We start from the raw sequence: 45,669 nt of genomic DNA on the forward strand, positions 1-45,669 counted from the left end.
GTCATACCCAGCTAGCGGCAACTCGCCGGTGACGAACGAACAAATGTTCGTCACCGGCGAGTCGTCTGCTGAACCGAGCTAGCCTCGACCCCGTTGGGTGGTTTCGGACTTCAGCTGCGAATCGGGGGGTGTTTGCCTTGGCGCTGCCGGCACATGAGCTGGACAATTCGACTATGCACGTGCCCGCTTCCGATCGCTGGACCGCCGCCGATCTCGATCATCTCCCCGAGAACGGACTGAGGTACGAGGTCCTCAATGGCCAGCTCATCGTGAACGCCGCACCCAAACCGATTCACCAGCGGTTCGTTTCCGTACTGGGGAGAATCCTGGAGGAGGCGCTACCCGAAGGGCTCTACATGATCCCTGGCGTCGGCGTCCTGATCGGCGACGACGAGCCGATCCCGGATCTGCTGGTCTGCGGTGGGCCGATCGAGTGGGATGACCGGGGGATACCTGCCGCGCAGGTACAGCTTGTGGTGGAGATCGTCTCGAGATCTACCGCCGCGATGGATCGAAGGATCAAACCGGACCTCTACGCGAACGCGGGAATCCCCAACTATTGGCGGCTGGAGACTGCGGGTTTCAAGGGTCAACTGCCCGGCGAAAAACTGCCGATACTGTTCGCCTACGCACTCGCCGACACCGGTGAGTACGAACTGGTGCGGCGCGCAGCCGCGGGATCCAAGGTCGTCATGCAGCGGCCCTTCGAAATCGCTTTGGACACAGCGAGACTGTTGCCCTAGCCGCCGTCCAGGGGCGGGCTCGTTGCGCCGTGAGAGCCGCTCGCGATAACTCGTTGAACAGCGAGTTCGGACGTATCGTGGGCAAAGCGCCGTGGGGGCGCGCGCGAAGGAGGGGCTTGTGACGAGCAATGGGCAGTTGGCGCTCGAGCTGAGCGGGCTGTACAGGAGATTCGGTGGGCCCTGGGTGGTCGAGGGGGTGAGCCTGGCGGTGCCGCCCGGGTCGTTCTTCGGGCTGGTGGGACCCAATGGCGCGGGGAAGACGACCACGCTGTCGATGGCGGTGGGGCTGTTGCGGCCGGATCAGGGGCTGGCGCGGATCTTCGGGCACGACGTGTGGGCCGATCCGGTCGCCGCGAAGGCCGTGGTCGGGGTGCTGCCGGACGGGATGGCCTTGCCGGAGCGGCTGACCGGGCGCGAGCTGTTGAACTTCACCGGGCTGCTGCGCGGGATGGACAAGGCTACCGTGGTCGGGCGGGCGGACGAGCTGCTGCACGTGCTCGAGCTCGACGGTGCGGAAAACACTGTGGTCGTTGATTATTCGGCCGGTATGCGCAAGAAGATCGGGCTGGCCACGGCGCTGCTGCACGCGCCGAAACTGCTGGTGCTGGACGAGCCGTTCGAAGCCGTGGACCCCGTCTCGGCGGGAACCATCCGGACGATCCTGCAACGCTTCGTGGCCGCCGGCGGATCGGTGGTCCTGTCCAGTCACGTGATGGCCCTGGTGGAATCGATCTGCGATCGGGTGGCCGTGATCAACCGGGGGCGCGTGGTCGCGGGCGGCACCCTCGCCGAGGTCCGTGGCGACGGGACCCTGGAGGAGGCGTTCGTGCGGCTCGTCGGCGGGCGGGTCGGCGGTGAGGAGGGACTGTCGTGGTTGGCGTCCTGATCCGGATGCGGCTGCGCATCATCGGACGCAGCCTGCACGAGAGCCGGTCGGCGCTGAACTTCGTGCTGGGCAGCGTCTTCGGACTGGCGGTCGCCCTGTTCACCGCGGTGCTCATCGCCAAGGGGCATGAGAGCGTGCACGGGGGCGTGACCATCGCCGCCGCGCTGTTCGGGGCCTGGACCCTGGGCTGGATCTGCGGGCCGGTCGTCACCGGAACCAGCGACGAAACCCTGCAACCCGAGCAGTTCCGGTTGCTGCCGTTGACGACTCGGGAACTCGCCTACGGACTCGGGGCCGCCGCGTTCGTGGGACCCGCGCCCATCGTCAACCTCATCGCCTTCGCCGGGCTGGTCCTGCTGGGCGCCCAGATCGGCTGGGCCGCAGCCGGAATCGCGGCGCTCGGCGCGGCCCTGCAACTCGTGTTCGTGGTGCTGCTCGCCCGCGTGGTGGTGGCCTGGCTGGGCGCGGCCATGCGCTCCCGGCGTGGCAAGGACCTGGGCGTGCTGTTCGCGGCGCTCATCGGATTGGCGTACTACCCGCTGAACCTGCTCATCACCACGGCCGGTCCGAAACTCGACGGCGACCGCGGCGGCCTGTCCATCCTGTTGCGCTCGGTCCCGTCGGGCTGGGCCCCGTACGCCGTCGAGGCCGCTTCCCGCGGCGACTACCTGCTCGCACTGTTGGCGCTGCTCGGTCTGGCCCTGCTGTCGCTGGTGTTGTGGCAGTCGTGGGCGGTGCTGCTGGAGCGCCGGCTCACCACCCCGCCCGCGCCGGAGGCCCAGATGGTCGACACCGGCGGCGGCCTGCTCGACCGCTTCCTGCCCACCACTCCGGTCGGCGCGGTGGTCGCCAAGGAACTGCGCACCTGGTGGCGGGACGGCCGCCGGCGCGCGGCCCTGATCCCGCTACTGATCATCGGTTTCGTGCTGCCGATCTTCCTGTCGGTCCGCAACGGCGGTAGCGGGACCATCGCGTTCTCGGGCGCTTTCGTGGTGTGGCTGGCCACCATGTCCAGTACCAACCTGTACGGATTCGACGGCACGGCGGTCTGGCAAACGCTGGTGACGCCGGGCGGGGCCCGGGCGGACGTCCGCGGCCGGGCCTACGCCTGGGCGCTGCTGGTCGGGCCGGTCTCCGTGATCTCCACGCTCGTCCTGCCCGGCGCGCTCGGGCTGGCCCACCTGTATCCGTGGGCGCTGTCCACGCTGCCGGTGCTGTTCGGCGTGGGCGTGGGCGCCGTCGTGTACCTGTCCACCCACGCCGCCTTCGCACTGCCGCCGCAGCGCGGAAATCCGTTCGCGGGCACCGGAAACCCCGGCTGCATGAAGATGCTCATGCAGTTGGCGGTGGGCGTGGTGCAGGTGCTGGCCGCCGCTCCCGCCCTGGCCATCCTGGGAATCGGTGCCTACCTGCACAATTCGCTCGTGCAGTGGGCCGCCCTGCCGGTCGGTGTGCTGCTCGGCGTACTCGCCGCGCTGCTCGGAATCCGCTGGGCGACCACCCGATTGGAGGAGCGCGGCCCCGAACTGCTGGCCGAGGTGAAACCGCGCTGACCGCGGCTACTCACCCTGCCCCCGCCAGGGGGAGGCCGTCGCCCGCGGACGGCAAACCTCGTTCGACGGCCGCTGAAGGAAGCCCCGCCCCCCAGGAAGGGGCGGGGATGTCACAGTATCCTGGCAGCTCCTTCCCAACCGTACCTAGACGTTGGACCGTGATCTCAGATGCACCAGACCACACTGCCCAGGGGGAAGCAGAGAGCAAGTGATCCATCGACAGGAGTAACCGAGGTCGATGTCGAAATCGCAGGTGTCGTCGCAATGGGGCTGGCCGAAGCCACCGGAGCTGCGATAGCGCCTAGCGACAAGGCAATCGCGGTTGCGGCCGCGAACTTGATCATTTTGCTGGACATGTTTGTTCCTTGTGGTGATTGAGTGGCGAAATCGATGACAGCAGACAGTGGTCTGACTGCTGTCGTTCGCTTCGCCGCCCTCGGATGCAGCCCATGACCCGCTTCGTTCTTTTCCGACCCCGACCAGTTGTCATGGTGCTGAATGGCGAGCGATAGCCACGCGATGAAATTGCCGAACCAGACCCGGCACGGATCGGCCCGGCGCCAGGCACTGTCACGACCACGTCGACCTGGCGGCTCCGGTACGCATGCTCAGACCGAAGCCACATCCCTTTCCATGCGTTCGGAAACGGACGATAATCCAGGTTAGCCGTGATCGGCCAGAGCCGGGTAGGGGCACGGCCTTCATTCGTAGGTTCAGCGATGCCTCCACCGCCGCGAGTCGGCCGGTGCTCTTGCCGCGATGTTGATTGGGTGGCTGAGGAGACGGAAGCATGCCCGCTCTGGTTGACCTTGCCGTGGGGATCGCACCCATCGCTGGTGGATTGGCTCTCGGTGCAGCGGCGGGATATCTGAAGGGCCCGGACGTCCGCAAGACGATCAGACAGGATATGGAACTGCTGGACCGCCTACCGCCGGAGGAGGCGGAGCGGCGAGCCGAACTCCAACGAGCCATCGATAGTCGCATCGACGACCTGGTCGCGACCGTCAACCGATACCGGCCGCTGCGCAGAGCGGCCGCCTCCTATCGGGGCAGCTTGCGCGACATCCTGCTGTTCATCTCCGCGATTCTGTTTACGACGGTCTGGTGGAGCGTCGATCACGATAAGAGCAGCTGGCTACCGATGTTCGTTGTCCTCATCGTGATCTCGGTGTGGGCGTCCGTCTACGTGTTCAGCGGTCTGCGCATCTCCGTACTCAATTTCCGCCCAAGAAAGGACTGATCGAGAGCGCCACCGACGCGCCGCCGGGCTACGGCAGGATCAGGCCGCCGGGCCGAGGTTGCCCTGAAACGCCTCCGGCAGCACGGTGAGATCCACCGCCCCCGCCATCGCCCGCGCACCCTGGTCGTTGAGATGCATACCGTCACTGTCGAATTCAGGCCGGATGAAGTCCGGCCGCGCCGGATCCTGCACCGCGGCGGCCACATCGAACACCGCGTCGAACACGTCGGTGCCGCGCAGCCACTCGTTCACGGCGTTGCGCACCGGAATGCCCTCGGCCAGCGACAGGCCCGGGTAGATCGCCCCGGCGAACGGCCCGATGGTGTTGGCGTACACCGGAAGCCCGGCCGCGTGGGCCCGCTCGGCCAGGGCGGTGAACCCGGCGATCAGATCGTCGGCGGTGGCGGTGCCGGCCAGGATCAGGTCGTTGATGCCGAAGTTGACCCACACCGCCGCCACGCCCGGCACCGACAGCACGTCCCGCTCGAAACGGGCCAGACCGTGCTCGCCGATCTCGTCGGTGAGCAGCCGGTTGCCGCCGATGCCCTGGTTGACCGCCCACCCGGCGGTCAGCCGCTCGTCGAGGACGTCCACCGAGCGCCGGTTTCCGGCGTGGGTGGAGCCGAAGCCCTCGAACCACGAGTCGCCGAAGGCCACCAGCACCGGAGCGTCGGCGGCGTCGGAGTCGACAGCGACGTCGATTCCGGTGAGGAAGAACCGTGACGTGGTTTCCTCGACATCGGACGGTGCGGCGTCGCCCGTCCGATCGCCGGTGCTGATCCAGCTGCTGTCCATGGGGAACTGCGAGAACGCGGGCGTCGCCGGCTCCGGCAGGTACACGCTCAGCGCCAGCTCGGCGCCCGCCGCGACGGGCAGCTCCACCGGATCGCTGACGAGATCGGCGCCGGCCGGGATCCGAACGGATGCGGACCCCGCGAACCGCACCTCCGTATTCGTCTCCGCCACGATCTCGCCGCCCGCCTTGCGCACCGCGATCCGCGCCGCCCCGATCACCAGCTCCTCCGCGCCGTACCGGTTGGTGAGAACCACCCGCAGCGTCGAGCCGCCGCCGGCCACTCGCACCACCTGCCGGACCGTCTGGTCGGCGAAGGTGCGCGGCTCGGCCAGCTTGATCTCCTCGGCCGGATTCACCAGCGGCGCACGGAATCCCGCTGCCCAGCGCTGTGTCGTCATGAGAACCTCCATTTAGTTGCTGTGCGGAATATTGCGCTGACAACAAGATAGCGCATTTGTTCCGCGTGTCAACTATCCCCAGCGAAATCACCTGGTTTACGCTGGTCGGCGTGGATCCCAAGCATCTCTTCGACGACCCCCGGCTGACCGCCGTCGGCCTGCTCTATGAGGCCCACGAGGGGCTCATCGCCCGGCTCGAGGAGACCTGGAAGAGCAATGGACTCTCCGGTCTCGATCTCAATGCCCTGATGCGCCTGAGCCGCTCACCCGGCCGCCGGCTGCGCATGACCGACCTGGCCACCCAGACCGGTCTCTCGACCAGCGGCGTCACCCGCCTGGTGGACCGCCTGGAACGCAACGGCTTCGTGCGCCGCGAACCCGATCCCGCCGACCGTCGCAGCTCCTACGCCGTCCTCACCGCCGCCGGGGCCACCCGCGTCGCCCGCGTGCTGCCCGCCTACCTGGACGGCATCGACCGCTGGTTCACCAGCCTGCTCACCCCCGCTCAGCTCGACGACCTCACCGCGAGCCTGCGCGTGATCCGCGACGCCACCAATGCCGCGGCCACCCAGATCTCGGATTGAGCCGACATTCCGCACAACCGTCGCGACGGGCGCGCAGCCGGTAACTTGCGAACCGCAGGGTGTGTTTTCTTCGTGGTGAGAAAGTGGGACGGAATGACGACCGAACGTGCGCTGGTCATCGGCGGCGGGGGTGTGGCGGGGATTTCCTGGGCGACCGGCATCGTCGCCGGGCTCGCCGACGCGGGGGTGGATGTGACGGGGGCGGACCTGCTCCTCGGGACGTCGGCGGGGTCGAATGTGACGGCGCAGCTCGGCAGCGGGACCGAGCTCGCGGAACTGGTGCGGCGGCAGGTGGATCCGGCGGTGCAGAGCCGCGAGATCGTGCCGTCCATGGAGAAGTTCGCCGGGCTCTGGGAGACCATGACGGCGATCATCGAAGAGACGCAGGGGGATTCGCCCGAGCGGCGGCAGCGGATCGGGGCGCTCGCGCTGACCGCCGAGACCGTCCCCGAGGCGGACCGCCGGGCCGTGATCGAGACCCGGCTGCCGGTGCACGAGTGGCCCGCCCGCGACCTGCGCATCGTCGCGGTCGACGCCGAGACCGGGGAACCGCGGGTCTTCGGCAAGGACTCCGGGGTCGCGCTGGTCGACGCCGTGCAGGCCAGTTCGGCGGTGCCCATGGTGTGGCCGTGCGTCACCATCGACGGGGTGCGCTACACCGACGGCGGCGTCCGGACCTCGGTGAACGCCGACCTCGCCACCGGCTACGCGCGGGTGCTGGTGATCGCGCCCATGCCGGACGAGGAGCTCGAGGCCCAGGTCGCGGGACTGGTCGCGGCCGGGGCGCGGGTCGAGGTGATCGCGCCCGACGAGGCGGCCACCACCGCCTTCGGACTCAATCCCCTCGATACCGCGACCCGGGTCCCGTCACTGGAAGCCGGTCGCGCCCAGGGCAAGTCGGACGCGGCGCGGATCGCCGCCCTCTGGCGGGACTGATCCGGGAAGACCGGCCTCAGCCGACAGCGCCGGCGGCCAGCGCCGCCTTCCAGCCGCCGTATTCGCTGATGTCCTTGGCGGATTCGGCGGCGGCCCCGGCGCAGCCGAAACCGGTGTGCCAGGTGCCGTCAGCCAGTTCGACGGCGCCGAGCTGCATCGGGGCGGGCAGATCCGCGAGGAAACGGCCGAGGGCGGCGGGGGAGAGCAGCCAGCGCTCCCCGGCCACCGCGACGCCGGATTCGGTTGCGGCGACCCGGGTTACGGCAGGTTTGGGCGGGACGGTGTCGAGCGCGCCGAGGCGGTAGTGCGGGGCGGTCTCGACCGGGCCGCCCCAGCGGGCGCCCAGTTCGATCAGCTGGTGTTCGAGGGGCTGACCGCGCAGGTGCGCACCGAAGACGATCAGGTCCCGCACGGGCGCGACGGCCGTCGGCCAGCACCGGTCGAGCGGCGTGCCGGTGATCAGTGCGGCGATATCGATCGCGACGCCGTCCTCGAACGCGCGGGCCAGCACCGTCACCCCGAAGTGCGGCTCGTCGGTGGGGACCGCCACCGCGCACAGGTCGAAGAGGTTGCAGAAGTTCGTGTACGTGCCGAGCCGGGAATTGACGCCGATCGGGTCGGCGGCGACCTCGGCGACGGTCGGGTGGACCGGCGCGGTCGGCGTCAGCAGCGCGTCCGCGCTGGCGAGACTCGCCATGGCGGTGGCGCGCAGGCGTTCCAGCGCGGCCAGGTCGGTGACCAGCCGGTGCGCGGGCAGGTCTCGGGCGGCCCGGATGATGGAACCGACTGTGGGATCGACGGATTCGGGATGCGCGTCGACGAACTCGCCGACCGCGGCATAACGTTCCGCGACCAGCGCGCCCTCGTAGAGAAGTTTCGCGGCCGCCAGGAACGGGGCCGGATCGATCTCGACAATGGTCGCGCCCGTATCGCGCAGCGACGCGACCGTGCGCTCGAACGCGGTGTGCCACTGCGGATCCAGGTCCGGCAGCGTTTCGAAGACCGCCACCACCGGCTTGGATGGAGCGGCCAGACGGGTGTCGGCGGGCCACGGGCGGCCCGCGGCGCCGGCGGCCATCACGCCCATGGCGCGGTCGGCCAGGCCCAGGTCGGCGGCGAAGATCGTCACGCAGTCGTAGGAGCGGCACGCGGGCACCACGCCCGCGGTCGAGATCACGCCCACCGTCGGCTTGATGCCGACCAGACCGTGCAACGCGGCCGGAACGCGTCCCGAGCCCGCGGTGTCGGTGCCGATGGCGATGTCCGCCTCGCCCGTGGCCACCACCACCGCCGAGCCGGAACTCGAACCGCCCGAGACGTATCCGGGCCGTAGCGCGTTCTCGACGACGCCGTACGGCGAGCGGGTGCCGACCAGGCCGGTGGCGAACTGATCGAGATTGGTCTTGCCGACCACGACCGCGCCCGCCGCCCGCAGCGCCGCCACCGCGGGCGCGTCGCGATCCGGGGTGTAGGCGAAGTCGGGGCAGGCCGCGGTGGTCGGCAGGCCCGCCACGTCCACATTGTCCTTGACGGCCAGTCGCAGCCCCGCCAGAACGCCTGCGGCGGAGGCGATGTCGGTGGCCACCTCGGCATCGTCGCGGCGGTGAATCCACGTGGTCATTCGTGCTCCTAGATCGGGTCAGGCGGTGGGATCGGGTCAGGGGGTTTCGGCGAGTTCGCCCGCCTCGCGCCAGGAGTTGCGTTCGGCGGTGAAGGCGTCGGCCTGCCGGGCTCGGAAGTCCGCGATGGAGTCGGCGTTGTCGGCCAGGAACTTCCGGTAGTCGGTGAGTCGGAACTCGCCGTCCTCGGCCAGCAGCTGTCCCCGCCCGGCGGCGGTGTCGGCGCGCAGATCGAGCAGTTCTTCGGCGCTCACCGGATACCAGCTGATCCGGTCGAAATAGCGCAGCAGCCACGGGTCTTCGCCGATCCCGCTGGAGCGGTGGTTCCACACCTGGGTGGTGCGGCCGACGAACTGGTAGCCGCCGGGACCCTCCATGCCGTAGATGCACAGGTACGCGCCGCCGATGCCGACCGCGTTCTCCGGGGTCCAGGTGCGGGCGGGGTTGTACTTGGTGGTGACCAGCCGGTGCCGGGGATCGGTGGGGGTGGCGACCGGCGCGCCCAGATAGACGTCACCGAGGCCCAGCACCAGGTATTCGGCGGCGAAGACGGTGTCGAAAACCTCCTCCACGGAAGCCAATCCGTTCATCCGGCGGATGAATTCGATGTTCCACGGGCACCACGGGGCGTCGGCGCGGACGCCGTGCATGTACCGGGTGATGGCCTCCCGGGTGGACGGGTCGTCCCAGGACAGCGGCAGGCGCACCGTGCGGCTCGGGACCACCAGCTGGTCGGCGGAGGGCAGGTCGGCCTCCACCTCGGCCAGCAGGTCCAGCAGCTTGCGGGTGGGCAGGCGATCGGGATCATTGCGCACCTGGAGCGACCGGACGCCCGGGGTCAGCTCGGTGATGCCCGGTTCGGCGCGTTCCAGCAGCGCCTGGTGCAGGGCGTGCACGCGGGCGCGCAGCTCCAGATCCAGTGTCATATCGCCGTATTCGACGAGCAGGCCGTCATTGCCCGCGCGGCGGTAGGTGACGGCGGTGTCCGCGCCGTCGCGGCGGGCCAGGACGCCGTCGTCACCGTCGCCGCCGGTGGACAGCACCACCGGCCAGGCGGCGCGCCGCTCGGCGCCCAGTTCCCGCAGCGAGGCCGCGCGTTCGGCGCGCACCGGCACGAAGCGCACGCTGTCACCCGGGGTGAGCTGGCCCAGCTTCCAGCGGTCGGCGGCGACCACGGTCACCGGGCAGACGAACCCGCCCAGGCTGGGGCCGTCCGGGCCGAGCAGGATCGGGGTGTCGCCGGTGAAGTCCAGCGCGCCGATGGAGTACGCGGTGTCGTGGATATTGGAGGGGTGCAGGCCCGCCTCGCCGCCGTCCAGGCGCGCCCACTGCGGCTTCGGCCCGATCAGCCGGACCCCGGTCCGATCGGAGTTGAAGTGCACCTCGTAGTCGGTGCCGATGATGGTGTCGAAGTCGGCGCGGGTGAAGAACTCCGGCGCACCGTGCGGGCCCTCGGTGACCGCCAGCTCCCACCGCCGGGTCAGCACCGGCTGATCGTCGCCGGGCACCCCGGCCGTCACCCGGCCCGCCGGGCCGAGCTCGAACGCGTCGTCCGCGGCCAGCGCGCGCCCGGTGCCGCCGCCGAACTTGCCGAGCGTGAAAGTCGAACGGCTGCCCAGGTATTCGGGCACCTCGATGCCGCCCGCCACCAGGACGTAGCACCGCATGCCGGGCCCGCGCACCATGCCGACATCCAGCAGCCCGCCCGCGGGAACCAGCACGCTGCGCCACTGCCGGACCGCGCGCCCGTTCACCGTGACCGGCGCCGGCGCGCCCGTCACGCACACCCAGGTGTCGCTGTCGAAGCGCAGCGCCGGGCCGCCGAGCGTGCACTCCAGGCCCGCCGCGCCCTCGGGATTCCCGAGGGCCCGATTGCCCAGCCGGAACGACAGGTCGTCCATCGGGCCGGACGGCGGCACGCCCACGTGCCAGTAGCCGACCCGGGCGGGCCAATCCTGCACCGTCGTCTGCATGCCCGGGCGGATGACCCGGAAAGCCGGTGCGGGGGAGGGGTCCTCGGTTACGGCGAGATCGGGGAGCACGGCCGTCATCGGGTCACCACCATGCGGACGGGCGTCGGGTCGAAACCGTTGCAGGGATTGTTGATCTGCGGGCAGTTGGAGACCAGCACCAGGGTGTCGATCTCGGCGCGCAAGGTGATGGTCTTGCCGGGCGCGGACAGGCCGTCCACGATGCCCAGCGTCCCGTCCGCCTCGACCGGAACGTTCATGAACCAGTTGATGTTCGAGACCAGGTCCCGCTTGCCCAGGCCCCACTTCAGGCCCTCGGCCAGGAAGTTCTCCACGCAGGCGTGCTGATGGCGGGTGTGGTGGCCGTAGCGCAGGGTGTTGGATTCCTGCGAGCACGCGCCGGCCACCGTGTCGTGATTGCCGACCTCGTCGGCGACGACCGTCATGAGCGGCGCGCCCGACTCGGTGCGCAGGACGCTGCCGGTCCCCAGGAAGATATTGCGCTGCGCGGTGACGGTGGCCTGGGCGCTGTAGCGGTCGGCGTGGTCCGCGGCGTTGTAGAGCAGGCAATCCACGGCCTGATTGCCGTGCAGGTCGATGATCTCCAGCTGCTCCCCGGCGCGCACCACGGCCGACCAGGGCGCGCGAGCGGGGACCGTCTCGTCGAGGACGACCGTGCGGGTGGTGGTGATCATGCGCGTGCCTCCAGAGTGCGTGCGTGCCAGTCCTGTTCGGTGTTCTCCACCGCGCGCAGGTATTCCGGGTCGGAGTTCGGGGACAGGGCGAGGTCCGCGGGCGCGGACCAGGCCACCAGATCCAGCGGGGTCACCGGGGTGGGGTCCAGCGGGTGCTCGGCATTGGCGACCAGCAGCGTCACCGGCAGGTGGACGAGCAGCTCGACCGCCGCGCCCGCACCGCCCGTCCCGCCGGTGATCGTCAGCGCGCCATCGGTTTCCACGCGCACACCCCGGAAGAACGACACCGTCGGCCCGATGTCGCGGGGCTCGAGACCCTGCTTCACCCCGGCCATCCGCAGGCCCTGGCGGGCGGCGGGCGACGGTCCGCACAGGGTGTCGTGGCTGCCCGAGGTATCGGTCAGCACCGTGGCCAGCACCCGGCCCTGATCCGACAGCAGCGGATGGCCCACGCCCAGGTAGGCCTGCCACGGCACCTTCACCGTGTCCGCGACATTCAGCCGCTCCCAGGGAGATTCGGCCCGCAACAGCAGGACGTGCGCGCACGCCCCGCCGTCCGGATCGGACAGCCGCACCCGGGTGCCACGGGCCAGCACGACATTCGCGTAGCCACCGGCCGGAATCCGCTGGGCGACGGTGATGTTCGTGCTGTCGACATCGGCGGGCAGCTCCGGCCCGAAGTCGGCGGCGGCCGCGGCCTGGGCGCGGGCGTGGTCCCGCGCTCCCGTGGTGTTCGCTGTGGTCATTGCTACTCCGTTCAGGCGATTTGGGCGACGGTCTCGGCGACGGGGCCGCGGGCGGGCGTCACCAGCCGGTGCACCACCGCCCCCACCGCCAGCGTGACCAGGACGAACAGCGGTGCGGCCCAGAGCATCCACCAGCCGCCGCCGTTCGGGGTGTAGACGGCGCTGCGCGGCCAGGCCAGGTTCACCGCCATGGCGACGCCCCAGACGACGGCCAGCGCGTTGATCGCGATGCCGTAGCGGCCCAGCGCGAAGAGCTTGGTGCCCGCGGCGTCACCGGCCACGTCGGCGGGCCAGCCCTTGACCCGGCGCACCAGCAGCGGCACCGTGACCAGCAGGTAGGCGATGTAGAGCATGACGATGCAGACGCTGGCCAGGGTCGCGAAGACGGCCGCGTTGCCCAGGTTCAGCAGCAGCAGGCCGATGCCGAGCACGCCGATCGCCACCGCGGGCCACACCGGGGTGCCGAAGCGGGGGTGCACGGTCGCCAGCTGCTTGGAGAACGGGAGCCGCTCGTCGCGGGCCATGGAGAACAGCAGTCGCGACCCGGCCGTCTGGATCGCCAAGGTGCACACCGTGATCGCGCAGGCCACGCACGCCAGCACCACCTTGCCGGGCGTGGTGTCGAGCTTGGCCTCGATCACGTACGCCAGACCGCCGCTCGCCAGCGAGCCGTCGGACAGGCTCGGGGCGGCCATCAGCGCGCCCAGCAGGATGAGCCCGCCGCCCAGCGCCGACACCGCCAGCGCGGACAGGATGGTGTGCGGCGCGACCTGGCGCGGGTTCTTGGTCTCCTCCGAAAGTTCACCGGCGGAGTCGAATCCGACCATCACGTAGGCGGCCATCAGCCCCGAGGCCAGGAACGCGGCCCAATAGGGTCCGGCCGCGGCCTGATCGGTGTGGGTGACCACGCCCGGCCCGCGATCGGTGTGGGTGAAGAAGACCGCGATCACCGCGAGCACGCCGATGATCTCGATGGTGACGCCGAGCGAGTTGATCCGCGCCATCCAGTCGATGCCGATCACATTGATCAGCGTGGTGAGCGCCAGCAGCGCGCTGCCCAGCAGCACCGCGTTCGAGGCCCCGTCGCGGGAGGTGAGAGCGGTGTCGGTGCCGATCAGCTGGAAGCCGGACCAGATGGTCGGCAGCACCACCTGCAACGCGATGGCGGCGGCCGCGGCGGTCACGATCTGCGCGATGATCATCATCCAGCCCGCGAACCAGCCCACCACCTCCCCGGCCAGGCGGCGCGACCACTGATAGATGCAGCCCGAGATCGGGTAGCGGGCGGCCAGTTCCGCGAAGTTCAACGCCACCAGGAACTGGCCGGCGAAGACGATCGGCCAGGTCCAGAAGAACGCCGCGCCTCCGAAGGAGTACCCGAAGCCGAAGAACTGGAAGATCGTGGTCAGGATGGAGACGAAGGAGAAGCCGGCCGCGAAGGAGGCGTAGCGGCCGAGCTTGCGGTGCAGCACCGGCTGATAGCCGAAACGCGCCAGATCGGTGCTGTCGGCGCTGGTATCGGAACCGGTCGGGGAGCCCGGGGTGAGGGCTTCGGCGGAGGCAACCATGGGCGGTGAGTCTTTCCCGAGGCGAATATCTATCGCTTGAAAGGTTTCCATTCGCGATCGCCGCTCCGGTGACGCCGATGTATCGGGTGCGTGGCCCGCCGTAACTTCTGCATTGCCGATATTTCTGTCAAGTGACAGGAACCTCACCTGCCAGGTGACGGAGGCGGTAGGACAGAATGGCAAGGTGACCCAACTCGGACCCGGCCGGCCCCGCCTCGAACCGCGCCGACGCGCGGGCCAGACGCCGCGTGCCGAAATCCTCGACGCCGCCGCCGAATTGTTCACCAGCCACGGGTACGGCAACACCTCCACCCGGGCGGTCGCTGACGCCGTCGGCATCCGGCAGGCCTCGCTGTACCACCACTTCGCCGCCAAGGACGACATCCTCGACGCGCTGCTCGCCGAAACGGTCACCGCGCCACTGGAATTGGCGGGCACCCTCGCCGAACGCCCCGAACCCGCCGCCGTGCGGCTCTACGCGCTGGCCTGGTTCGACGTCAGCCAGCTGTGCGCCAGCCGCTGGAACCTCGGCGCGCTGTACCTCCTACCCGAGCTGCGCAGCGAACGCTTCGCCCGCTTCCGGGAACGCCGCGACGAACTGCGCGGCCACTACGAGACCCTGGCCGCCGCCGTCATCGCCGAAGCCGGGACCGGCGCGGTCGCGGGAGCCGAACGACTGCCCTTCCGGCTGGTCGAATCGGTCATCAATATGCGCTCCGACGAGGGCGCGGCGCCCGAGTACGCCGAACAGCTCATTCCCGATGCCATCCTGCGCTTGCTCTGCTGGACCGGACCGCTCGCCGAGAACCGGCTCGCCGCACTCGAATTGGCGCGCGAACTGCGCCCGGCGGTACACCGGGCGCCGTCGTCCTGAGCCGGTCGGCTCAGGACTTGCCCTTCGAGGTGCCCCATTTCAGGCCCCAGCCGTAGGCCTGATCGACCGCCATCTTGCCCCAGAACTTGCGGCCCTCCGGCGGGCGGATGAATCGGCCCTCGCGGCGCACCACCAGCTCGCCGCCGATGTTCTCGATCAGCGCCAGCACCATCTCGCGCGAATCGTCCTGGCAGCCGCCCACTTCCATCTCGATCGGCGGGGCGTCGCGCGGGAACAGGGTCGCGGTGGCGTGCACGCCGCGGAAATCCTGGGCGCCCTCGTAGATCGAGGCGAACACCAGGATGCGGCGGAAGGCCGTGGTCTGATCCAGATTGATGGCCAGGTTCTCGCCCGTCGCGCTGTTCCCGGTGCGGTCGTCCTGATCCAGCGCGATGAACGGCGGCTTGGTGAGATTGCCGAACGTGTCCAGCGCGCTGACACAGCCGCGGGAACCGTCCGTCAGCTCCCAGAAGGCGCACAGATCCAGATCCAGGCCGCCCTGCGCGCGCTTGCGCCCGAACAGGCCGCCCGAACTCGGGACCGACCAGTTCAGGTTGACCCGCATGATGCCGCCGGTCGCGCCCGCCTTGGTCAGCGAGACCGCGGGGGCCTCCTTGGTCAGCGAGATCTTGGCCAGATTCACCCGCGGCGCGGGCGCGGGCGGCGGAGCGGGAGCGAACTGCTGGGACGGTGGCGCGGGAGCGAATTGCTGGGGCGGTGGGGGTGCGAACTGCTGCGGCGCGGGCGGGGGTGCGAATTGCTGCGGCGCGGGCGGGGGTGCGAATTGCTGCGGCGCGGGTGGGGGTGCGAACTGCTGCGGCGCGGGTGGGGGTGCGAACTGCTGCGGCGCGGGCGGGGGAGCGAATTGCTGTGGCGGCGGTGGCGGCGTGAACTGCTGCTGCGGGGGAGTGACCGGCTGCGGCGGAATCGGCTGCGGGGCGGGCGCGTCGTCGACGGTGATGCCGTAATCGGTTGCGAGTCCGGCGAGTCCGGAGGCGTAGCCCTGGCCGACCGCGCGGAACTTCCAGCCGCCGTCGCGGCGGTACAGCTCACCCAGCACGAACGCGGTCTCGGAGGTGGCGTCGGCGCTGTCGAACCGGGCCAGCTCCACCCCGCGGGCATCCACCAAACGCACGTGCAGGCCCCGGAATTGGGCGAAGGTGCCGCCGTCCGCGGAGGCGGCCAGCACGATGCTGTCGATCTGCGGCTCCACCCGAGGCAGATTTACCGACAGCGCGTCGACCACTACGGGTCCGGGCTGCTTGCCCCGGTGGTGCACCGCGCCGGAGGCGTGCGCGGGCTGGTTGTAGAACACGAAATCGGCGTCCGAGCGGACCCGCCCACCGGCCAGCAGCAGCGCGGAGGCGTCGGCGTCGGGGACCCCGGGTCCCGATTCCCAGCCCAGTTCGATCCGAACCTCGGAGGCCGCCACCGGAACGTTGGAACCCTTCATCATCGACACGATTTCCAAGTTATCGGATTCCGGCATGCATCGTTTCCCTTTTCCGACCGGCTAATGTTCAGCTGTCCAACATCCTCGGCCTACACTGAGCAACGGACATTTCGCGCATAGACAGCTAACCGGAACATCGGCGTCCTCGGACGACTGTTCAGCGGCGGGAGCGACGGATGACGGAAATTCGGCCCGATCTGGGGCGCAGGAAGTGGATCACCCTCGGCGTGCTGGCGCTGGGCCTGGGCATGGTGGTGCTGGACGGCACCATCGTCTCGGTATCGCTGCCGGTCCTCATCGACGAGCTCGGGCTGAATTTCACTCAGGCGCAATGGATCAACAGCATCTACGCGGTCGTGCTGGCCGCGCTGCTGATCACCAGCGGCCGACTCGGCGACCGGCTCGGACGGCGCACCATGTTCGCCGCGGGCGTCATCGTCTTCCTGCTCGGCAGCCTGCTCGCCGCGCGGGCGCACAGCGCGGGACCCCTCATCCTCGGCCGCGTCATCCAGGGCATCGGCGCGGCGGGCGTCATGCCCGGCACGCTGGCCACCGTGAACGCGCTGTTCCGCGGCCGCGACCGGGCCATCGCCTTCGCGGTGTGGGGCTCGGTCATCTCCGGCGTCGCCGCCATCGGGCCGCTGCTCGGCGGTTGGCTCACCACCTATTTCACCTGGCCCTGGATCTTCCTGGTGAACATCCCGCTGGGCATCGTGGTGCTGATCGGGCTGGTGCTGTTCGTCCCCGAGACCCGTACCGGCAAGAACGCGCCCGGCCTGGACGTGGACGGATTCCTGCTCAGCGCAATGGGTTTCGCGCTGCTGGTGTTCGCACTCATCGAGGGCCAGACCTACGGCTGGTGGAAACCGCTGCGGGAGTTCCCGATCGCCGGATGGAAATGGCCGGTCAGCGCGCCCATCTCGCCGATCCCGGTGCTGCTGGTGCTGGGCGTGCTGGCGCTGTACCTGTTCGTGAAGTGGGAACAGCACCGCCGTCTGATCGGTCGTTCCGCGCTGCTGGATCCGGCGCTGTTCAAGATCCCCAGCTTCCGGTGGGGCAATATCACCGCGTTCCTGGTGGCGCTGGGCGAATTCGGCCTGCTGTTCGTGCTGCCGCTGTTCATGGTGAACGTGCTCGGGCTGTCCACCCTCGGCGCGGGCTACGTGCTGGCCGCCATGGCCGTGGGCGCGTTCCTGGCCGCGGGGATCGCCGAAGGGCTGGTGCGGCGTTACGGGCCTGTGCGGGTGGTGCAGCTGGGCCTCGCCTTCGAGGTCGCCGCGGTGGCCCTGGCCGCGCTGTTCGTCACCCCGCACATCTCCGGCTGGTGGCTGGCGGTGCTGCTGATCGGGTACGGCATCGGGCTCGGCATGGCGTCCGCGCAACTGACCGGGACCGTGCTCGCCGATGTGCCGCCGCGCAATTCCGGTCAGGGCTCGGCCACCCAGAGCACGGTGCGGCAGGTCGGTTCGGCCTTCGGTACCGCGGTCGTCGGTGCGCTGCTGTCCGCGGCCCTGGCCCACGATCTGCCGCGCCGCCTCTCGACGGTCAAGGATCTGCCGCCGGACGCCGCCGACACCCTCGCCACCGCCACCCGGGAATCCGCGGGTGGCGCCATCCCCGGGGTGCGCGAGCACGGGGGCGGCGCGGCCATCGCGGACGCGCTGAGCCGGGCCTTCACCGACTCCACCCGCACCACCCTGCTGGCCGCCGCGCTGTTCCTGCTGGTGGGCCTGGCCGCGGCCACCCGCATCCCGAACCGGCCCTACACGGGAACCGCCGACAATGTGCCGCCCGACGACTCGCGGTCGATGTCCGACGGAACCGGGGACGATCAGAGCAGCTGACCGTCCCGGCACAGGCCGGACGAACGGGTCGACGTCTTCGGTTGCGTCACACCGGGTTCCTGATCAGTCGATCAGGCCGAGCGCGTGGAGGTGCTGGAAGACCAGCAGCGAACCGGGAGCGACCTCGTCCATGGCGGCGTACTCGGCGAGGGTGAACCAGCGCAGTTCGGCGATCTCGCCCGAGGCTCGCGGCTCCTCGGTGAGCTCGCCCAGGAAGCAGGTCATGTGCAGGCGGGTGCCGGGCGTGTGCCCGTACGCCTCGGCCTCGAACACGCCCAGCTCGCTCACCCCGGCCGTGCCGACCCCGAGCTCCTCGCGAATCTCCCTGTGCAGGGCCATCTCCGGGGTCTCGCCCGGATCGATCTTGCCGCCCGCCATGTAGAAGACGGTCTTTCCGTCGGACCGGGTCTGCAGCATGCGGCGGTCCCGGATGTGCGCCAGTGCCGCGGTACGAATCACGGCACCCACCCTAACCGGGTACCCGAGCGGGCCCGCCGGGGATCAACGCGTGGGCGGGGCGATCTTCCAATGCTCCTGCAACGCCTCGGCGATCTCCGGCAGGATGGTCACCGGAATCCGGCGCTGCCGCAACATGGTTCGGATCTCGGTGACCTGCTCGCGCTTGCGCTGGTCGTAGGCGCTCGCCACCGGGCGGTGCACCGGGGGGATGGACAGCAGCACCAGTTCCCGGTGCGGCTCGTCGCCGTCGGTCAGATCCAGCGCCAGCGTCCAGCGGCCGTGCTCGTCGAGCGCGAACCGCGCCGCCACCACCCGATCCCACGCCACCGTCGACGTGCCCCACGGCGTCCGGCGCACGATCGCCGCCTCGGTCAACTCCACCCCGTCCCGTCCGAACAGCAGAATCAACAATCCCACCGCGGCGGCCGCCCCGAAGAACAACCCCGTGAACACCCGATTCAGCCCGAAGACCCCGATCGTCCCGGCGCAGACCACCGCGACCAGGAACACGCCCGCCACCGCGTAACCGGCAATCCGGCGTCCCGGCACCACGCCCGCCCGCACCATCGCTCATCGCCTCCCGCAACCGACTGCGCGTCACCGTACCCGTCCCCGGTCCCGGGTGCCCGGAGATCTCGACACCGGCGCCGTCGCCGACCTAACCTACGATGCCCACTCCTACCGCCTCCGGCGGTGTGGGTCAGCATTACCCGAAGGAGCGACCCATGGTGCCAGCCGTCGATCTCGAACGCCGGTTGGGCGACCTGATCGAGGAGTACGGGGTGCCCGGCGCACAGGTCGCGGTCCTGACCGGCGGCCGGATCACCGACGCGGCCGCCGGGGTCCTCAACACCGCGACCGGCGTTGCGGCGACCACGGATTCGGTGTTCCAGATCGGATCGATCACCAAGCCGTGGACCGCGACCCTGATCATGCAGGCCGTCGCCGAGGGCCTGCTCGACCTCGACGCCCCGGTGCGGCGCTACCTGCCCGAATTCCGGGTGCGCGACGAGGACGCGGCCGCCGCCATCACCGTCCGGCAGCTGCTCGGCCACACCTCCGGCATCGACGGCGACCTGTTCCTCGACACCGGGCGCGGCGCGGACGCGGTCGCCAACTTCGTGCCCGCCATCGCCGACGCCGGGCAGGTGCACCGGCCCGGCGCCATGTTCTCCTACTGCAACAGCGGGTACGTGCTGCTCGGCCGCATCCTGGAAGTGTTGCGCGGCAAGCCCTTCGACACGCTGCTGCGGGAACGGCTGGTGACCCCGCTCGGGCTGACCCGGGTGGCCGCCGACGCCGACGAGGCCATCCTGTTCCGGGCCGCGGTCGGGCACACCGGATTCGAGCCCGAGACCGGCCCGCTGCCCGCGCCGGTGTGGGCGCTCCCGGCCTCCAATGCCCCGGCCGGCGCGCGGCTGGCCATGTCCGCGCGCGACCTGCTGGGGTTCGCCCGGCTGCACCTGTCCGGCGGCCGCGCCCCGGACGGGACCGCCGTGCTCCCCGAATCCGCGGTGCGGGACATGACCCGGCCGCACATCGAGGTGCCCGACATCGGCTACGGTACCCACTGGGGACTGGGCTGGCAGCTGTTCGACGCCGCCACCGGGCTGTTCGGGCACGACGGCAGCACCCTGGGCCAGAACGCCTTCCTGCGCATCGCGCCCGGCTCCGGCGTCGCGATCGCCTTGCTGGCCAATGGCGGAAGCGCGTTCGCGCTCTACCGGGACCTGGTCGAGGACCTGCTGTGGGAGCACGCGGGCATCCGGCTGCCCGCCCGCCCGGTGCCCCCGGCCCGCCCCGAGCCGGTCGACGCCGCCCGCGTCGGCGGCCGCTACCGCTCCGCCATGTACGAGCACGCCATCGACGTCGACCCCGACGGCCGCGCCTGGCTCTCCACCAAACCCCTCACCACCGAGGCCGCCCTGGTCGCGGTCCCCGACCGCATCGAAGTGCTGCACCTGCGGCCCGACGCCCTCATCGCCGCCCACCCGATCCGCGGCCGCCACACCGTCTACGGCCTGATCAACGGCGACGGGCACGCCGAGACGCGCTACCTTCACACCAGTCGCGCTATGCCCCGCCAGCCTTGACCCGAGGAGCGCTCATGAAGTTCGTCCTCTTCTACGACTCGGCCCCCGACTTCGCCACCACCGCGCCGATCTGGTTCGAGGCGCACAGCGCCCGCTGGCGCGAATTCGCCGACCGCGGCGAACTCCTGATGATTGGGCCCTTCGCCGATGCCGGGATCGACGGCGCCATGGCCATTTTCACCACCGAGGAGTCCGCCCGCCGGTTCGCCGAGGCCGACCCGTTCGTACTGCACGGCGTGGTCAGCGCCTGGCGCGTCAAACCCTGGCGGGAAGCGCTCGTCTGATCACCTGATCACGCTTCGAGCGCGACCGCCGCCTCGGCCGTGTACACCAGGAACGTCAGGCTCTCCTGGAAGTACAGCTGCACCGTCTCCGCGTCGTGGGAGAGATAGCCGATCGACAGGTCCTGGCCCAGCTGCAGATCGAAATCGCCGCCGCGCGTGGACAAGACGAACGCGCCGTCGATGGCCGGCGCCCAGATGATCTCGCCGTCGATGAGCCGCTCGATGTGCGTGCGGATCGGGTGACCGTGATCGGAGGTCTCGCTGACCGCGGTGTACAGGTCCGCGGACAACAGCACCGAATACGGGCCGTCCACACCGGCCAGCCGCAGCTTGCTCAATGCCTGTGCCACCGCTTCGGGGGCCAGACGCGCGTCACCGGGCAGCTTCACCGGCTCGCACGAGGTGGCGGCCCGGATGCCCTGGATCTCCGCCGCCGGATAGCCCTCGAAGATCGCACGGTCCTCCGCGAACGCGATCTTCTTGGCGGCCGCCTTCACCGGATCCAGGTCGGCGTCCTGCGCTCCGCGTTCCACATTGTCGAGCTCGGTGCGCGAAAGCGTGAACGGCACCCGCAATTCGATCAGCGGCACCACCGCGCGCTGCCGCGCCTGCACCCCCTCGCCCGGGGATTCGATCGCCGTGGTGCGGCCCGTGCCGACCGCGGAGTAGTCGACCCCGTGCGGTCCCGACAGATCGACCACGCGGCGACCGGCGATGTGCCGCTTGAAGGTTCGCGTCGCCTCCTCCTCGATGGCCTTCCATGCCTCCGAGGTGATCGGCGCCAGTTCGCGATGCAGGTTGTTCATGCGTCAGCTCCTTGTCGGTTCGACGATTTCGTAGCTACTCAACGATTTCGCAGCGTCCCGATTCCCAGCGACCCGTCCGGGGATCCCGCGCCATTGGATTCCGGCGCGGCGACCGCGACCGCCGGAGCGGGCGCGTCGGGAAGGTTGTCGAAGAACGCCGCGTGCGGGGCGAAGAACGAGGTACCGGTGATGGCGGTGGAGAAATCCAGGATGCGGTCGTACGCCGCCTCGTCGCTGCCCAGGAACATGCGGGTCAGCATGGCTTCGGGCACCGCCGGATCATCGGCATAGGCGATGTAGTAGGTGCCGTACTCGCCGTCCCGCACCGAGCCGAACGGCATATTGGCGCGCACGATATTGCCGGAGACATCCTGATCGTTCACGGCCACATGGGAATCCGCGGGCTGGTCGTCTTCGGAGAGCTCGAAGTCGTCGAGTTTGGTTCGCCCGATGACCCTTTCCTGCTCGGTGGTCGAGAGCGCCTTCCAGCTCGCCATATCGTGCAGGTACTTCTGCACCATCACGTAACTGCCACCGGCGAATTCGGGATCCTCGTCACCCACCAGCGCAGCGGTCACCGCGAGCTGGCCCTCCGGATTCTCGGTGCCGTCCACGAAACCGAGCAGATCGCGCTGCTCGAAATAACGGAAACCCACCGTCTGATCCACGATCGTGCCCGCTCCGGCCAGCCGCTCGGCGAGCTTCATCGCCAATTCGAAACAGGCGTCCTGGACCTCGGCCCGAATATGGAACAGCAGGTCACCCGGCGTGACCGGGGCCTGATGCTGCTCCCCGACATAACCCGGAAACTCGTGCAGCTGTGCGGGTTTCGGCCCGGCGAACAGACGATCCCAGGCCGCGGACCCGATGCTGGTGATGCAGGCCAGGCCCGAACCCGGCAGTCGGAAGCCGACCGAGCGGCGCAACCCGGGCAGATCTGCGAGCAAATCCCGCGCCACCGCCTCGCCCCCCTCATCGATGGTTACGACGAGGAAGAGTGCGGCCGGGGTGAGCGGGTCGATGATCGGCTGTGGCTCACGCATGAGCCCCAGCCTAGGCCCTGCCCTCGACCACCCGCCGGTCCGGTCCGTCCGTGTCGGGTCGCCCTACTTGGCCACGGTCAGCAGAAACGCCACGTCATCGATGGCTTTCACGCTGTGTCGTGCGTTCGGGATCACGATCAGATCGCCGGCCGAGCCCTTCCACTCGTTGGCGCCACTGATCAACACCAGCACCCCGCTGATCACCATGAGCGTCGCCTCGCCCTGATTCTCGTGCTCGGCGAGTGTCTGTCCGGCCGTCAACGCGATTACCGTCTGCCGCAGCGAATGCGTGTGGCCGCCGTAGATGGTCGACGAACTACGCCCGCTCGACGCCGTGGCGGCCAGCTTCAGCTGCTGGCGAGCAACCGCGGTCAGCGACTTCTTGTCCATGGACTGCCTTTCGCCGGAGTATCGCTGAGTATGCCGGACACACCCGGGGCGCTCGGCGGTTTCGGCGCGGTGTGTGCAGGAATTGCCGGACAAGGAATCCGCGCGTTATCGCCCCGTCACTCCGGGCTTGGAAGGACGCGTATAACGACGGAATCGATAGCGCAGACCCGTCGACGACTCCCGCCAATCGGCCGCCTCGGCCCGCCACTGCCGGTCGATCGCCGGGGCGACGGTGTCGCCGTCGACATCGGCGTCGATCTCGGTGACCATCAGCTCCGTCGCGAAAGGCATTGCCGCGCGGTAGATCTCACCGCCACCCATGATCCACACCGATTTGTCGCCGGTCATCTCCAGCGCCTCGGCCAGCGAACCCGCCCGCTCCGCGCCGTCCACCGCCCACTCCGGCTGCCGGGTCACGACGATATTGCGGCGGCCGTCCAGCGGACGGAAACGCACGGGCAGCGAATCCCAGGTCTTGCGGCCCATCACCACCGGATGACCGAAGGTGACGTCCTTGAAATGCGCCATGTCCTCGGGCACCCGCCACGGAATCGTATTGTCCCGCCCGATGATTCCCCGTGTCGTCTGCGCCCAGATCAGGCCGACGGTTCTGCTCACACCGCCACCGGCGCCTTGATGGCCGGATGATGCTGGTAGCCCTCGATTTCCACGTCCTCGTATTCGTAGTCGAACAACGAGGGAGCGGGACGCAGGTGCAGCTTCGGGAACGGGTACGGCTCACGGGTCAGCTGCTCGCGCACCTGCTCCACGTGATTGTCGTAGATGTGGACGTCGCCGCCGGTCCAGATGAACTCGCCGGGCTGCAGTTCGGTCTGCTGCGCCACCATCAGGGTCAGCAGCGCGTAGCTGGCGATATTGAACGGGACGCCCAGGAACAGGTCCGCGCTGCGCTGATACAGCTGGCACGACAGCTTGCCGTCGGCCACATAGAACTGGAAGAAGGCGTGGCAGGGGGCCAGGGCCATCTTGTCCAGCTCGGCCACGTTCCAGGCCGACACGATAATGCGGCGCGAGTCCGGGTCGGTGCGCAGGGTCTGCAGCACCTGCGAGATCTGATCGATGTGGGTGCCGTCCGGGCTGGGCCACGACCGCCACTGCACGCCGTAGACCGGGCCCAATTCGCCCTGCTTGTCGGCCCATTCGTCCCAGATGGTGACGCCGTGCTCGCGCAGCCAGCTCACGTTCGAGTCACCGCGCAGGAACCACAGCAACTCGTAGACGATCGACTTGAGATGCACCTTCTTGGTGGTGATCAGCGGAAAGCCCTGCGACAGGTCGTAGCGCAGCTGATGTCCGAAGATGCTGCGGGTGCCGGTGCCGGTGCGATCCGCCTTCGGGGTGCCGGACTCCAGCACCAGTCGGAGCAGGTCCTCGTACTGGGTATCTCGGGCGCTCTCCACGCCTGGCAAGCTTACGCACCGTGCGAAAGTTGTTTGTGATCGGAATCGGGGCCGGGGACCCGGACCAGGTGACGGTGCAGGCCGTCAAGGCGATGCGCCAGGTCGACGTGTTCTTCCTGATCGGCAAGGGGGCCGAGAAACAGGAGCTCACGGACGTGCGCGCGGCGATCCTGGCCGAACACGTCCGGCAACCGCACACGGTCGTGGAGATCACCGACCCGCCGCGTGATCGCAGCGTGCCCGCGCGTGGCGCCGACGCCGCCTACCAGGGCGTGGTCGCCGACTGGCACGAGGCGCGCGCCGAACTCCTGGAACGGGCCTTCGCCGGAACCGAGGGCGTCGGCGGCATTCTCGTCTGGGGCGACCCGTCCCTCTACGACAGCACCCTGCGCATCGTCGAACGCGTCCTCGACCGCGGCCGCATCCAATTCGACTACGAGGTCATCCCCGGCATCACCAGTGTGCAGGCCCTCGCCGCGGCCCACCGGACCGTCCTGCACGAGATCGGCGAACCCCTCCACATCACCACCGGCCGCCGGCTGCGCGACGAGGGGCTGGCCGACGGTCAATCCACCCTGGTCATGCTCGACGGCGAATGCTCGTTCACCCAGCTGCCCGGCGACGACATCTACATCTGGTGGGGCGCCTACCTCGGCATGCCCGACGAAGTCGTCATCGAAGGCCCACTGCGCGTCGTCGAATCCCGCATCACCCGCCGCCGCGCCGCCCTCCGCGAAGCCAAGGGCTGGATCATGGACATCTACCTGCTGCGCCGCTCCCTCTGATGCTCAGATCGCGGCGGCGGCTCGTGCCCGCTCGATCTCGTTGATGTGGGTCTCGGTCCACATACGCAGGGCGGCAATGGGTTCGGCGAGACTGCGGCCCAAGTCGGTGAGTTCGTACTCCACGCGCGGGGGGATGGTGGGATGCACTGTGCGGGTGAGGAATCCGTCGGTTTCCAGGCTGCGTAGGGTCTGGGTGAGCATCTTCTGGGATACCCCGCCGATGCGGCGGGACAGTTCGGTGTAGCGCAGGGTGCCCTGGTCCAGCAGTGAATCGATCACCAGCACCGTCCATTTGCCGGCGATGTGATCGAGCACCTGGCGAGTGGGGCATTTCGCCGAGTAGGCGTCGGCGGGGAGGCCCGAGGATTCCACGACTGTCACCTTTTCGAGAGTAGCGCACTATTTAGTGCCTTCTTCCCGATCGAGAGTCACTCTCCGATAGTTAGTGGTATGACATCGATGAGCGTCGCCGACGCGATCCGCACCCGCCGCACAGTCCGCCACTATCGGCCCGACCCGGTCCCGGCGGAGGCCCTCGACACCCTGATCGAACTCGCCATGGAGGCGCCCTCCAGCTGGAATTTGCAGGACCGGTCGCTGGTGGTGGTGACCGACACGGCCGGGCGCGAAGGTCTGACCCGGGCCACCGGTGGCCAGCCCCAGCCCGCCGAGGCCCCCGTCATGCTGGTCTTCGTCGCCGAACCACATGCCTGGCGGGCGGATCGGTCCGACATCTTCGAACTCGCTCGCGGCAATCAGGCCTGGAGCGAGGAGTTCACGGCCGGATTCGCCGCCGCGTCCACCGAGTTCCAGCAGGGGCTGGCCGAGCGCGGCCTGCTGCGCGAATACGCGGTGAAGGACGCCATGATCGCGGCGAGCTACGTCATGCTGGCCGCGACCGAACTTGGGCTCGCCACCGCGCCCATGAACGGGTGGGACGAGGACGAGGTGAAGAAGGTGATCGGGCTCGACGGGCGTGATGACGCGGCTGTCGCGCTGCTCATGTCGGTCGGATACGCCGCCGAGAGCCGTCGGCATCCGGGGCGGCGCCCGCTCGGCCGCACCGTGTTCCACGGGGCGTATCCCGCGCGCTGAAGCCCGGGTGTGTCGGGCGGTCGGGTTAGGGTGGAGGCGATCGCCCGGGTCGGCTGGCTCGGGTGGATGCCTCGGGGATTGGAGGAGATCCGTTGCCCGAACTACCGGAGATTGTGGCGCTCGAGCAGTTTCTGGTCGAGCATGCGGTGGGGGCGGTGGTCGGGCGGGTCGACGTGGCCGCGCTCAGCGTGCTGAAAACCTTCGATCCGCCGGCGACCGCGCTGTCCGGGCGGGACGTGACCGGGGTGGGGCACTGGGGCAAGCACCTCGGAATGGATTGCGACGGGCTGTGGTTGATCACCCACCTGTCACGAGGCGGCTGGCTGCGCTGGATCGACGAACCCGGCGCCAACCCGCCCAAGCCCGGTAAAGGCCCGCTCGCGCTGCGCGTGCACTTATTCACGCCCGAGGGCGCCACGCCCGCTTTCGATCTCACCGAGGCGGGCACCAAGAAGCGGCTGGCCGTGTGGATTACGGCCGATCCGCTCTCGGTGCCCGGCATCGCCCGCCTGGGCCCCGACGCGCTCGCGGTGAGCGAACCCGAATTCGCCGAGATCCTCGGCAGCACCTCCCAGCGTGTGAAGAACGCCCTCACCGACCAAACCCTGCTGGCCGGCATCGGCAACGCCTACTCCGACGAAATCCTGCACACCGCAAAGCTTTCCCCCTTCGCCAACTCCGGCACCCTCAACCCCCAGCAGCTGGCCGCCCTCTACTCGGCCATGCGCGCCACCCTCTCCGACGCCATCCTGCGCTCGGTAGGCCAGGACGCCGCCCGCCTCAAGGGCGAGAAACGCTCCGGCTTCCAGGTCCACGCCCGCACCGGCCTCCCCTGCCCGGTCTGCGGCGACACCGTCCGCGAAGTCTCCTACGCCGACAAGTCCTTCCAGTACTGCCCCACCTGCCAGACCTCCGGCAAGATCCTCGCCGACCGCCGCATGTCCCGCCTGCTCAAGTAGCAGGGTCAGCGATTGTCCGGGTGGGTGACCTTCTGGACATCGACCAACCCTGTCAGGCCGGTGAAATCATCCGGATTGACCGTGAACAACGGCAATCCGTGCACGGAGGCGATGGCGGCGATCATCAAGTCGACCCGCCGGGGCTTGGGATTGCGCCCCGCCGCGAGCACCGACGCGACGACGTGCCCGAACCGCCGCGCTGCCCGGGTATCGAAGGGGAGCGGCTCGAACAGGGCTTCCGCATTCTGGAGGCGTTCGATCCGGCTGGCGCGTTCACCCGGTTCGGTCGCGAAATGCGGGCCCGCCGCGAGTTCGGCCATCGTCACCGCGCTGACGACCAACTCGGCGGGCAGCTCATCCGGGTCCAGTGCCTCGAGCAGAATGAGCACGTTCGTATCGACCAGGCCGCGAACGGGTACCGGGCTCATTCGCCACCGTCTTCCGCGAATTCCCCACGGCGATAGGCCCGGTCGTAGGGGTCGTACAGCGAATCGTCGATGAGTTCAGCCGAATTGCTCGGTGTTCCCGTTGCGGCACCGGACGGTCCGCTGAAGGCCGCGATGGCTTCGGAGAGCGGAACGGCCGCGCGCCGGCGCAGATTCCGGTGCGGAACCAGATCCGCGACCGGGGTTCCATCGACCGTGATGGTGTAGGAGCGCCCGGCGCGGACCTCGCGGAGGACCCGGCTCGCATCGTTCCGCAGCTCCCGCTGAGGGATCTCCGGAAGCTCCGCTGGACTCGTCATCATCCCAGGATACGGGACTGGCTACAGCGTTACTACGCTTTCGCTACACCGCTCCATGACGTGCTTCGGAACCTCGATGCCCGCCTCCAGATCGGCGGCGGGGATCGGGGCGTCGAAGACCTGCCGGAGGGGGAGGACTCCGGCCCACACACCGCCGGTTTCGATGTCCTCGGGGGTGTCGCGCGGGCCGCCGGTGCGGATCTTGACCGAGGCCTCGGCCAGGTCGAGGGCCAGGACCGCGGTGGCGGCCATCTCCTTCTTGTCGGGGGAGCGGACCGAGTCCCAGGTGCCGGGGGCGGCCTGCTCGACGATGACGCGGAGGGCGTGCATGCGTTCCTCCGGGTCGGTGACCTCGACCGGCCGGGCGTGGATCACGGCCGAGCGGTAGTTCATGGAGAAGTGCATGGCGGAGCGGGCGTAGACGATGCCGTCGACGTGGGTGACGGTCAGGGAGACGTCGCCGGTCATGGCGGCGCGCAGGTTGCCGGCGCCGGTGGAGCCGTGCAGGTAGAGGGTGTCGCCGTCGCGGCCGTAGATGGTGGGGATGACCGCCGGGGCGCCGTGCAGCAGGACACCGAGATGGCAGAGCAGACCGGTGTCGAGGATGGCGTCCAGGTCGGCGCGGTCGGTGCTGCCCCGCTCCTTGGACCGGGTGAGGCTGCTGCGCGAGGTGGGTGACAATGGGGTCCGGGTCGTCGCTGTCTCACTCATATGACCAGTGTCGGCCGGGAATTGGCATTGTTGAATAGCCAATTCTTCAGAAGATCCGCAGACCACTTTGGGGGGGGTTCGTGCCGTTCACGCTGGCGCATCCGGCGGCCGTCTTGCCCTTGCGGCGGGCGTTCTGGTTTCCCGGGCTCGTCGCCGGGAGCATCGCGCCGGACCTGCCCTACTACCTGTGGACGGGTGTGGATGGTTCGGTGGCCCATGCGCTGTGGGGGCTGCCGGTGGACGCGCTGCTGGGGGCGATCCTGGTCGCGGTCGCCTGGGGACTGCGCGGCGCGGTGCAAGGGATGCTCGGCAAGGCGATCGGCGGGAGTCGGCCGGGGGTGGTGGCGGCGGTCGCGGCCCTGATCGTCGGCGCGATGACGCACCTGGCGTGGGACGAGTTCACCCACACCGATGGTATCGCGGTACGGCATTGGGAAGCGTTGCGGGAAGCCGTGATCGGGCCACATCGGGTGTACAACGTGATCGGGTACGTCTCGTCCGTCGGCGGCATGCTGCTGCTCGCGGGGTATGCGATCGCCTGGTATCGAGGGGCGCGGCCCGTCCCTCGGGATCCCCGGCGGGGCTGGGTCTCGGCTGCGCTGATCGCGGTCGCGGCGGTCGCGGCCCTCTACGCTCGCACCGATCCGATCACGGACGTGAGTCTCTACGACTGCGTTCGGCACATGACGATCTACGCGATCACCAGCGCCGGGGCGGGGTTCGTTCTCTATGCCCTCGTCTCGCAGGGTTTGAGGCGTCGAGTGGCATCCTGATATCAAATATTCGCCGAGATATCAGGAGGCCACTTGCGCGGGAATCGCCTGGTCGACGACGATCTGCCGTTCGCCATCGAGCGGGAGGGGCGGGAGCCGCTGGCCGTGCAGGTGGCCGACGGGCTGCGGCGGGCCGCGACCAGCGGGGCGCTGCGCGGCGGTGATCGGCTGCCGTCGTCGCGGGAGTTGGCTGCTCGGCTGGGGGTGAGCCGGACGGTGGTGACGGCCGCCTATGACCAGTTGCATGCGGAGGGGTGGCTGGACGGCCGGCACGGGTCGGGGACGTATCTGACGGCCACGCCGCCGCGGGTGGACGCGCAGGGCGACGGGCCGCAGCGGGTCGACCCGCTGGCCGGGCTGCTGGATCTGGGTGCGGGGGCGCCCTCGATCGAGGCCATCGACGCCGCTGCGTGGCGTCGCGCCTGGCGGGCCGCGTCGGATCGGACGCCGGTGATCCGGCGGGATCGGCGCGGGGAGGCCGCGTATCGCGAAGCCGTGGTGGAGCACCTGCTGCGGCATCGAGGATTGGGTGCGGGCAGTGGGGCGACCGTCCTCGCCACCGCCGGAACCAGCGCGGCGGCAGGCGAACTCGCGGCCGCGTTGCTGCGGCCCGGCGATGTGGTGGCGATCGAGGATCCGGGGTATCAGCGGGCGGGCGGCGCGTTCCGGGCGGCGGGCGCGCGCCTGGTGCCGGTGCCGGTCGACGCCGACGGGCTGCGCGTCGAGCTGCTGCCCGAGAACGCGCGCATGGTGTATTGCACTCCCGCACACCAGTTTCCGCTCGGCGCGCGCATGCCCGCGGCGCGTCGGGTGCAGCTCATCGAATTCGCGCGCCGCACGGGAGCCCTCGTGATCGAGGACGACTACGACGGCGAATTGCGGTACGACACCGCGCCGCTGCCCCTGCTGGCCACCCTCGCCCCGGACGTGGTCGTGCACCTCGGCACCACCAGCAAGATCCTCACCCCCACGCTCGGAACCGGCTGGCTGGTGGCCGATCCCGCCGTCACCGAGGCGGTGCTCGCCCACCGCGAACTCACCGGCACCAGCCCTTCGCCCGCCGGACAGCAGGTGATGGCCGAACTCGCCCGCGCGGGAGACCTCGCCCGGCATCTGCGCCGCCTGCGCCGCGACATGCCCGCCCGCCGCGCCCTCGTCCTGGAGGAACTGCGCCGCCACGGTCTGGAGGTGCGCGGCGACGACGCGGGTTCGCACGTCTACGTCCCCCTCGCGAGCGCGGAGCAGGAGGATCGCGCGATCGCCGCGTCCCGCGCGGACGGCGTCTACCTGGACGGTCTGTCCCGCCACCACGTCGGTCCCCGGCGCACCTTCGGCATAGCCCTCGGATACGCCGCCCTGCCCGCGGCGGACCTGCCCGGCGCGGTCCGGTTGGCCGGAAACGCGCTGGCCCGGGTCGTACAGTGGACCGCATGACCGAAAAGGACATCCACGCGCGCATCAAGGAACTCGTGGATCGTGAGCACGAGCTGCGCGCCCAGACCACCGGCGGCGAACTCGACCCGGAGGCCGAACGCCGCCAGCTCGCCGAGATCGAGGTCCAGCTCGACCAGTGCTGGGACCTGCTCCGCCAGCGCCGCGCCCGCCTCGACCAGGGCCGCAACCCCGACGAGGCCCAGCCCAACTCCGCCCGCCAGGTCGAGGGCTACCTCCAGTAGCGACCCGAACAACCCGCCTCCGGGACCGCGGCGACGAGCGGTCCCGGACCTGCGCCCGGCCGGGTGGGTCCGGGCCTCCGGAATCGGCCGGTGTCGCCCGGGCCCGGTGGGGGAGCCGCTCGTCCCGGGGTGGCGAGAGTCGCCATATATGGGGTCCGGGGGCGTAGGCCCTGGGAGCGGCCCAGCGTTGGGTCTACGCTTTTCCAATGGTGGCAACCACAGACATCACGACCGCGGACGGTGTGGTTCGCGGAATCCGGGGCCGCCGCGTCTCACGCTGGCGGTCCATTCCCTTCGCCGCGCCGGCGGTCGGCGACTTGCGCTTTCGGGCGCCGCAGTCGGTGCGGCCCTGGACCGGGGTGCGGGACGCGACCGTCTTCGGCTATGCCGCAATGCAACACCGTGACGGTGCGCGGATCGGGCCGCGGCAGGCGCAGGCGACGGGGGAGGACTGCCTCACACTGAATGTGGTGGCGCCGAACTCGCCGTCGGGGACGCCACGGCCGGTGATGGTGTTCATCCACGGCGGCGGCTACATGATCGGAACCTCCGCGCTGCGACTGTATTCCGGTGCGCGGCTGGCGGCCCGGGGCGATGTGGTTGTGGTGTCGGTCAACTACCGGCTGGGCGCGTTCGGGTACGTCGATTTCGGTGAATACTCCACGCCCGACCGGCAATTCGACTCCAATCTGGGGCTGCGGGACCAGGTCGCCGCCCTGGAATGGGTGCAGCGCAATATCGCGGCCTTCGGCGGCGACCCCGGCAATGTCACCATATTCGGTGAATCCGCGGGCGCGCACGCGGTGCTGTCGCTCATGGCGACCCCCGCCGCGGTCGGGCTGTTCCATCGCGGCATCGCGCAGAGCGCGCCCGCCGACTGGGCGCCGAGCCAGGCCGAGGCCCGCCTCTTCGCCCGCCGCTGCCTCGACGAACTCGGCATCGACCCCGCCGACGCCGCGCAGGCCCTGAGCACCGCCGGGGCCAATGACATTCGTAAGGGCGTCGATCGCGCGCTGGCCCGCGTCATGCACGAACAGCCGGGCCTGTTCCCGGTCTCCCCGGTGGTGGACGGCGAATTCCTGCCCGCCGCACCGGTCGCCGCGTTCGCCAACGGCACCGCGCACCGGGTGCCGCTGATCCTGGGCACCAACCGCGACGAGGCCACCCTGTTCGTACGCCTCGACGACACCCTGCCCACCACCCCCGACCGCATGCGCTGGCTGCTGCGCCACGTCGACCAGGCCCTCGAGGCCGACGGTGAGGGCCCCATCTTCACCAAACTCGGCCAGACCATGCCGACCTCGGAGGAACGCCTGCACGACGCGCTCTCCGAATACGGCGCGGCCGTCGAATCCCGGGTCGCCGCCGCCTATCCCGGCTTCCCCGGCAAGAAGGCCGCCGTCCGGATGGGCGGCGACTTCACCTTCTGGCGGCCCTCGGTCCGGGTCATGGAGGCGCACAGCCGGTTCGCGCCCACCTACGCCTACCGCTACGACTTCGCCCCGCGCGCAGTGCATTTGAGCGGTTTCGGTGCGACCCACGCCCTCGATCTGATCCCCGTGTTCGGCGCGGTCGACACGGGGATCGGCCGGGCCATGACGGCACTGGGCGGGCATCGCGGATTCCAGTCGGTGTCCAAACAGTTCCAGGACAACTGGTTGTCCTTCGCCCGCACCGGCGCCCCGCTCCCGGCCTGGCCCGCTTACACCGAGGAGCGGCGCGCCACCCTCATCATCGATTCCCCGAGCCGGGTCGAATTCGACCCGGACCGCACCAAACGCCTGGCCTGGCAAGGGGTTCGGATTCCGGCGCTCACCTGAGCGGCGTTACCAGCGCGTGTACGGCAGGTCGAGCGCGGACAGTTCCGCGTCGGCCAGCGCCGTGAGCGCCGCGGCCGTGGGCACCGCGTCGGGGTCCAGGCTGACCAGCGACAGCGTGTAGGTGTCGGCGATCCGGGTCAGGTACCCGGACAGCCGGGTGCGGGGCAGGGCGTCGAGCCGCAGCCCCGGGTGGATGGCGCGCGCCGCCACCCCGGTGCAGGCGTGCGGTCCCAGCGCCAGCAGCGATTCGGGCAGATTGCCGATATTGGAGCACAGGATGTCGCGCTCACCCGCGCCCTTGGCCAGCCGGTACGCCCAGCGGTCGGGGATGACCTGCAGGAGTTCCTCGGGGATGCCGCCGGGGCTGGTCATGCGGTGCTCGTAGGCCCGGCGGGCCTGCTGCCGCAGGGAGGCCGGGGTGTCGTCGCGGGTGATGGCGATCTCGGTCATGGACATGTCGTTGTCCACGCGCGGCTCGTCGCGAGTGTCGACGGGGAGGCTGGCGGCGATGGTGTCGGGCTGGAATCCGCCGGCCCACAGCATTTTCGCGATCACGTACACGAACAGGCTGTTGGCGGTTCCCTCGTGCGCGACGGCGACGCGATTCCAGTCGCGGGCCGGAATCTGCAGCACGGTCGCGCGGGTGGCCGGTCGGTCACCGGCTTTCCTGCCGCCCGACACCGTCTTCCGGTCGGCGTTCGGCGCCGGTCGCGCCGGGATGCCGCGGCGCAGCGCGCGAGCGGTTCCGCCCAGCACGGTCGCCCACATGCCACGCGCGTCGGCCCAATCCGAATGTCCCGCAACGGGAGCCGCGAGCGGAATGCCCGACAGCGCGTTGTCGATGGCCAGGGTCAGCGCGCGTCCGTCGGCCAGGGCGTGCGAGCAGGTCAGCGCGACCAGGCAGCCGCCGTCGTCGAGCCGCGCCGCCGAGAGCCGCCAGCCGGGCCCGGTCTCCGGGTTCAGGTCCTCGCCCTGCCGGTCGGCCCAGTCCAGGATCGCGGCGACCGGAATCGGCTCGCTCGTCATGGTGAACGGGTACGCGGACTCGGTGGGCTGCCAGCGCGGCCGCGCCCCGGGCACCCGGGAGCGGATCACGCGCCGGCCCAGCGGCCCGGTGCGCAGATCGCGGTGCACCCGCCACAGCAGCGCCGGATGCACGGGTTCGGCGGTACGCCAGAGTCCCTGCAGGACGATCGGGGTGCCCAGACCCCGATGCGACCGCAGGAAGATCTCGTCCAGCACGCTCAGCCGATTCATCGAACGGTTAGCGTACCGATCGGTCCGGCAGCGCGCTGCCGGGCGTATACGGGGCCTCCGCGAGGCGGGCACGCCGTGCCGAGTCGGGCTGCTGTCCCGCCGCTCGCGCGGTCCGCTCCGACGGCGCCTCTCCGCGCCGCGGCTGCGCTGACTACGCGCTGTTGCCGTGCCGCCCCGCGCCGGCGGCGAAACGCCGGGCGCCGTCGAGCGCGCCGTCCATCAGCGCCTTCATGCCGTGCCGCAGTTCGTTGGAGATCGCCGCCGGCTCCTCGAGACCGTCCTGCTCCAGCACCGACATCCGGTCCGAGCGCAGGCAGGTCTGCGGCAGCGCCGCCAGTTCGAGCGCGAGTTCCTCGGCGGCGCGCCGGGATTCGCCGTTCGGCACCACCCGGTTCACCAGGCCGATCTGCAGCGCCTCGGTGGCCCCGACCGCGCGGCCGGTGAGGATCAGATCCATGGCCCGGCCCTCGCCGATGATACGCGGCAGCCGCACCGTGCCACCGTCGATGAGCGGCACGCCCCAGCGGCGGCAGAAGACGCCGAAGGTGCTGTCCTGCTCCGCGATTCGCAGATCGCACCACAGCGCCAGCTCGATGCCGCCCGCGACCGCGTAGCCGGAGACCGCCGCGATGACCGGTTTGGACAGTTTCATGCGGGTGGGACCCATGGGCCCGTCGCCGTCCTCGGTGACCTGATTGGAGCGCTCGGTGCCCAGCGCCTTGAGGTCGGCGCCGGCGCAGAAGGTGCCGCCGTCGCCCCACAGCACGGCGACCGCGGCGGTGGGGTCGGCGTCGAAGTCGCGGAAGGCGTCGGCCAGGGCTTTCGCGGTGGGTCCGTCGACCGCGTTGCGGGCTCCGGGGCGGTGCAGGATCACGGTGTAGACGGGGCCGTTGCGCTCCACTCGTACTGTCACGGGCCCGACGTTACGCCGTGAACAGGGCTGCGGCGCGAAGCGTCTCGAATGAAGGGTGGCGGTGGGTGACGGGTGGGCTTGCGTCAAGAAATGAATCAGTGGTTCACTTCTTTCATGGCCTATCGGAGAACACCCGCTGTCCAGGCTCGACTGGACGCCCAGGCGGGGGCGATCGTGCGCGCGGCCATGACCGTCCTCTCCCGTGACGGCTTCTCCGGACTGTCCATGGCCGCCGTCGCCGCCGAGGCCGGGGTCGCCACCGGCACCGTCTACAAGAACTTCAGCGGCAAGGCCGAACTCGTCACCGCTGTCTTCCGCGAGGTCGTCACCCGCGAGGTCGACGCCGTCGCCGAGGCGGGCGCGGCGGGGGCGGGCCGCACCGCCTCCGATCGGGTCACCGCGGCCGTCGAGACCTTCGCGGGCCGCGCCCTCAAGAACCCCAAACTCGCCTACGTGCTGCTTGCCGAGCCCGTGGACACCGCCGTCGACGCCGAACGCCTGCGCTTCCGCCGGGCCTTCGCCGAGACCTACGTGGCCGCCATCGCCGACGGCATCGCCAATGGCCAACTGCCGCCGCAGGATCCGGCGACCTCCGCCACCGCGCTGGTCGGCGCGATCGGTGAGGTGCTGGTCGGGCCGCTCTCCCAGCAGCTCCAGAGCGAGTCGGTGCTGCCGGAACTGGTCGCCTTCGCCCTGCGCGCCCTCGGCGTCCCCGCCGAAGCCCGCGGCGTCCCCCACGAATAGGAGTCACCCGTCATGCACACCCACGACGTCTTCAACCAGGTGCCGCCCATCTCCCCGTTCGACAACTCGCGCAACCCCGCGCTGATCGAGGGCCTGCACCGGGAGGGCGCTGGCTGGGCCGAGTCCGAGGTGCGGGAACTGGGCGTGCTCGCGGGCGGGATCGAGGCCCAGGAGTGGGGCCGGGTCGCCAACGAGTACCCGCCGGTCCTGCACACCCACGACCGCTACGGCCACCGCATCGACGAGGTGGAATTCCACCCGTACTGGCACAACCTGATGGACGTCGCGGTCACCCACGGCCTGCACGGCGCGCCGTGGCGCGACGACCGGCAGGGCGCGCACACCGCCCGCGCCGCCAAGTTCTTCACGTGGGGCATCGCCGACGCGGGGCACATGTGCCCGATCTCCATGACCTACGCGGTGGTCCCCGCACTGCGCCACAATCCGGAGTTGTCCGCGAAGTACGAGCCGCTGCTCGCCTCGCGCACTTACGATTTCGGCCTGCGCGAGCCGTCCACCAAGGCCGGTCTCATCGCGGGCATGTCCATGACCGAGAAGCAGGGCGGCTCCGACGTCCGCGCCAACACCACCACCGCCACCCCGCTGACCGACGGCAGTTACCGCATCGTCGGCCACAAATGGTTCACCTCGCACCCCATGGGCGACATGTTCCTCACCCTGGCCCAGGCGCCGGGCGGGCTGTCCTGCTTCCTGCTGCCCCGGGTGCTGCCCGACGGCACCCGCAACGCGCTGCGCATCCAGCGGCTGAAGGACAAGCTGGGCAACAAGTCCAACGCCTCCTCCGAACTCGAGTACGAGAACGCCATCGGCTGGCTGGTCGGCGCGGAGGGCGCGGGCGTCAAGACCATCATCGAGATGGTCAACATGACTCGCCTGGACTGCGTGATCGGCTCGGCCACCGGCATGCGCGCCGGGGTCGTCTTCGCCACCCACCACGCCCGCCACCGGGAGGTGTTCGGCAAGAAGCTCATCGATCAGCCCGCCATGCGAAACGTGCTGGCGGACCTGGTGATCGAATCCGACGCCGCCACCACCGTCATGATGCGCCTGGCCGGGGCCACCGACCGCGCCGACTCCGATCCGGCCGAGGCGGCGCTGCGCCGCATCGCGCTCGCGGTCACCAAGTACTGGGTGTGCAAGCGGGCCCCCGCGCACGCGGCCGAGGCGCTGGAATGCTTCGGCGGCAACGGATACGCCGAGGAATCCGGCATGCCGCGCCTGTACCGGGAAGCCCCGCTCATGTCCATCTGGGAGGGTTCGGGCAATGTGGCGGCGCTGGACGCGTTGCGCGCCATGGGCCGTCAGCCCGAGACCGTCGAGGCGTTCTTCAACGAGGTCAACCTGGCTCGCGGCGGCAACCGCCACCTGGACGAGGCCATCGACCGGATCGGCAAGGAGCTCACCGACTTCGCCGACATCGAATACCGGGCCCGCCGCGTGGTCGAGCTGATGGCGCTGGTGCTGCAGGGCGCGCAGCTGGTGCGGCACGGCCACCCGGCGGTCGCGGACGCCTTCTGCGAGACCAGGTTCGGCGGCGACTGGGGCATCGCGTTCGGCACCCTGCCCGGGGGCGTGGACGTCGAATCGATCATCCAGCGCGGCTACGTGGACTGACCGCTCACCGGGTGGCTGTGATCTACGACAATCTGTCGTAATCGGATGTCACGTTTCGGGACCCGCCGGCGTCTCATGGTCATGACCACCACCGCGAACCGCGCCGATGCCGCCGACCAGCGGTATCACCTCGCCGTGGGCCTGAAACGCTCCATCGACAAGGTGTTCCCGACGCACTGGTCGTTCCTGCTCGGGGAGATCGCGCTGTACAGCTTCATCATCCTGCTGCTGTCCGGCGTCTACCTGACGCTGTACTTCGAACCGTCGATGACCGAGGTCACCTACAACGGCGTCTACCAGCCGTTGCGGGGCGTGCGGATGTCCGCCGCTTACCGCAGCGTCCTCGACATCTCCTTCGACGTGCGCGGCGGACTGTTCGTCCGGCAGGTCCACCACTGGGCGGCTCTGCTGTTCGCGGCGTCGATGATCATCCACCTGTTCCGGGTGTTCTTCACCGGCGCGTTCCGCAAACCCCGCGAAGCCACCTGGGTGATCGGCGCGATCCTGTTGATCCTGGCCATGTTCGAGGGCTACTTCGGCTACTCGCTGCCCGACGACCTGCTCTCCGGCACCGGCCTGCGCTCACCGCTGGGTGGCATCACCATGGCGGTCCCGGTGGTGGGCACCTGGACCCACTTCTTCCTCTTCGGCGGCGAATTCCCCGGCACCGTCCTGATCCCGCGGCTCTACATCACCCACGTGCTGCTCTTCCCGGGCATCATGCTGGCCTTGATCGGTGCGCACATCGCCCTGGTCTGGTACCAGAAGCACACCCAGTTCCCCGGTCCCGCCCGCACCGAGCGGAATGTGGTGGGCGCGCGCACGCCCTGAAATTCGATGTCTCGCTCGACGCGACGACCTGGTTCTTCCGGATCGCGCTCCTGCTGGCGCCGCCACTGGCCTACACCGTCGCCTACCGGTTCTGCCTGGGACTACAACGCAGCGACCGGGCGGTACTGGAACACGGGATCGAGACCGGGATCGTCAAGCGGCTGCCGCACGGCGAGTACATCGAGGTGCACCAGTCGCTCGGGACGGTGGCATACCAAGGCGCGCCGGTTCCGAAGAAGATGAGCAAGCTCGGAGCCGCGGGCGCACCCGGAATCGGCGGGTTCCTGACCGCGGATCCGGCCGCCGAGCGCGAGGCCCTCACCGCCTCGAGTCATCATGAGGAGCGCGCGCAGCTGATGGTGCTGAAAGCGAAGCAGGACAACGGGAGTCGAGCATGAAACTCCGGACACGCACCGGCGACGGCGAATACGGACTGCTGGTGGCCGCCGCCACCGCGTACGACATGCAGTCCGCGCGCCACGTGCGGCAGCTGCTGAACAATCACGGGGTGCGCGCCACGCTGGGCCCGGCGCGCATCCACCGGTGGCGGAACCTGAAGGACCACTTCCGGATCCTGGTGTTCCCCGAGGACGCCGTGCGCGCCTACGACGTCCTCAGCCGCCTCGGCTGATCAGAGCTTGGTCAGGGTCCGGCTGTAGGACGGGATCAGCCGGATCTTGCCCGCGGTGCCGAAGTCGATGGTGACGGTGGCCAGCGCCCCGAAACCCTCCGCCGCGATGACCCGGCCCAGACCGTACTTGTCGTCATTGACGCGATCGCCGACCGCCAGCACCAGACCGGTGTTGTTGCGCTTGACCCCGGCCGCCGCCGGAGCGGGCCGCCCCTCGCCGCGACCGCGCAGTCCGGGACGGGAGTCCGACCAGCCGTCGCCGCGCGTCCAATCCCGTTCCAGGCCGTCGTCCTCGCCGCGGCGGCGGAAACCGCGCGACTGCGAGGGCGTCGGCTCCAGCCGCTGCCAGTCCATCAGATGACCCGGAATCTCCTGGAGGAAGCGGGATTCCGGATTCGACACCGGCTGCCCCCAGCCCGAACGCACCACCGCGCGGGTCAGATACAGGCGCTTGCGGGCACGGGTGATGCCGACGTAGGCCAGCCGGCGTTCCTCCTGCAGCTCCGCCGGATCGCCCAGCGCGCGCATGTGCGGGAACTGGCCGTCCTCCCAGCCGGTCACGAACACCACCGGGAACTCCAGGCCCTTGGCGGTGTGCAGGGTCATCATGGTGACCACGCCCGAACCCTCTTCCGGGATCTGGTCCGCGTCGGCCACCAGCGAGACCCGTTCCAGGAACGCCGCCAGCGACCCGGGCTCCGGCTCGCCCTCGGCCTGCTCGGGCACCAGGCCCTCGTCCCGCGCGGCCTCCACATTATTGCGCGCCTCGGAACTGAATTCCCGTGCGACGCTGACCAATTCGTTGAGGTTGTCGAGCCGCGCGCCGTCCTGCGGATCATCGGAGGCCTCCAGCTCGGCCCGGTATCCGGTGCGATCCAGCACGGCCTCGACGATCGAACCCACATCGGGGAAGTCCACGGCGGCCGCGCCGCCAGTGTGCTCGGTGGCCTGCGCCCCGGTCGCCCGGATCTCCTCCAGCAGCTCCAGGAATCCCGAAATCGCCTTCTGCGACCGGGAGTTGAGCAGCGCGACCTTGCCCGCCGCGGCATCCCGCAAGGCCTGCGCGAAACCGATGTTCCGCTGCTCGGCGTGCACGGCCACACACGCCTCCGCGCGGTCGCCGATACCGCGGCGCGGGGTGTTGAGCACCCGGCGCAGGCTCACCGCGTCGTTCGGATTCTCCAGCACCCGCAGGTAGGCCACGATGTCGCGGACCTCCTTGCGCTCGTAGAAGCGGACGCCGCCGACCACCTTGTAGGGCAGGCCCATCCGGATGAAGATCTCCTCCAGGGCGCGCGAATTGTTGTTGGTGCGGTAGAAGACCGCCACATCCGCGTAGTTGGCGTCGCCCTGATCCACCAGCCGGTCGATCTCGCGGGCCACGAACGAGGCCTCGTCGTGCTCGTTGTCGGCCACGTACCCGACGATCAGATCGCCGTCGCCCTGATCGGTCCACAGCTTCTTGTCGCGGCGGCCCTCGTTACGGGCGATGACCGCGTTGGCGGCGGTCAGGATGTGCTGGGTGGAACGGTAGTTCTGTTCCAGCAGAATGGTTTCCGCGTCCGGGAAGTCACGCTCGAACTCCTCGATATTGCGGATGGTCGCGCCGCGGAAGGCGTAGATCGACTGGTCCGCGTCACCCACCACGCACAGTTCCGAGGGCGGCACCCGCTGCTCGGAGCCGGTGTCCGGGTCATCGCCCCACACCCCGCCGCGGTGATGGCCGACCAGCTCGCGCACCAGCACGTACTGGGCGTGGTTGGTGTCCTGGTACTCGTCGACCAGCACGTGCCGGAAGCGGCGGCGGTAGTACTCGGCCACCTGCGGATGCCGCTGCAGCACCGACACCGTCTCGCCGATCAGATCGTCGAAGTCGAAGGCGTTGGCCGCGCGCAGCCGTCGCTGGTACTCGCCGTAGACCCGCGCCACGATGCGCGGCAGCTCGGCCTCCTCGGTCTCGGCGTCGGCGGCGGCCTGGGCGGCGTCGATGAGCTCGTTCTTGAGGTTCGAGATAGCGGTGGCCAGCAGGCGCGGCGTGTACTTCTTCGGGTCGATCTCGAAATCGCGGATGATCATGCCCAGCAGCCGCCGGGAGTCGTCGGCGTCGTAGATGGAGAAGTTGGAGTTCATCCCCGTCAGCAGCGACGCCTGGGTGCGCAGGATGCGCACGCAGCTGGAGTGGAACGTCGACACCCACATGCCCGCCGCGCGCGGGCCGACCAGCCCGGCGACGCGTTCCCGCATCTCGGCGGCGGCCTTGTTGGTGAAGGTGATGGCCAGGATCTCGCTCGGACGCACCCCGCGGGCGTCGAGGAGATAGGCGATACGACGGGTCAGGACCGCGGTCTTTCCAGAACCGGCCCCGGCCACGATCAGCAGCGGGGTGCCGGTGTGCATCACCGCGGCGCGCTGTTGCGGATTCAATCCCTCGAGCAACCGTTGGGTCTTCTGCTCGTCCTGAGCCACCGTCGTATTCATCGCCCATCCACGCTACCGGCGCGCACCGACAGCCGTCGGGCGGGATCGCACAGGTGTCCGATTAGTGCCGGTCCGGCGAACTTCTGGTGAACCATGTGACAGGAGGAAACTCAGGAGATTCACAAACGTACCCGTTTTGCTCGGGTACCTCCCCGTGGCAGACTCGTCCCATGACCGGCTCGACCGCGGTGCGACACACCTGCCCACCCAGGGCACAGTGCATCTGAGCCCGATCCCGGGGAGACAATGATTTTCCAGGGGGGACAATGTATGGCCGACAGGTCAGATTCTTGGTGAAGAACCGATCGGTAACAGGATGGGTCCACCCGCCGATCGACGTTCTGGACCACGAGGAGTTGAAAGTATGAGCATCTCGACGACGGGACATTCCGAGTCTGCCACCGGCTCGGACTCCGCCCCGCTGCCCTCCGAAGCGGAGATCGAAAAGCTGCGCCTGGAGATCGACAAGCTGGACGCCGAGATCCTCGCGGCCATCAAGCGCCGCACCGAGGTCTCGCGCATCATCGGACGGACCAGAATGGCGAACGGCGGGCCCAAGCTCGTCCACTCCCGCGAGATGAAGGTACTCGAGCGATTCAGCGAGCTGGGTCAGGAGGGGCACACCCTCGCCATGCTCCTGCTGCGTCTGGGCCGAGGCCGGCTCGGGCATTAACAGCTCTCGTGACCCTCAGGGGTTTCACCCCTGAAACCCACGGACCTTCCGACTCGGGAAGGTCCGTTAACGCTGAGCGCCGCTCGACCCGATACAACGGGCGGTGCGTCGCGAATCGCGGGCACACACAAGCCACGCTGCATGCGGAGCCACGGATGCAGCATCCCCAGGCCGCCCCGGGTGTCTCGACCCCGGGGCGGTTCTTCGTCTGCCTAGGGCAGGGCGATGTACTTGGTGTCGAGGTACTCCTCGATGCCCTCGTAGCCGCCCTCCCGGCCGAAGCCGGATTCCTTCACGCCGCCGAAGGGCGCGGCCGGGTCGGAGATGACGCCGCGGTTGACCCCGACCATGCCGGTCTCCAGGCCCTCGGCGACCCGCAGCGCCCGGTCCAGACTGCGTGTGTAAACGTATGCGACCAGGCCGAATTCGGTGTTGTTGGCCGCCGCCAGACCCTCGGCCTCGGTGTCGAAACCGACGATCGGGGCGACCGGGCCGAACACCTCCTCCCGCAGGATGCGGGCCTGGGACGGGATGTCGGTGAGCACGGTGGCCGGGTAGAACCAGCCCGCCCCGCCCGGGGCCTTGCCGCCCAGCCTCACCTGCGCGCCCGCCGACACCGCGTCGTCCACCAGATCGCTCACGGTGTCGAGCTGGTTCTCGTTGATCAGCGGGCCCAGGGTGGTGTCCGGGTCCACGCCATTGCCCAGCCGGTACTCGGCCATGGCCGCCACCAGCTTGTCGGTGAATTCCTGGCGAACCGAATTCTGGACGTGGAAACGGTTGGCCGCGGTGCACGCCTCACCGCCGTTGCGCAGTTTGGCCAGCACCGCGCCCTGCACGGCCGCGTCCAGGTCGGCGTCGTCGAAGACCACGAAGGGGGCGTTGCCGCCCAGCTCCATGGAGGTGCGCAGCAGGCCGTGCGCGGACTGCTCGACCAGCTTCTTGCCGACCGGGGTGGACCCGGTGAAGGTCAGCTTGCGCAGGCGCGGGTCGTTCAGCAGGGGAGCGGTGACCGCGCTCGACCGCGAGGTGGTGATCACCGACAGCACACCGTCAGGCAGCCCCGCCTCGCCGCACAGCTGGGCCAGCAGCAGCATGGTCAGCGGGGTCTCGCCCGCCGGCTTCACGATCATGGTGCAGCCCGCCGCCAGCGCCGGGCCGATCTTGCGAGTTCCCATGGCCAGCGGGAAGTTCCACGGCGTGATGGCCAGGCAGGGTCCGACGGGCTGCTTGTGCACCAGGATTCGGCCGGTGCCGCCCGGGGCCGCCTGGTAGCGGCCGTGCACGCGGACCGCCTCCTCGGAGAACCAGCGGAAGAACTCGGCGCCGTAGCGCACCTCATTGCGGCTCTCCGGCAGCGCTTTACCCATTTCCAGGGTCATCAGCAGCGCGAACTCGTCGGCCCGCGCGGTGATCGCCTCGAAGACCGCGCGCAGGACCTCCCCGCGCTCGCGGGCCGGGGTCGCGGCCCACTCGGCCTGCACCGCGGCCGCCGCGTCGAGCGCTCGCACGGCGTCCTCGGGAGTCGCGTCGGCTACCCGCGCGATGACCTCGCCGGTCGCCGGATTGTGGACGGGGAAGGTCGCGCCTCCGGTGGCCTCCACCGGCCCGCCGATCCAGAGCCGCGTGGGTACAGACGAAAGAAGCTCAGTCTCAGACACCATGCCCTCAGCCTAGGACCGAGTGCGATGTCTCGCTCACAGGTTCGCGGCCGTCTCGATTCTGGACCGACGGAGCGGGGGAGCGAAGCGGAGGAGCGGAGGAGGGAAGAATCGAGACCTCGGGGCCGCGAACGCCGCCCGGAGCGAAGCGGAGGGCAAAATTGGCACCGTGGTTGTAACCTCGGCGATCGTGAGCAGCGACATCACCGCGTCGGCGGTCTGGCGGAAACTGCACGATCATCACTCCTCCCTGGCTTCGCGGCATCTTCGTGAGTTCTTCGCCGAGGATCCCGAGCGCGGCCGGGAGCTGATCGTGCGGGTGGGTGACCTGCACATCGACTATTCGAAGCACCGCGTCACTCGCGAAACCCTGGACCTACTGGTCGAATTGGCGGAGACGGCGGAGGTGGAACGCCGCCGCGACGCCATGTTCGCGGGGGAGCGGATCAACACCTCCGAGGACCGTGCGGTCGGGCACGTCGCGCTGCGGGTCCCCGCGGGCGGCCACATCGACATGGACGGCGAGGACGTCGTCCCCGAAGTGCAGGACGTGCTGGAGCGGATGGGCGACTTCACCGACGCTGTCCGCTCGGGGCAGTGGCGCGGCGCGACCGGCGAACGCATCACCACCGTGGTGAACATCGGCATCGGCGGTTCCGACCTGGGCCCGGCCATGGTGTACCTGGCGCTGCGGCACTACGCGGACGCCGGCATCGCCGCCCGCTTCGTCTCGAATGTCGATCCGGCAGACCTGGTTTCGAAGCTCGACGGCCTGGACCCGGCCACCACGCTGTTCATCGTCGCCTCCAAGACCTTCTCCACTCTGGAGACGCTCACCAATGCCACCGCGGCCCGCCGCTGGCTGGTGGCGGCGCTCGGCGAGGACGCGGTCGCCAAGCACTTCGTGGCGGTGTCCACGCACGCGCAGCGGGTGTCCGACTTCGGGATCGACACCGCCAACATGTTCGGGTTCTGGGACTGGGTCGGCGGCCGCTACTCGGTGGACTCGGCCATCGGCCTGTCGGTCATGGCGGTCGTCGGCAAGGAGCGCTTCGCCGAGTTCCTGGCCGGAATGCACACCGTGGACGAGCATTTCAGGAACGCGCCACTGGCCGAGAACGCGCCGGTCCTGCTCGGCCTGCTCGGCGTCTGGTATTCGAACTTCTTCGGCGCCCAGTCCCGCGCGGTGCTGCCGTACTCCAACGACCTGGCCCGCTTCCCGGCCTACCTGCAGCAGCTGACCATGGAGTCCAACGGCAAGTCGGTGCGCGCCGACGGCTCCCCGGTCACCATCTCCACCGGCGAGATCTTCTGGGGCGAGCCCGGCACCAACGGCCAGCACGCCTTCTATCAGCTGCTGCACCAGGGCACCCGGCTGGTGCCCGCCGACTTCATCGGATTCGCCCGTCCCACCGACGATCTGCCCACCATGGACGGCACGGGCAGCATGCACGACATCCTGATGAGCAACCTCTTCGCCCAGACCAAGGTGCTGGCCTTCGGCAAGACCGCCGAGGAGATCGCCGCCGAGGGCACCGCCCCGAACCTGGTGCCGCACAAGGTGATGCCCGGAAACCGGCCCTCCACGGCCATTCTCGCGCCCCAGCTGACCCCATCGGTACTCGGACAGCTCATCGCCCTGTACGAGCACCAGGTCTTCACCGAGGGCGCGATCTGGGGCATCGACAGCTTCGACCAGTGGGGCGTGGAGCTCGGCAAGCAGCAGGCGCTGGCGCTGGCGCCGTTGCTCACCGCAGCGGAAGATCCACAGCCGCAGGCGGACTCCTCCACCGACGCGCTGATCGGCTGGTACCGCGCTAATCGGCACTGACCGGGGTGCCCGGCGAGATACGAGAAAAGGCGCGTCCCGCGGGACGCGCC

At 69.6% G+C, this 45,669-nt stretch carries 44 protein-coding genes and 1 pseudogene; 23 read left to right on the plus strand and 22 right to left on the minus strand.

Annotated elements, in window-relative coordinates; translation table 11 throughout:
* The first annotated feature begins 173 nt into the window (after positions 1 to 173).
* The 4 genes from ACFV4K_RS12875 (at position 174) to ACFV4K_RS12890 (ending at position 4,422) form a co-directional block, all read left to right on the plus strand.
* On the plus strand, positions 174 to 743 hold the full coding sequence (locus ACFV4K_RS12875; protein ID WP_379274518.1) for a Uma2 family endonuclease: 570 nt from the start codon (positions 174 to 176) through the stop codon (positions 741 to 743).
* Positions 744 to 861: 118 nt separating this feature from the next.
* Positions 862 to 1,629 (plus strand): ABC transporter ATP-binding protein, encoded by a 768-nt coding sequence (locus ACFV4K_RS12880; protein ID WP_379274520.1) that lies wholly within the window; start codon positions 862 to 864, stop codon positions 1,627 to 1,629.
* Entirely contained in the window at positions 1,614 to 3,182 is a 1,569-nt protein-coding gene (locus ACFV4K_RS12885; protein WP_379274522.1) for a hypothetical protein, read from the plus strand. Before ACFV4K_RS12880 ends, ACFV4K_RS12885 begins: the two co-directional genes overlap by 16 nt.
* A gap of 790 nt (positions 3,183 to 3,972) precedes the next feature.
* Complete coding sequence (locus ACFV4K_RS12890; RefSeq protein ID WP_379274524.1) at positions 3,973 to 4,422, plus strand: hypothetical protein; 450 nt, start codon at positions 3,973 to 3,975, stop codon at positions 4,420 to 4,422.
* Between the two features lie 39 nt (positions 4,423 to 4,461).
* Here the strand turns inward: ACFV4K_RS12890 and ACFV4K_RS12895 are convergent, their stop codons facing one another.
* Complete coding sequence (locus ACFV4K_RS12895) at positions 4,462 to 5,616, minus strand: GDSL-type esterase/lipase family protein (protein ID WP_379274526.1); 1,155 nt, start codon at positions 5,614 to 5,616, stop codon at positions 4,462 to 4,464.
* Positions 5,617 to 5,726: 110 nt separating this feature from the next.
* Here ACFV4K_RS12895 and ACFV4K_RS12900 point away from each other — a divergent pair, with 110 nt between their 5' ends.
* Together ACFV4K_RS12900 and ACFV4K_RS12905 are read left to right on the plus strand one after the other, a co-directional pair.
* Positions 5,727 to 6,200: a MarR family transcriptional regulator gene (locus ACFV4K_RS12900; protein ID WP_357091253.1), complete on the plus strand. Its 474-nt coding sequence runs from the start codon at positions 5,727 to 5,729 to the stop codon at positions 6,198 to 6,200.
* A gap of 93 nt (positions 6,201 to 6,293) precedes the next feature.
* A complete protein-coding gene (locus ACFV4K_RS12905) occupies positions 6,294 to 7,136 on the plus strand; it encodes a patatin-like phospholipase family protein (RefSeq protein WP_379274528.1) in 843 nt (280 codons plus the stop codon).
* Positions 7,137 to 7,152: 16 nt separating this feature from the next.
* On the opposite strand, the gene atzF is transcribed toward ACFV4K_RS12905, so the two are convergent.
* The 5 genes from atzF to ACFV4K_RS12930 form a co-directional block, all read right to left on the minus strand.
* Positions 7,153 to 8,757: an allophanate hydrolase gene (gene atzF, locus ACFV4K_RS12910; RefSeq protein ID WP_379274530.1), complete on the minus strand. Its 1,605-nt coding sequence runs from the start codon at positions 8,755 to 8,757 to the stop codon at positions 7,153 to 7,155.
* Between the two features lie 36 nt (positions 8,758 to 8,793).
* Positions 8,794 to 10,728, minus strand: coding sequence for a 5-oxoprolinase/urea amidolyase family protein (locus ACFV4K_RS12915; RefSeq protein ID WP_379274585.1), 1,935 nt, complete (start codon positions 10,726 to 10,728; stop codon positions 8,794 to 8,796).
* A gap of 74 nt (positions 10,729 to 10,802) precedes the next feature.
* Positions 10,803 to 11,420 carry an urea amidolyase associated protein UAAP2 gene (locus tag ACFV4K_RS12920; RefSeq protein WP_379274532.1) on the minus strand — a complete coding sequence of 206 codons (618 nt, stop codon included), beginning with the start codon at positions 11,418 to 11,420 and terminating at the stop codon, positions 10,803 to 10,805.
* A complete protein-coding gene (locus ACFV4K_RS12925) occupies positions 11,417 to 12,166 on the minus strand; it encodes a DUF1989 domain-containing protein (RefSeq protein WP_379274534.1) in 750 nt (249 codons plus the stop codon). Before ACFV4K_RS12925 ends, ACFV4K_RS12920 begins: the two co-directional genes overlap by 4 nt.
* An 11-nt stretch (positions 12,167 to 12,177) precedes the next feature.
* On the minus strand, positions 12,178 to 13,734 hold the full coding sequence (locus tag ACFV4K_RS12930) for an amino acid permease (RefSeq protein WP_379274536.1): 1,557 nt from the start codon (positions 13,732 to 13,734) through the stop codon (positions 12,178 to 12,180).
* A 184-nt stretch (positions 13,735 to 13,918) separates the two neighbouring features.
* Here ACFV4K_RS12930 and ACFV4K_RS12935 point away from each other — a divergent pair, with 184 nt between their 5' ends.
* A complete protein-coding gene (locus tag ACFV4K_RS12935; protein ID WP_379274538.1) occupies positions 13,919 to 14,608 on the plus strand; it encodes a TetR/AcrR family transcriptional regulator in 690 nt (229 codons plus the stop codon).
* A gap of 10 nt (positions 14,609 to 14,618) precedes the next feature.
* Here ACFV4K_RS12935 and ACFV4K_RS12940 read toward each other — a convergent pair whose 3' ends face one another.
* Positions 14,619 to 16,097 carry a TerD family protein gene (locus ACFV4K_RS12940; protein WP_379274539.1) on the minus strand — a complete coding sequence of 493 codons (1,479 nt, stop codon included), beginning with the start codon at positions 16,095 to 16,097 and terminating at the stop codon, positions 14,619 to 14,621.
* 140 nt (positions 16,098 to 16,237) lie between these two features.
* On the opposite strand from ACFV4K_RS12940, the gene ACFV4K_RS12945 reads away from it, so the two are divergent.
* Entirely contained in the window at positions 16,238 to 17,905 is a 1,668-nt protein-coding gene (locus tag ACFV4K_RS12945) for an MFS transporter (protein ID WP_379274540.1), read from the plus strand.
* A 63-nt stretch (positions 17,906 to 17,968) separates the two neighbouring features.
* Here the strand turns inward: ACFV4K_RS12945 and ACFV4K_RS12950 are convergent, their stop codons facing one another.
* Together ACFV4K_RS12950 and ACFV4K_RS12955 are read right to left on the minus strand one after the other, a co-directional pair.
* A complete protein-coding gene (locus ACFV4K_RS12950; protein WP_379274542.1) occupies positions 17,969 to 18,364 on the minus strand; it encodes an NUDIX domain-containing protein in 396 nt (131 codons plus the stop codon).
* Positions 18,365 to 18,406: 42 nt separating this feature from the next.
* Complete coding sequence (locus ACFV4K_RS12955) at positions 18,407 to 18,931, minus strand: hypothetical protein (protein ID WP_357091273.1); 525 nt, start codon at positions 18,929 to 18,931, stop codon at positions 18,407 to 18,409.
* Positions 18,932 to 19,089: 158 nt separating this feature from the next.
* On the opposite strand from ACFV4K_RS12955, the gene ACFV4K_RS12960 reads away from it, so the two are divergent.
* Both ACFV4K_RS12960 and ACFV4K_RS12965 read left to right on the plus strand, forming a co-directional pair.
* Positions 19,090 to 20,457: a serine hydrolase domain-containing protein gene (locus ACFV4K_RS12960; protein WP_379274544.1), complete on the plus strand. Its 1,368-nt coding sequence runs from the start codon at positions 19,090 to 19,092 to the stop codon at positions 20,455 to 20,457.
* A 14-nt stretch (positions 20,458 to 20,471) separates the two neighbouring features.
* A complete protein-coding gene (locus ACFV4K_RS12965) occupies positions 20,472 to 20,741 on the plus strand; it encodes a YciI family protein (RefSeq protein ID WP_379274546.1) in 270 nt (89 codons plus the stop codon).
* 8 nt (positions 20,742 to 20,749) lie between these two features.
* On the opposite strand, the gene ACFV4K_RS12970 is transcribed toward ACFV4K_RS12965, so the two are convergent.
* The 5 genes from ACFV4K_RS12970 to ACFV4K_RS12990 form a co-directional block, all read right to left on the minus strand.
* Positions 20,750 to 21,547 (minus strand): family 1 encapsulin nanocompartment shell protein, encoded by a 798-nt coding sequence (locus ACFV4K_RS12970; protein WP_379274548.1) that lies wholly within the window; start codon positions 21,545 to 21,547, stop codon positions 20,750 to 20,752.
* A 38-nt stretch (positions 21,548 to 21,585) separates the two neighbouring features.
* Positions 21,586 to 22,590 carry a Dyp-type peroxidase gene (locus ACFV4K_RS12975; protein WP_379274550.1) on the minus strand — a complete coding sequence of 335 codons (1,005 nt, stop codon included), beginning with the start codon at positions 22,588 to 22,590 and terminating at the stop codon, positions 21,586 to 21,588.
* Between the two features lie 63 nt (positions 22,591 to 22,653).
* On the minus strand, positions 22,654 to 22,980 hold the full coding sequence (locus ACFV4K_RS12980; protein WP_379274551.1) for a cupin domain-containing protein: 327 nt from the start codon (positions 22,978 to 22,980) through the stop codon (positions 22,654 to 22,656).
* 105 nt (positions 22,981 to 23,085) lie between these two features.
* Positions 23,086 to 23,598 carry a dihydrofolate reductase gene (locus tag ACFV4K_RS12985; RefSeq protein ID WP_379274553.1) on the minus strand — a complete coding sequence of 171 codons (513 nt, stop codon included), beginning with the start codon at positions 23,596 to 23,598 and terminating at the stop codon, positions 23,086 to 23,088.
* Positions 23,595 to 24,401 (minus strand): thymidylate synthase, encoded by an 807-nt coding sequence (locus tag ACFV4K_RS12990; protein WP_357280759.1) that lies wholly within the window; start codon positions 24,399 to 24,401, stop codon positions 23,595 to 23,597. The genes ACFV4K_RS12985 and ACFV4K_RS12990 overlap by 4 nt, the downstream gene beginning before the upstream one ends.
* A gap of 20 nt (positions 24,402 to 24,421) precedes the next feature.
* Between ACFV4K_RS12990 and cobF the strand changes: the two genes are divergently transcribed.
* Entirely contained in the window at positions 24,422 to 25,186 is a 765-nt protein-coding gene (gene cobF / locus ACFV4K_RS12995; protein WP_379274555.1) for a precorrin-6A synthase (deacetylating), read from the plus strand.
* A gap of 3 nt (positions 25,187 to 25,189) precedes the next feature.
* On the opposite strand, the gene ACFV4K_RS13000 is transcribed toward cobF, so the two are convergent.
* Positions 25,190 to 25,558 carry a winged helix-turn-helix transcriptional regulator gene (locus tag ACFV4K_RS13000; protein WP_379274587.1) on the minus strand — a complete coding sequence of 123 codons (369 nt, stop codon included), beginning with the start codon at positions 25,556 to 25,558 and terminating at the stop codon, positions 25,190 to 25,192.
* Between the two features lie 78 nt (positions 25,559 to 25,636).
* On the opposite strand from ACFV4K_RS13000, the gene ACFV4K_RS13005 reads away from it, so the two are divergent.
* Both ACFV4K_RS13005 and ACFV4K_RS13010 read left to right on the plus strand, forming a co-directional pair.
* On the plus strand, positions 25,637 to 26,281 hold the full coding sequence (locus tag ACFV4K_RS13005) for a nitroreductase family protein (RefSeq protein ID WP_379274557.1): 645 nt from the start codon (positions 25,637 to 25,639) through the stop codon (positions 26,279 to 26,281).
* Between the two features lie 92 nt (positions 26,282 to 26,373).
* On the plus strand, positions 26,374 to 27,240 hold the full coding sequence (locus tag ACFV4K_RS13010) for an Fpg/Nei family DNA glycosylase (RefSeq protein WP_379274559.1): 867 nt from the start codon (positions 26,374 to 26,376) through the stop codon (positions 27,238 to 27,240).
* Between the two features lie 5 nt (positions 27,241 to 27,245).
* On the opposite strand, the gene ACFV4K_RS13015 is transcribed toward ACFV4K_RS13010, so the two are convergent.
* The 3 genes from ACFV4K_RS13015 to ACFV4K_RS13025 are packed head-to-tail and all read right to left on the minus strand — an operon-like array spanning position 27,246 to position 28,696.
* Positions 27,246 to 27,668: a type II toxin-antitoxin system VapC family toxin gene (locus ACFV4K_RS13015; protein WP_379274561.1), complete on the minus strand. Its 423-nt coding sequence runs from the start codon at positions 27,666 to 27,668 to the stop codon at positions 27,246 to 27,248.
* Positions 27,665 to 27,985 carry a type II toxin-antitoxin system Phd/YefM family antitoxin gene (locus ACFV4K_RS13020; protein ID WP_379274563.1) on the minus strand — a complete coding sequence of 107 codons (321 nt, stop codon included), beginning with the start codon at positions 27,983 to 27,985 and terminating at the stop codon, positions 27,665 to 27,667. Before ACFV4K_RS13020 ends, ACFV4K_RS13015 begins: the two co-directional genes overlap by 4 nt.
* 21 nt (positions 27,986 to 28,006) lie before the next feature.
* Positions 28,007 to 28,696, minus strand: a complete 690-nt coding sequence (locus ACFV4K_RS13025; protein WP_379274565.1) for a pyridoxamine 5'-phosphate oxidase family protein — start codon at positions 28,694 to 28,696, stop codon at positions 28,007 to 28,009.
* Positions 28,697 to 28,776: 80 nt separating this feature from the next.
* Between ACFV4K_RS13025 and ACFV4K_RS13030 the strand changes: the two genes are divergently transcribed.
* The 4 genes from ACFV4K_RS13030 (at position 28,777) to ACFV4K_RS13045 (ending at position 32,965) form a co-directional block, all read left to right on the plus strand.
* Positions 28,777 to 29,469 (plus strand): DUF4184 family protein, encoded by a 693-nt coding sequence (locus ACFV4K_RS13030; protein ID WP_379274566.1) that lies wholly within the window; start codon positions 28,777 to 28,779, stop codon positions 29,467 to 29,469.
* Between the two features lie 33 nt (positions 29,470 to 29,502).
* Positions 29,503 to 30,903, plus strand: a complete 1,401-nt coding sequence (locus ACFV4K_RS13035) for a PLP-dependent aminotransferase family protein (protein WP_379274568.1) — start codon at positions 29,503 to 29,505, stop codon at positions 30,901 to 30,903.
* On the plus strand, positions 30,900 to 31,145 hold the full coding sequence (locus ACFV4K_RS13040; protein WP_357280742.1) for a DUF2630 family protein: 246 nt from the start codon (positions 30,900 to 30,902) through the stop codon (positions 31,143 to 31,145). The genes ACFV4K_RS13035 and ACFV4K_RS13040 overlap by 4 nt, the downstream gene beginning before the upstream one ends.
* Positions 31,146 to 31,351: 206 nt before the next feature.
* Positions 31,352 to 32,965 (plus strand): carboxylesterase/lipase family protein, encoded by a 1,614-nt coding sequence (locus ACFV4K_RS13045; RefSeq protein WP_379274570.1) that lies wholly within the window; start codon positions 31,352 to 31,354, stop codon positions 32,963 to 32,965.
* 6 nt (positions 32,966 to 32,971) lie between these two features.
* Here the strand turns inward: ACFV4K_RS13045 and ACFV4K_RS13050 are convergent, their stop codons facing one another.
* The gene (locus ACFV4K_RS13050; RefSeq protein ID WP_379274572.1) at positions 32,972 to 34,222 is read right to left on the minus strand and encodes a hypothetical protein; all 1,251 of its coding nucleotides are present in this window, start codon (positions 34,220 to 34,222) and stop codon (positions 32,972 to 32,974) included.
* Between the two features lie 151 nt (positions 34,223 to 34,373).
* The gene (locus ACFV4K_RS13055; protein ID WP_379274574.1) at positions 34,374 to 35,135 is read right to left on the minus strand and encodes a crotonase/enoyl-CoA hydratase family protein; all 762 of its coding nucleotides are present in this window, start codon (positions 35,133 to 35,135) and stop codon (positions 34,374 to 34,376) included.
* Between the two features lie 114 nt (positions 35,136 to 35,249).
* Here ACFV4K_RS13055 and ACFV4K_RS13060 point away from each other — a divergent pair, with 114 nt between their 5' ends.
* The 4 genes and pseudogenes from ACFV4K_RS13060 (at position 35,250) to ACFV4K_RS13075 (ending at position 38,976) form a co-directional block, all read left to right on the plus strand.
* Positions 35,250 to 35,879 (plus strand): TetR/AcrR family transcriptional regulator, encoded by a 630-nt coding sequence (locus ACFV4K_RS13060; RefSeq protein WP_379274575.1) that lies wholly within the window; start codon positions 35,250 to 35,252, stop codon positions 35,877 to 35,879.
* 12 nt (positions 35,880 to 35,891) lie between these two features.
* A complete protein-coding gene (locus ACFV4K_RS13065) occupies positions 35,892 to 37,514 on the plus strand; it encodes an acyl-CoA dehydrogenase family protein (RefSeq protein WP_379274577.1) in 1,623 nt (540 codons plus the stop codon).
* A gap of 81 nt (positions 37,515 to 37,595) precedes the next feature.
* Positions 37,596 to 38,743: pseudogene (locus ACFV4K_RS13070) on the plus strand (cytochrome bc complex cytochrome b subunit).
* The gene (locus ACFV4K_RS13075; protein ID WP_379274578.1) at positions 38,740 to 38,976 is read left to right on the plus strand and encodes a hypothetical protein; all 237 of its coding nucleotides are present in this window, start codon (positions 38,740 to 38,742) and stop codon (positions 38,974 to 38,976) included. The pseudogene ACFV4K_RS13070 and the gene ACFV4K_RS13075 overlap by 4 nt, the downstream one beginning before the upstream one ends.
* Here ACFV4K_RS13075 and pcrA read toward each other — a convergent pair whose 3' ends face one another.
* Positions 38,977 to 41,454, minus strand: coding sequence for a DNA helicase PcrA (pcrA, locus tag ACFV4K_RS13080; protein WP_379274580.1), 2,478 nt, complete (start codon positions 41,452 to 41,454; stop codon positions 38,977 to 38,979).
* Between the two features lie 364 nt (positions 41,455 to 41,818).
* Between pcrA and ACFV4K_RS13085 the strand changes: the two genes are divergently transcribed.
* Complete coding sequence (locus tag ACFV4K_RS13085) at positions 41,819 to 42,127, plus strand: chorismate mutase (protein WP_357091322.1); 309 nt, start codon at positions 41,819 to 41,821, stop codon at positions 42,125 to 42,127.
* Positions 42,128 to 42,339: 212 nt separating this feature from the next.
* Here the strand turns inward: ACFV4K_RS13085 and ACFV4K_RS13090 are convergent, their stop codons facing one another.
* On the minus strand, positions 42,340 to 43,791 hold the full coding sequence (locus ACFV4K_RS13090; protein WP_379274582.1) for an NAD-dependent succinate-semialdehyde dehydrogenase: 1,452 nt from the start codon (positions 43,789 to 43,791) through the stop codon (positions 42,340 to 42,342).
* Positions 43,792 to 43,978: 187 nt separating this feature from the next.
* On the opposite strand from ACFV4K_RS13090, the gene pgi reads away from it, so the two are divergent.
* Entirely contained in the window at positions 43,979 to 45,619 is a 1,641-nt protein-coding gene (gene pgi, locus ACFV4K_RS13095; RefSeq protein ID WP_379274584.1) for a glucose-6-phosphate isomerase, read from the plus strand.
* The last annotated feature ends 50 nt before the right edge of the window (positions 45,620 to 45,669 follow it).

Source organism: Nocardia sp. NPDC059764 (assembly GCF_042732555.1).
GTDB lineage: Bacteria > Actinomycetota > Actinomycetes > Mycobacteriales > Mycobacteriaceae > Nocardia.

Bases quoted from the DNA above. Each gene is read 5' to 3' on its own strand.
- ACFV4K_RS12875 (WP_379274518.1), top strand. From the start codon at position 174: ATGCACGTGCCCGCTTCCGATCGCTGGACCGCCGCCGATCTCGATCAT.
- ACFV4K_RS12890 (WP_379274524.1), top strand. From the start codon at position 3,973: ATGCCCGCTCTGGTTGACCTTGCCGTGGGGATCGCACCCATCGCTGGT.
- ACFV4K_RS12895 (WP_379274526.1), bottom strand. From the start codon at position 5,616: ATGACGACACAGCGCTGGGCAGCGGGATTCCGTGCGCCGCTGGTGAAT.
- ACFV4K_RS12905 (WP_379274528.1), top strand. From the start codon at position 6,294: ATGACGACCGAACGTGCGCTGGTCATCGGCGGCGGGGGTGTGGCGGGG.
- atzF (WP_379274530.1), bottom strand. From the start codon at position 8,757: ATGACCACGTGGATTCACCGCCGCGACGATGCCGAGGTGGCCACCGAC.
- ACFV4K_RS12915 (WP_379274585.1), bottom strand. From the start codon at position 10,728: ATGCAGACGACGGTGCAGGATTGGCCCGCCCGGGTCGGCTACTGGCAC.
- ACFV4K_RS12920 (WP_379274532.1), bottom strand. From the start codon at position 11,420: ATGATCACCACCACCCGCACGGTCGTCCTCGACGAGACGGTCCCCGCT.
- ACFV4K_RS12925 (WP_379274534.1), bottom strand. From the start codon at position 12,166: ATGACCACAGCGAACACCACGGGAGCGCGGGACCACGCCCGCGCCCAG.
- ACFV4K_RS12930 (WP_379274536.1), bottom strand. From the start codon at position 13,734: ATGGTTGCCTCCGCCGAAGCCCTCACCCCGGGCTCCCCGACCGGTTCC.
- ACFV4K_RS12940 (WP_379274539.1), bottom strand. From the start codon at position 16,097: ATGCCGGAATCCGATAACTTGGAAATCGTGTCGATGATGAAGGGTTCC.
- ACFV4K_RS12945 (WP_379274540.1), top strand. From the start codon at position 16,238: ATGACGGAAATTCGGCCCGATCTGGGGCGCAGGAAGTGGATCACCCTC.
- ACFV4K_RS12955 (WP_357091273.1), bottom strand. From the start codon at position 18,931: ATGGTGCGGGCGGGCGTGGTGCCGGGACGCCGGATTGCCGGTTACGCG.
- ACFV4K_RS12960 (WP_379274544.1), top strand. From the start codon at position 19,090: ATGGTGCCAGCCGTCGATCTCGAACGCCGGTTGGGCGACCTGATCGAG.
- ACFV4K_RS12965 (WP_379274546.1), top strand. From the start codon at position 20,472: ATGAAGTTCGTCCTCTTCTACGACTCGGCCCCCGACTTCGCCACCACC.
- ACFV4K_RS12970 (WP_379274548.1), bottom strand. From the start codon at position 21,547: ATGAACAACCTGCATCGCGAACTGGCGCCGATCACCTCGGAGGCATGG.
- ACFV4K_RS12975 (WP_379274550.1), bottom strand. From the start codon at position 22,590: ATGCGTGAGCCACAGCCGATCATCGACCCGCTCACCCCGGCCGCACTC.
- ACFV4K_RS12980 (WP_379274551.1), bottom strand. From the start codon at position 22,980: ATGGACAAGAAGTCGCTGACCGCGGTTGCTCGCCAGCAGCTGAAGCTG.
- ACFV4K_RS13005 (WP_379274557.1), top strand. From the start codon at position 25,637: ATGACATCGATGAGCGTCGCCGACGCGATCCGCACCCGCCGCACAGTC.
- ACFV4K_RS13015 (WP_379274561.1), bottom strand. From the start codon at position 27,668: ATGAGCCCGGTACCCGTTCGCGGCCTGGTCGATACGAACGTGCTCATT.
- ACFV4K_RS13020 (WP_379274563.1), bottom strand. From the start codon at position 27,985: ATGACGAGTCCAGCGGAGCTTCCGGAGATCCCTCAGCGGGAGCTGCGG.
- ACFV4K_RS13025 (WP_379274565.1), bottom strand. From the start codon at position 28,696: ATGAGTGAGACAGCGACGACCCGGACCCCATTGTCACCCACCTCGCGC.
- ACFV4K_RS13040 (WP_357280742.1), top strand. From the start codon at position 30,900: ATGACCGAAAAGGACATCCACGCGCGCATCAAGGAACTCGTGGATCGT.
- ACFV4K_RS13045 (WP_379274570.1), top strand. From the start codon at position 31,352: ATGGTGGCAACCACAGACATCACGACCGCGGACGGTGTGGTTCGCGGA.
- ACFV4K_RS13050 (WP_379274572.1), bottom strand. From the start codon at position 34,222: ATGAATCGGCTGAGCGTGCTGGACGAGATCTTCCTGCGGTCGCATCGG.
- ACFV4K_RS13060 (WP_379274575.1), top strand. From the start codon at position 35,250: ATGGCCTATCGGAGAACACCCGCTGTCCAGGCTCGACTGGACGCCCAG.
- ACFV4K_RS13065 (WP_379274577.1), top strand. From the start codon at position 35,892: ATGCACACCCACGACGTCTTCAACCAGGTGCCGCCCATCTCCCCGTTC.
- ACFV4K_RS13075 (WP_379274578.1), top strand. From the start codon at position 38,740: ATGAAACTCCGGACACGCACCGGCGACGGCGAATACGGACTGCTGGTG.
- pcrA (WP_379274580.1), bottom strand. From the start codon at position 41,454: ATGAATACGACGGTGGCTCAGGACGAGCAGAAGACCCAACGGTTGCTC.
- ACFV4K_RS13085 (WP_357091322.1), top strand. From the start codon at position 41,819: ATGAGCATCTCGACGACGGGACATTCCGAGTCTGCCACCGGCTCGGAC.
- ACFV4K_RS13090 (WP_379274582.1), bottom strand. From the start codon at position 43,791: ATGGTGTCTGAGACTGAGCTTCTTTCGTCTGTACCCACGCGGCTCTGG.